Genomic DNA, 55,975 nt, shown 5'->3' on the forward strand with positions numbered 1-55,975 from the left:
CTTCAAGGACATCGAAGAGAACGGCTTCGACCCTGCCGACTTCGACGACCTGTTCGAGGCCATGAAAAAAGGCGAGGCGGTCAGTCTGCTGGCGATGTGTGTGGTGTTCCTGCAATACCCGGTGCTGGAACTGGTCATCGCCGAGGAAGACGAAGAGCCGGCCACCGATTTCATGATGGGCCTGCTGATTACTTATCGCGGGATCTTCCACGACGAAGACGAAGACACCGCCGTGGAATGGATTGGCAGCGATGCCTTCCAGAAAGCCTACGGCGAAGCGTCGCAGATTCTTGAAAAGAAGAACGCGCGGGACACGAACCGTCGCTTCTGAAAGATTTTTGATTTACATGACCCGCATCAAAACGGTAGCTTTGCGCCACTACGAGAATGCAATTCCTTCTCACTAAGGCTACCGTTTTGACACATCCCCACTCCCCTTCACCCCGACCGGATGAAGCGAGCCGCTACTCCAAACCCCGAATCGCGCTGCACTGGCTGTCCGCCGCCATCATCCTCTGGGCAACCTTCAGCGGGTTTGGCGTGGCGCTGCTGGAACCCGACGATCCGTTTCGCCAATGGGTCGAGTCGTTCAATCCGCAGATCACCAGCCTCTTCATCCCCTTCTTCGCTTGGCGCCTGTGGCTGGCCATCAAGGCACACCCTTCGCGCGCAAGCAGCACAACACAGGAACGCCTCGCCTCAGCCGCCCACAAGGCGATTTACGCTGCGGTTTCAGGTGTATTGATCACTGGCGTGCTGATGATGAGCCATCCGGTCACGCTGCTGGCGCTTGTGCCGCTGCCTCAGCTGATTCACTCGAAGATCGCGCTCATGCAGCTACATGAACTGCATCACGTGCTGTGCGCGATTCTGGCGGGGTTGGTGGCGCTGCATCTGGCGGCAGTGGTGATGCACCAGGTGCAGGGGCGGTCGGTGCTGGGACGCATGACCGGACGCTGACATCAAACTGTAGGAGCGCGCTTGCCCGCGACCGGGTTGTGTCAGACGCTAAATCCATATCTGAAACAACGCAATCGCGGGCAAGCGCGCTCCTACAGAGGGTGGTTCGAGCCCGCGAAATGCCGCGGGCTCAATCACCCATCAATTCAGCACAACCTTCCCGGCCTTCACGGCCTTGCGGCGGTTCGACACAATCAGGCCCGCAGCCACGACCAGAATGCTCAGCAGGCCCGTGGCGATGATTTCCATGCGGTGGGCGTCCTGGAACAGCATGATGGTCAGCACGCCAACGATGAACACGATCACCGCCCAGGTCAGGACCGGGAACAGCCACATGCGGAAGGCGATGGTCTGGCCTTCGGCCTCACGTTTGCGGCGCATGCGCAGTTGCGAGACGGCAATCACCAGGTACACCAGCAGAGCGATGGCGCCGGAGCTGGCCAGCAGGAAGTCGAACACGGCAGCCGGGGCGACGTAGTTGGCAAACACGGCAGCGAAGGCCGCTGCGGTGGACAGCATGACCGCCCAGTACGGGGTACCGGCCTTGCTGGTGCGCTGGGAAACAGCTGGTGCATCGCCGCGCTTGCCCAGGGAGAACAGCATGCGCGAAGCGGTGTACAGCGCCGAGTTCAGGCAACTGGTGACCGCGACCAGCACCACGATGTCGACGATCAGCTTGGCGTTCGGAATACCCATCAGGTCGAGCACGGTCTGGTAGGAACCGACCTGAGCCAGACGACTGTCGTTCCAAGGCACCAGCGCCACGACCAGGAAGATCGAGACCAGATAGAACAGGCAGATCCGCCAGATCACCGAGTTGGTGGCCTTGGTGATTTGCTCGCTCGGGTTCTTCGATTCCGCCGCTGCGATGGTCACGATCTCGGTGCCCATGAACGAGAACATGGTGGTCAGCATCGCTGCCAGCACTGCGCCCATGCCGTTAGGCAGGAAACCGTTGGTGTCGAACAGGTGGCTCACGCCGCTGACCTGGCTGTTTGGCAGCAGGCCGAACACCGCTGCAACGCCCAGAATCACGAAACCGATGATCGCCAATACCTTGATCAGCGCGAACCAGAACTCGAACTCGCCGTAGTTCTTCACGCTGAACAGGTTGGTTGCGGTCAGCAGCAGGGTAATCACCAGGGTGAAGACCCAGATCGCCACGTTCGGGAACCACGCATGCAGGATGGTGGCGGCGGCGTTGGCCTCCAGCGGGATCACCAGCACCCAGAACCACCAGTACAGCCAGCCGATGGTGAAACCGGCCCAGTGACCGATGGCACGGTCGGCGTATGTCGAGAACGAGCCGGTGTCAGGCGATGCAATCGCCATCTCGGCCAGCATGCGCATTACCAGCACCACCAGCGTACCGGCGGCGGCATAAGCCAGCAGAACAGCCGGGCCCGCTTCCGCGATGGCATGGCCGGAACCCACGAAAAGACCGGCACCGATCACACCCGCAATGGACAGCATGGTGATGTGCCGCGATTTGAGCCCCTGGTCGAGGTTCGAAGAGTTTGGGGTACTGCTCATGGAAGCAACCTTTAAGAATTTTTATACGGATCAGGACCGGCCGTGATCGTTCGTAAAAAGATCACAACAGCCCTGTTATTTATTTTTTACGCAAGAATTACGCCAAAATATTTCGTCAGCGACGTCGCCCCCGGATATGCGCGTTTCAGAGGCATTTGGTAAGTATCTGAACGAACTAGCATTTCGCCATTTCTGTAGGAAATGTTACCGAGCGCAACACGATAAAGACGAACGACCGCACCGAAAATACACATCAACCGACAGAAAGCACCAATTCGGCGCACAGATTCTTCCGCTGATCGCTCCGTTGGCCGAAATACCCTTTCCCACGGCGGGTAAAGCTGGCAACATCGCGCCCTTTTTGCGCAGGGCGAGCCCGTTTGTCGTGCGCGGCAAGTACATCGAACACATGAGGTCCCTTAATGGCTGAGGCCACGCCCGCCCTGGAAATCCGCGATCTGCACAAGCGCTACGGCGAACTGGAAGTGCTCAAGGGCATTTCGCTGAGCGCGCGCGATGGCGACGTGATTTCGATTCTGGGCTCATCCGGCTCCGGCAAATCCACGCTGCTGCGCTGCATCAACCTGCTGGAAAACCCGCACAAAGGTGAAATCCTCATCGCGGGCGAATCCTTGAGACTCAAAGCCACGCGCAAGGGTGAACTGATCGCCGCGGACAACCGTCAGATCAATCGCCTGCGCAGCGAGATCGGCTTCGTCTTTCAGAATTTCAACCTGTGGCCGCACATGACCGTGCTCGACAACATCATCGAGGCGCCACGCCGCGTGCTCGGCCAGAGCAAGGCAGAAGCCATCGAATGCGCCGAGGCGCTGCTGGCCAAGGTGGGGATCGCCGACAAGCGCCACGCCTACCCGAACCAGCTCTCGGGCGGCCAGCAACAGCGCGCAGCAATTGCCCGCACCCTGGCGATGCAGCCCAAGGTTATTCTCTTCGACGAGCCAACCTCCGCGCTCGACCCGGAGATGGTGCAGGAAGTGCTCAACGTGATCCGTGGCCTGGCCGAAGAAGGCCGTACCATGCTGATGGTGACTCACGAAATGAATTTTGCCCGGCAGGTGTCCAGCGAAGTGGTCTTCCTGCACCAAGGGCTGGTAGAAGAACAAGGATCGCCGCAACAGGTCTTCGACGACCCGCAATCGGCGCGCTGCAAACAATTCATGTCCAGCAATCGCTAACGGAGCAACATCGATGCAGACCCTGAAACACTTCCTGCTGGCCGCCGTCGCCACCCTGGCCGTGGCTGGCAACGCCTTTGCCGCAGAAACCCTGAAAATGGGTATCGAAGGCGCCTACCCGCCGTTCAACAACAAGGACGCCAGCGGCCAGGTCGTGGGCTTCGACGTCGAGATCGGCAACGCCCTGTGCGCCAAGATGAAAGTCACCTGCGAAGTCGTCACTTCCGACTGGGACGGCATCATCCCGGCCCTGAACGCGCAGAAGTTCGACTTCCTGATCTCCTCGATGTCGATCACCGAGGAGCGCAAGCAGGCGGTGGACTTCACCAACCCGTACTACTCCAACAAGCTGCAGTTCATCGCACCGAAGTCGACCAACCTGGGCGCCAACAACGACGCCATCAAGGAAGCCCTCAAGGGCAAGACCATCGGTGCCCAGCGCGCGACTCTGTCGGGCACCTGGCTGGAAGACAACTGGGGCGACGACGTGACCGTCAAGCTCTACGACTCCCAGGAAAACGCCTTCCTGGACCTGTCCTCGGGCCGCCTCGACGCCCTGCTGGGTGACAAATACGCAAGCTACGAGTGGCTGAAGAGCGACGCCGGCAAGAACTATGAATTCAAGGGCGAGCCCATGTTCGGCGACGACAAGATCGGCATCGCCGTGCGCAAGGACGACCCACTGCGCGAGCGCCTGAACACTGCGCTGAAGGAAATTATCGAAGACGGCACCTACAAGAAGATCAACGACAAGTACTTCCCGTTCAGCATCCTCTGATTCGCCCGACCTGCGCCGCGGCTCCTGAGTGAGCCGCGGCGCGGGTTCTCCTGCCAAGAAGCGTTATGAACCTCGATCTCCACGGATTCGGCCCGGCCCTGGCGGCTGGCATGCTGATGACCATTCAACTTGCGCTGTCGGCCCTGTGCCTGGGTCTCGTTCTCGGCCTGCTCGGCGCGCTGGCGAAAACCTCGTCCAATCGTGCCCTGCAATGGCTTGGCGGCACCTATTCGACTCTGGTGCGCGGCATTCCCGAGCTGCTTTGGGTGTTGCTGATCTACTTCGGCACCGTCAACGCCATGCGCGCCATCGGCCACATTTTCGGCATTCCCAATCTGTCGCTCAGCGCCTTTGCCGCAGGCGTCATCGCCCTGGGCCTGTGCTTCGGCGCCTATGCCACCGAAGTGTTTCGCGGCGCCATGCTGTCGATTCCCAAGGGCCACCGCGAAGCCGGGCTGGCATTGGGTCTGTCGCGCTCGCGTATCTTCATCAAACTGGTCATGCCGCAGATGTGGCGTATCGCGCTGCCAGGGCTGGGCAACCTGTTCATGATCCTGATGAAAGACACCGCGCTGGTGTCCGTGATCGGCCTTGAAGAAGTCATGCGCCACGCGCAGATCGCCGTGACCGGCACCAAAGAGCCATTCACCTTCTATATGGTCGCGGCCTTGATGTACCTGACCATGACCGCACTGTCGATGGTCGGCCTGGCGTGGCTTGAACGTCGTGCATCGACAGGGTTTGCGAGGAGCGCATCATGACCTGGGAATTCACCCTCAAATGGATGCCCAAGCTGCTGCAAGGTGCAACCCTGACGCTGGAGCTGGTGGCCATCGCCGTGGTTGCCGGGCTGATCCTGGCGATCCCTATGGGCATCGCCCGCGCATCCCGTAACAACTACGTGCGCGCGCTGCCATACGCCTACATCTTCTTTTTTCGCGGCACACCGCTGCTGGTGCAGTTGTTCCTGGTGTATTACGGCCTGGCGCAGTTCGACGTCATCACCCAAGGCCCGCTGTGGCCCTACCTGCGCGACCCGTTCTTCTGCGCGGCATTGACCATGACCCTGCACACCACCGCCTACATCGCCGAAATCCTGCGCGGCGCCATCCAGGCCGTGCCGGTGGGTGAGGTCGAAGCGGCCCGCGCACTGGGCATGTCCCGGGCCAAGGCGATGACCTACATCATCCTGCCCCGCGCCGCCCGCATCGGCCTGCCGGCGTACAGCAACGAAGTCATCCTGATGCTCAAGGCCAGCGCCCTGGCCAGCACCGTCACCCTGCTCGACATCACCGGCATGGCCCGCACCATCAACGCCCGCACCTACATGCCCGAGCAAAGCTTCTTCCTGGCCGGCCTGATCTACCTCACTATCTCTTTCGTACTGGTACAGGCCTTCAAACTGCTGGAACGCAAACTGCGGGTGAACGCACTGCAAGGCCGCTAAAAGGTGACCAACAATCCGTAGCAGCACGGCTTGCCGGCGGGAGCGCCCTCCAGACCGCCCCCGCTGGCAAGCCATGCTGCTACAGAAGCGTGTCACCGCAACCCTGTAGGAGCGCGCTGGCCCGCGACCTGCCGCAAAGCGGCAGCAAACCACCCACCCCATCACCACCTGACACCCCAACTCCCTTAAACTCCCCCCACACCCAACACCACCGCCCCCGGCCATGCACCCCACAGACCTGCTCCCCCGCTTCCAAGCGCTCGACGCCTTCCTGCTCGCGCACCAGCACCTGTGGCGTCCACGCCCCTTCACCCATCGCCAACTGCCGTGGGAAACACTCCACCCCGACCTATCCACCTGGCTGCGCAACCGCACCCTCGAACAAGCCGAAGCCGCCCACAACCACCCCGAAGACCTCGACGCCCCCGAGCCCTTCGCCCGGCTCGCACAGCGATCCAGAACCCTGAGCCAGATCGACCCACTGCCCCACGCCGCGCTGACCCACGTATCCCCACGCATGAGCGTCGACGTCCCCGGCCGCAAGTGGCAACAGATCGAAGCCTTCGCCAGCCGCCTCACCTTCCACCACAGCCCCAGCCACTGGCTCGACTGGTGCTCCGGCAAAGGCCACCTCGGCCGCCGCCTCGCCCACGACGGCCAGGCCCTGACCTGCCTCGAATACGATCCGCACCTGGTCGATGCCGGCCGCAAGCTCAGCGACAAACTCGGCATCAACGCCCAGCACCTGCACCAAGACGTCATGGCGCAAGACGCCGCCACCCGCCTGACCGCACAGCACACCCCCGTCGCCCTCCACGCCTGCGGCGACCTCCACGTGCGCCTCATGCAACTGGCCAGCGACGCCCACTGCCAACACATGGCCATCGCCCCCTGCTGCTACAACCGCATCGCCGGCGACCACTACCAGCCACTGTCCGCAAACGGCCAGGCGTCCGAACTGCACCTAAGCCTCGACGACCTCGCCCTGCCCCTCAGCGAAACCGTCACCGCCGGCGCCCGCGTCCGCCGCCAGCGCGACACCTCCATGGCCCGCCGCCTGGGGTTCGACGTATTGCAACGCCAACTGCGCGGCATCGACGACTATCTGCCCACGCCATCGCTGCCCAGCGCCTGGCTCGACAAACCCTTCGCCGACTACTGCACAGACCTCGCCGAACTCAAACACCTGCCCCCACCCGGCCCACAAGACTGGCCCGCCCTGGAAGCCGCCGGCTGGCAACGCTTGGCCGAAGTGCGCAACCTCGAACTGCTACGCAACCTCTTCCGCCGCCCGCTCGAGCTATGGCTCACCCTCGACCGCGCCCTCTACCTGCAACAACGTGACTACACAGTCCGAATCGGCACCTTCTGCGACAGCCTGCTCACGCCACGAAATCTGCTCATCCTCGCGGAACGAAACTGAATCACAAACCACACCCCAGCCTGTGGATAACTCTGTTGATGGAATTCCCGCCAACGCAGACAAAACCTGCCTCGCAAACGTTTTAACAAATCGGTCATTTTTTAAACAACTGTTAAATTTGCGCAAAAACAGTAGCTTGCGAACAAATGAGAACGCTTCCACAAATCAACCGCCCGCCCCCCACCCGATGGATCAGTTGTGAATAACGGTAATCGCGATCCGTCATAAGGCCGCCTAAAAAAAGCGAAATTAAGGCTTTACTCGACAGCTCAAATCCCTATAATCAGCGCCCACACGCCGGTATAGCTCAGTTGGTAGAGCAACTGACTTGTAATCAGTAGGTCCCGGGTTCGACTCCTGGTGCCGGCACCATGATTCAGCGAGAGAGGCTCACCGAAAGGTGGGCCTTTTTTGTTTGGGCTAGACGTAACCGCTCGCAATTTTTCAATTGACGGTTTCAAACACCCTCAACCTGAGCACAACACACTCGCCACACGTCCTACCCAACGGGTGGGGTCCTGCTACTAGCAGGCGTGCAAAAGGCGAGTTTTTTTGCCCGGAATTTGACAAAGGCCAGGACGGTGCACAAGCCTGCGAAGCTTCCCTGTGCGAAACCTGCGCTGACTCCCCAGGCACTCCTTGCCAAGCTCAAAGGCCAGGCTTGAATCAATAGAGCATCGATAAGGGACCAAGCACTTTCAATAAATGGTTTCCCGGAAAACTGGAAAAGTGATGCAGAGGGCTCCCGAGTTCGACACAGGCTTCCGCAAACGTAGTCGTGAAACGCGCTTCGGGCCGAAACCGGTCCATTGGGCCATTCCCAGTGGCAGCCTCCCCCGTCTGTTCGTGCTGCTAAGAGAAAACCACTTTAAACACTGCTACAGCCCTGATCGCACAAGGCTTCGCGGCAATCCTCCTCATGACCAAAGGCGTGACAAACGCCGATGTTACCAGCAATAACCATGTAGATGATGGTGCCGCAGATCAGGGAACGGACTGCACCTGACTCAGGATCTCGCGGCACTGGTCTCGTCAGCCAATGCAGCCTCCACCCGCCCACTGGTAACGGTGCTCAGGAGACCAGATCATGAAATACCCTTGCTCACGTATGTAAAGAGCCGCAAGTCCCGCGTTAGCGGGCATTCTCCACAGGGCGCAGGGGCCTTGATCCCTGATAACACAGCATTCTTGGCGGGATGACGTAGGGCGAAGATCGGAGACGGGGTTACGAGGTGATCGGCATGGCTTAGGTGTGAAGGCGCGATCTGGCCGAGCACAATAAAACCAACGGGTACTCCTATTCGCAGGTTCATTCGTAGATTTGGCTGCGCCCCTCGCAATCGCAATCCAGCGGGATTAATCGATGCTTTCAGGATCGAAAATATCATGTTGGTCTGCAATTATATCGAGAGAACGATGAAGCATCTTGTGAACTTTGAAATGCTCCGCTCGCTTAATTTCTCCCTTAGTGACTGAGGATTGGTCCACGTGCGACCAGATATAAGTGTCTGACGAGCTTACCTTTAGCCCAAGTACCCCGACACGATACAAGCATGAGAGCATAATTGTCTGAATTTCAGACTCTTTAACTGCACTATTAGCTTCGTAGTACTTGCGCACAATAGCCACGCACGGGTCACGTGAATCTCCCTCACTAAGGTTGACCATGATATCTTCTAAAGTTGTATCTTTGATCATGGATCTCGTAAAAGTTGACTTAATGTTGCGAAGAATTTCCACCGTATCCTCGAAGCTCGGAAAGACGTCACCCCATTCTTCTTTGAGAGACTTCAACCGCTTTTCTGAGTACTGGGACTCAGCGGCCAGCATTGCGCGCCAAGATATCCTCTCACGCTCATAGGCAATAGCAAAACATTCGTTGACGAATTGCAGTGCGTCCCTTGGACGCCTGAGAGTTCTCTCAACAATGAAGTCCATGGAGGTCTGACCGCCGCCTTTCCTTGGTTTCGGAAACAAATCCGTAAACTTTATTCGCTGCTTTGTATATTGACTCTTGAATACCTCATTCAGTCTCGTTTCTATTAGATTGGCAAGATCATCAGCCGACCACTTCAGTGTCATCAGATATGATTCGTATTTTTCTTGTTGAAATCCAGAGTCCCTAGTCTTATCAAAAACCTGGTCGAGAAGATCCTTCCTTAATGCGGCAATGATTTTTGTCTGTCGTATTTTTCGAAACGTTTTTATTTCTTCAATTAGAGCCCGTATAAATCGCACACGCGTCTCGGTGGCGGCCCACTCCTCATCAAGCTGATCTATTAGGATAAAAAATTTCTTTTGAGGGTCTGAGAATGAATGCTCTGCGAGTAGGTCTAAAACTTCGTTTAGCTTTCGAATCTGAAGACCGCTAACTACTTGACTTGCTCGCTGGGAAACTTCTATACGCTCCTGATCGGACAGCCTAGAAACGCTTGCCGAATTTAATCCTATTCCAGAGTACTTAAGACCGATTGAGCTTATGGTATCAGTCTCGAGCTTTCTAGTTATCTCCTTGAGATGCTCATCAGTGTCCAGCCAAAACTTATTCCCCCACTCATTGAAATATTCAACTGCTTTCTTTTTTGTCACATCACGACTAAACGTGTTAAACAGACCATCAATGAAGCTTCGACTATCGCTTTCCGATTTTATATCGTACCGCAGCTTCAAGAACTCCACTGTAAGGACATGACGCCAGAGCAATCTATAGAACAAATCGAGACTGACACCGAGACTATCAAAAAACTGAATAATGTCTGAGCTTTCCAAGAATCGGACTGAAATATCATTCGGATCCAGCTTTACGAATTTTTGAGCCGTTTTGGCTACTTTATAAAGCAACGCACTTTTTCCTGAGCCAGTCCGCCCCAATATTATTGAGGCAGGGGAATCGACATCCATTATCTGTGCAAGATATCCGTTGTCGATGAAGCATTTATTAAGGAGATCTGTATCAGCCTCAGCGTCTAAAGCGCCTACCTTGAGGTTTCGAGTTATCTTTAATACTGGCTCGTCCATGCTATTTTCACCTACTAACATGCTCATGACAATGTATAACCCGAAGCTTTTAGGTCTTTAATTATACTGTATGCAATTTCTTCGACGCTTTTATCGAAACGTTTATACACCATCCCGCTAACGTCGCTGGGTAACGTCGTACGGCCTGTATGTAGACAACATACACGTGACCTACCGAGCTTTCCAACAAAGTACCCAAACTCAAATATTACATTAGGACGTGCACGGTATTCTTTGTTTCGCTCTTCGTCGGACAGCGTGTCTTCGGAAACTAGATAAGCGATTTCATCAGGAGTAAGAAGTATAAATGCGTATCCAACATCGCTATGCTTTTCAAACTTCTCTATGATTGTTAGCCCTTCATCAGCCTGTCGGTGCAATACAACTGGCTCGAGACCTATTTCGTGCAAGAACACTTCCAAGCTAGTCTTTGATACCTCATCTCTTCCATGTACTACGAAAACTTTATTGGACCTGCCCTTGATAGAGTCGAATGCTTTTGCCGTGTGGTGATCTGAATCTTTTATGCTGTCATCTAAAGGGATTAGCTCAAGCCGCTCCGAAATCGAATCTAAACGATGAATCTTCCTGTCGATATCCTTATACGTATCGGAAATTTTTTCACCGAGCGACGGCTCGGTTAACGAAAGAGCTGCCACTCCCCAAAAACTATATTCTTTCGCAATCTCCTCGGTATTGAAACTTTGCTTTAGCAACTCATCATTGAAAGAATCCCACTTGCTATATTCATTTCTCAGCGCCTCATAAGCTACACGAGTGTCAACTTGCCGCTGCTTAAGCTCCAACCCTTTTTTAATTCGCTCTTCTATCTTGGCCTTAGCCTCTTCCCTAGAGCGGGTGAGCTTTAACGTAAGCTTGGGGGATTGAGCGGTTGGACGCTTGCTTGGCATGTTCACTCCTTGATTTGGGCATCGATAAACGAACAGTAGCAATTAGCCAGTGCCAGGTCTAGGGACGCCGGTCTCATAATTTTTCATCCTTGAAAAGGTACGTCCTAGGGTTTGAGCATTACTCCCGAGCCTAAAGACACGTATGCGATGAGAGCCGTACTGCTCTACTGTTGCGCCATCGCAAGCGGTCTAAGATTGACTCTCCTTAGGGCCATCCGAATCCGACCTACTGCCAAAGGAAAGTTTCGGAGATAGGCAAACGTTAAAATACAAATAAAACATATAAAAATCATATAGTTATAGTTTTCTCCTATTTGGTACTGCCAGCCGATCTATCACAACCGCAGGGACTAGGAAAACCGACTTTCACGCAGCAACTCCTTGTAATCCTCCAGTACTCTCTCGCCCCCCCCCCGCTTGGCGAAAGACTGTTGATCCTCTAACGATTGACCATCTCCGATTGACTCACGCATCTCGGCCCCTGTACCCTCTTTATCGTAAATTTTAGATAAATCGTTTCCACCACAGAGGTGCTCCCATGGCACTCCAATTCCATGACAGCCCATTCCACGTCAGCCACGATGCTGACACGGCCAGCAAGATGGCCCTGAAAATGGACCTGTCGATTTTCATCACCAACTGCCTAAAAAAAATGGGCCTGAAGCAGAGCGAGGCTGCGTCCAGGCTGGGCGTCACTCAGTCGCGGGTTTCAGAGTTGGCCAACGGCAAGATCGAGAAGTTTACCGTTGATGCGATGATGGACATGCTGGATCGGCTGGGCTTTCGGGCCAGTTTCACGATGGCAGCCTCCAGTGATGACGAGCCCCGCATCGTGATCACGAAGGTCGCGGCAGCTAGCAGCTGATCCCCATTTTTCGCAGTTCGGTTTTCAGCTCCTTCAACCGATCGTTCGCCACGGCCATTGCGTGGCGATCGGTTCGGTTTGTTGTTTTCACGAAAGCATGCAGAACGACGATCATGTCTGCATATTTCGCGATGTAGACGCATCGATACGCTGGGCTGCCATTGATGATTAATTCGATTGCGCCCGCGCCGACGGATTCGGTGAGCTGCTTTATACTCAGTTCAGGGTCCTGACCAAACTGAATCCGCCTGAGGTCTTTGCCAAATTCGTCCTGGATTTCTTCCGGGAGTGCCTTGTACTCGCGCTCGGCGGCAGGACTCACAAACGCAAACTTCTTCAATCACTCTCTTCCCTACGACGACGGGCACCTTCAGGGAAGGCGCCTCCTGTGGCTGATTTCGCAGGAACGTGAGACTGCCCATCGATCAGTCGTCTGGATGCCCGACAGGTCTCAAAAAGTTGTGGGACATTTCAGAAGTTCAGAGTTTTGTGGGATAGCCGCGCACAGCTCACTTTTGGAGGTTCCGAGCCAAAACCGACACATCCCCCCACAAAACAAACCAGTCTCTGTAGGACGCTTCTGAAAATTCTGGATATGCTCCCGGGCGCATTGCGGTGCTCTGGATCCGGGCTTAGGCTTCGGTCCGTCGCTATTCGGCGACCGGTTTTGACAGGCCGTTCAGAACACACACGCACTGCTCGCTAACACCAATCCGTTGGATGTGTCATGGCGGCTGTACGTGGGGCACACTCGTGTGCGCCAGGTGGGTTCTGCTGGTCTGTCAACCCGCGTACGGCTGCCACCTTCTGATTGACAGCAGAGGGTGATGGCTCCAATTGGATGGAACCCAAAAATGATCAGATCAACGCCCCACCCTCCCGAAACCCCAGTCACCAAATCCCTCCCCTTCGGCGTCAACTTTGGCAGCCGGAGCCTCTTCAACGTGCAGTCCGGCATCCTGGTCGAGGATGCATTAGTGCTGGTCTCCGAGTACCTCAACTGCGCCGCCGCGACGGCTTATGAATCTGCCGACAACTCTACGCCTGAGTTTCGGCCCCTCGCCCGGGCGGTGGTGCATCAGATCGAGGCGGCCAAGGCGTTGGTTGAGGCGTCTATTGCGGGGTTGGGTGAGGTGCGGGGTGTGGATAAGAAGTCGGGTTGAAGATGAACGGCGAGGGGCGCGCTTGAGAATCGGGTATGGCGCGGCGATTGCGGCGGGTGGTGGGCCGCAATCGCGGGCAAGCGCGCTCCTACGGGGAGTGGTGGTCTCTGGGTTGGGGTCAGCCCATGATTCCTCGCACGATGAAGTACAGCAGCGATGGCCCGAGCAGGCAGCCCAGGCCTGTGTGGAAGGTGGCGGTGAGTGCGCCGTAGGGCACGAGGCGGCGGTCGGTGGCGGCGAGGCCTGCGGTGACGCCGCTGACGGTGCCGGCCAGGCCGCCGAAGACCATGGCGGAGCGTGGGTTGTCCAGGCCCATCCAGCGGGCGGCCATGGGGGTGCCGACCATGACGAGGATGGCTTTGATGAGGCCGGTGGCGATGGACAGGGCCATGACGTCGGAGCTGGCGCCCAGCGCGGCGCCGGTGACGGGGCCGACGATGTAGGTGACGGCGCCTGCGCCGATTGTGGTGATGCTGACGGCGTCGCGGTAGCCGAAGGCGTAGGCCACGCAGGAGCCGACGATGAAGGGCAGGACGGTGCCGAGGAACAGGGAGAAGGCGCCGATCAGGCCGGCCTTTTTGGCTTCGGTGGCCTGCACTTCAAAGGCGGTGGCGACGATGGCGAAGTCGCGCAGCATGGCGCCGCCCATCAGGCCAATGCCGGAGAACAGGGCAAGGTCGGCGAGGCCTTTCTGGCCGCCGGTCATGACGCCGCCGACCCAGGCCAGTACCAGGCCGATGACGATGGCGATCGCCGAGCCGTGGATGCGGCCGAAGGTCAGGCGTTTGGAGAGCACCACGGAGATCCACATCACCACGCCGACGACGGCGAATGCGGTGACCAGGCCCTGGCTGATGAGGTCTTTCTGGATGAGATCCCACATATCAGCGGCCTCCTGCTGGGGTTGGCGTGGCAGCGATCACGCTGGCGTGGGGCGCGGTTTCGTCTTGTTCTTTGGGCAGCGGTTCGCCTTTGTTGGTGCGGCTGATGATGGCGATGGTCACACCGCAGAGAAGCACGGAACCGATGGCGGCGATGACGGCAATCGGGCCGCCCTTGAGTGCGGTCACGACGTTTTGCTGGGCGGCCATGGCGACCACCACGGGGATGTACATGGCGCCCCAGAAGCCGACGCCCATTTCGCAGCCTTCGCTCATGCCGCCGCGTTTTTGCATGAACAGGCGGGCGCAGATCAGCAGGATCATGGCGATCCCGACGCCGCCGACGTTGGATTTGACGCCCAGCAGCACGCCGAGCAGATCACCGAGAATCACCCCCGCAAGGGTGCAGATAGCCAGTAACGCGACACCATAGATAATCATTGTTATTGCCCTCAAATTGCATCGTCGAAGTTGTTGTTTTTGTTCCTTCGAAAGCAGCAGTCGGTTTATGGGTGGCCGGTGCCCTCCTCTCGCGACAGTGCGCTCAGCGTATCCAGCCGGGCACCCTGGAAGGCGACTGCGGATCCTTGTTCGAAGACTCTGCGCGCCAGCCCCGTTAGCACGGTGCCGGGCGGCATTTCAATCTGCAGGCGCACGCCGCGCTCGTAGGCGGTTTGCACGGTGCTGCGCCAGTCGATGACCCGGCTCATGTTGAAGGCCAGGTCGTCGCGTAGTTTGTCGGCGTTGAATATCGGCCGTGCAGTGCTGCCACTGAGGTAGCGCAGGGTCGGCGCCGCCAAGGTGACTTGAGCAAACGCCTCGGCGAGTTTTTGCGCAGGCGTGTCGAGCAATTCACAGTGGGACGGCACGCTGACGGCCAGGCGTTTGGCGGCAGCGGCGCCCTGTTCATGGGCGAGCACGGCGACGCTGGCCATGGCCTGATCGCTGCCGGCGATGACGAACTGGTTATCGGCGTTGATGTTGGCCAGGTATACCGGGGTGGCGACGCTGTGAACCTGTGCGATCAGCTGTTCGACGGTGGTCTGGTCCAGGCCGATCAGCGCAGTCATGCCGTAGCCCTGTGGATAAGCCTGTTGCATCAGCTCGCCACGCAGGGCCACCAGTCGCACGGCGTCGGCGAAGCTCAACGCGCCGGCGATGACAGCGGCGGGATAAGCGCCGATGGACAGGCCCGCGACGTAGTCCGGGGTGTTGCCCTGTGCCATGAGCAGGCGCGAACAGGCGACGCCGGCGATCAGCAGGCAGAGCTGCACGGCGCGGGTCGATTGCAGCGCCTGTTGGGTGTCGAGGGTCAGAACGTCTTCGTTGAGCGCATCGCTCGCTTCGCGCAGGCATTGGGCGATCACGGGGTCGTTCGGCAGCGCGTGCAACATGCCCGCTTGCTGCGCGCCTTGCCCTGGAAACACCCAGAAGCTGCTCATGCTGCGCGCTCCTGAAGCTGCCACGGATTACCGACCAGCCGTGCGCCGTCGTCAGCCTTGAGCAGCACCTGCCGCGCCGCTCCCGCCCACTCGCGCAGGGCCACGGCGCCGAACGGGGTTTGCAGTTGCAGGTCGATGCGGCAGATGGCGCCGTCCAGTGCTGTAACGAGTTCGGCAGCCTGTTGGCGGCTGAAGAACTGCGGGGTGCGCAGGATCAGGTCCAGGTCGCTGGCCTGATGCAGCACGGGGATGCCGGTCGCCAGTTCGAAACCGGCACTGCCAGCCACGCCCCATGGCAAGCCGAGTTTTTGCATGACGGGATGAATCTGGCGAAGGCCTTCAAGCGCGGGCCACTCACTGTCCGTCGCGACATCAATCAATTGCTCGGGCTTCACGCAGCGGCTGATGTTGGCGCGTTGCATTACCAGGGCAAAACGCTGATCGCGAGTACGTCCACGCACGCCCACCGCCACGCAGCCGTCCGCGACCTGCGCCCGACGGACCACCACCGGATGGCCCAGGCCAATCACCTCGGCCACCCATGCTGGTGCATCGGCAGGCAAGGCGGCCACGGGCAGGCCCCACAACAGATCGTGGGGCTGCACTGGCGGGAAGGTGTTCATTACCACTGCGCCCGCAGCAGTTCACGCACTTTGGACGACGCCGAACGATTCGGCGCGCCGAGGCGTGAGCTGAGGTCGTTGGTGCTGCCACGTACGTCTTTGATGGCAGCGAGCAGGCAATCTTGAACACGCGCCAAGTCCGCATCGGCAGGCTGTTCGATCTGGTCAACCGAGAGGGTTTCCCAAAGCAGGCCAAGGCCGCCGTAGCTGTCGATGTCGTAGGCCATCGGCGGGATGGTGGCGGCGAGTTTTTCCAGTTCTTCGACGCTGCGCAATGTCACCCGCGCCGCTGAAGCCTTGCCCATGGCGTGAACCATCACGCCGGGATCGCGCAGGGCGATCAGGCGGTTGGCTTGGTAGCCGTGGGCCAGAAACGCGCCGGACATGGCCTTGCCGACCAGCAGACCGATCACCGGATGCCCGGCCAGACGAGCCCGGGCGTAAGCGTCCACCGCACCGGCCAATGCCTGGTGAATGCCCAGCGCTTCTTCGCGGCGGCCGTAGGCCTGGCTGGGTACGTCGATGATGGCGATCAGCGGGCGTTTTTCGGCGTTGTTTAGATCCTGTTCGATGGCGCTGTCCACCGCTTGCGCCAGGCCCCAGCCCTCCAGCAGGCCGACTTCGCCGTTCTGCGCACGGGGGAAGCGGTTGGCCGGGTCGGCGACGACGGCGAGAAAGCGCACGTCCTGATCGCCCAGTTTGCCGTCGGCGGCTTTCACCGAAACTGGCAGCCCAGGCACTTGAGCAGCGCCTGCGGCCAGTGCGTTGAACCAGTTCAAACCGCGTGTGGAATACGAGCTCATGGCTGTTCTCCTTGGTACAGGCTGCGCACGGCGGCGGGGTCGATCTGGGTGGCGGTGTCCACCTGCGCCAGGCGCTTGAGGAATTGAGCGTATTGGCCGCTGCGTTCCTGCTCGGGCTTGCCTTTGCTCAGCAGGTCTTCCACTTGCCGGGCGATGGCCTTGATGTCGTCGGGCACGTAGGCGTCCACCAAGCCGCTGACGAAGCGCTGCTCGCCACCGGTGATGCTCCAGATGAAGGGCCGGTCGCGGGAGTCATACTCTTCGATGCCCGCTTCCTGTTCGATCACCTGCGGGCCATTCAGGCCCAGACGTGCTTCCTGGGTGACCACCAGATAGCTGCACAACCCGGCCGCAATCGACATGCCGCCAAAGCAGCCGACGCTGCCCGCCACCACGCCGATGACCGGCTGATAACGGCGCAGATCGACGATAGCCGCGTGGATTTCAGCGATGGCGGCCAGGCCCAGGTTGGCCTCCTGCAAACGCACGCCACCGGTTTCCAGCAGCAGTACGGCGGCGGTCGGAATGCCCTTGCGGTTGTCTTCGGCGGCAAGCTCCAGCGCGCCGGCCATTTTCGCCCCGCCGACTTCGCCCATGCTGCCGCCCTGAAAGGCGCCTTCGATGGCGCACACCACCACTGGCTGACCGCCGATAGCGCCTTTGGCTACAACCACGCCGTCATCGGCCTGGGGCACGACGCCCTGTTTCGGCAGCCAGGGGGACGTCATGCGGGCGAACGGGTCGATCAATTCGCGGAAAGTGCCTTCGTCCAGCAGTGCCTTGGCGCGTTGCCGGGCGCCGAGTTCGATGAAGCTGTGCTGTTGCAGCAAGCGTGCGCTGTCAGTCATGGCCGATCTCCTCGAAGCCCTGTTCCAGCCGCAGCCGGACCACGCCGGGGGTGGCGCCGAAATCATGAATGTCGATGCTCAGGGCGGGCGGCGTCTGTTCGCTGAACATGCGTTCGAACAGGTGCTGCCAACGCGCCGAACTGCCGTTGACCGAGGTCACGACGTTGATCGTCAGCTTGCCGGGCAGGCCGGGTTCGAGCATCACTTCCAGATCGCCCGAGCCGACGCAGCCCACCAGTGCGCGGCCCAATGGAGGCTGGCCGGCGGGGAATTCAAATGACAGGGTTTCCATGGTCAGACAGTCCTCGCGTCATTGCCGAGCGCAGGCTCCAGGCAATCGATGAACAGGGTGGCGGCGAGCAGGTCGGCGGCGCCACCGGGAGATGCGTTGAGGTCCAGCAGCTGCTGATCCAGCTCATGCAGGGCGCGGCGGCCGCTGAGGGTCGCGCTGCCACCGGCACTCAACACACGTTGGGCGCCGCTTTGCATGGCGTTCAGGCCTTGTTCGCCTGCGCGGTAAAGCACGCAGGTGTCCGACAGCGTGGTCATGATCGCCAGCAGCGCGTCGAGCCGGGCGTTCTGTTCGCCGTGGCCGGCCTTGCGGCTGCGCAGCAGTTGCGGCAGGGCCTGTTGTGTGACGGCGGGAAAGCCCATCTGCGCCTGCTCTTTGGCACCCATCGCGCCGTACTGGCGAGCGACTTGCGCGCCATGGCTGTTGCTGGCCGGTTGCTGACGATCTTCGATCAGCGCCAGGCAGGCGGCGCGCAGGCCGAGCCCGGCAGCTGACAGGTCCGCAGGGTCTAGCGCAGCAGCCGTCACCAGCAGCCCAAGGGCCCAGATCGCGCCGCGGTGGGTGTTTACGCAACCGGTGGTGCGCATCATCGCCGCTTCGCCCTCGCGACCGATGCGGCCAATCGCTTCGCGCAGTGGCTGGTTGATTTCGCCGATGTCGATGGCGACCTCGGCCATTTCCTTGAACGCAGGCCACAGGGACAGGGCCGAAGCGTGCATCAGGCCCAGGTGCAGGTCCTTGTGCGCGCCGCTGCTGCGACGGTCCACCAGCGCAGGTTTGGGCGAGAGGTCGGCCTCGTCGATCAGCGCGTCCACGGCAAGGTCCGCCAGCCGTTCAGCCAGGGGCAAGGCCCGAGGCGCTTGGGTAAAAGCCAGGTTGAATGCGCGCATCACCAGCTCCTGAATTTCGCGGGCGGGTTGTACAAGCCGCCGGACCATTCGACCAGTTCGGCGATGCTCTTGGCAGCGAGCAATTCACGGCTGGCGTCGGTGCGGCGAATCCCTAAGTCTTCGGGCAGCGCGATCAGCCCTTCGCGGCGCATGCGGGCGGTGTCCTTGGGGTTGTGGCGCAGGCCGATGGCGGTCACGCCCGCGACGGCGGCGATCATGGCCTGGCGCTCTTCCAGGCTGCGCGCCTTGTAGAGGTAGGCGATGCCTTCTTCGGTCAGCAGGTGGGTGACGTCGTCGCCGTAGACCATGATCGGCGCCAGCGGCATGCCGCTTTTCTTCGCCACGTCGATGGCGTCCAGGGTCTCGACGAAGGTGGGTTTGCCGCCTTCCTGGAAGGTTTCGACCATCTGCACCACGAGCTTTTTGCCGCGTTCCAGGTATGCATCGGTGTCCGGGTTTTGCTGGCGCATGTCCAGCCAGGCCGGCGTGCTGTGACGGCGGCCGCGAGGGTCATGGCCCATGTTTGGCGCGCCGCCGAAACCGGCCAGGCGCCCGCGAGTGACGGTGGACGAATGGCCGTCGCCGTCCACTTGCAGCGTGGCGCCGATGAACAGGTCCACGGCGTACTGACCGGCCAACTGGCACATCATGCGGTTGGAGCGCATCGAGCCATCGCGCCCGGTGAAGAACACGTCGGGCCGCGCCGCGATGTAGTTCTCCATGCCCAATTCGGTGCCGAAGCAATGCACGCTTTCCACCCAGCCGCTTTCGATGGCGGGGATGAGGGTCGGGTGCGGGTTGAGGGTCCAGTTGCGGCAGATCTTGCCCTTGAGTCCGAGGGATTCGCCGTAGGTCGGCAGGATCAGTTCGATGGCGGCGGTGTTGAAGCCGATGCCGTGGTTCAGCGACTGGACGTTGTGTTTCTCGTAGATGCCGCGGATCGCCATCATCGCCATCAGCACGTGGACCGGCTTGATGTGGCGCGGGTCGCGGGTGAACAGCGGTTCGATGTAGAAGGGTTTGTCGGCGACCACCACGAAGTCGACCCAGGAGGCCGGGATGTCCACCCGTGGCAGGTCGCTGACATCGTCTACCAGTTCGTTGACCTGGACAATGACGATGCCGTCGCTGAAGGCCGCAGGTTCGATGAGCGCGGGGGTGTCTTCGGTGCTGGCGCCGGTATAGATGTTACCGGCGCGGTCAGCCTTGAAGCCGGCGGACAGCACGACGTTGGGAATCAGGTCCACCAACAGCCGCGAATACAGCTCGATGTAGGTGTGAATCGCGCCGATTTCCAGCAGGCCGTCTTCCAGCAACTGGCTGATGCGCAGGCTTTGCGTACCGGCGAAAGAGAAATCGAGCTTGCGGGCGATGCCGCGTTCGAACAGGTCCAGGTGCTCGGCGCGGCCGACGCTGGGCATGATCATGTGCAGGTCATGGAGTTTGCCGGGATCGGCCTTGACCAGCGAACGGGAGAGGAAATCCGCCTGTTTCTGGTTGTTGCCTTCAAGCACCACGCGATCACCAGGCGCAATCAACGCCTCCAGGGCCGCGACGATCTTGTCGGTGGGCAGTACCACGCCATCGGCGAGGGAACGCACTTGCTCGAGCCGCCGCTGCTTCTCGCTGCGACGACGCGACCAGCGCGGGTCAAGTGTTGTTGTAGTCATGCTGACTCCACGGGGGTTCGCTGTCGTGGGTCACATTAGAAGGTCTGGGGGCGGGGTATCAATCAAGCTTGGGGTTCAATCGTTACTATCAGAGTAATGGTTGCCCCTTCACGCCGCTCCCCAATCGATCTGGTAGCGTGTGCTGCGCCCTCCTCCGGGAAGCCTCTCCAGGCAGCCCTTCTCCAGCAGATCGGACAGATGCCGGGTCGCCGTGGCCTTACTGACCTTCGCCACCGCCTGATACTGAGCCGCACTTATCCCGCCCTCGAATCCCGCGCCGGGTTTTTCGGACAGCAGATCGCCATTGAGCAGACGGTTGAGCACCTTGATCTGCTCGGCAGACAGGCCATCATCACGGTGGGCCTGCCAGAACCGCGCCTTGGCGAGCACCCGGTCCATGCGCTGCATGGCCTGCTCCAGCGTGCGCAGCAGGATCTGCAGAAACCACGCAAGCCAGGGCGTCAGATCAAGGCCGCCGCGCTGGGTATTTTCGAGTATCTGGTAGTAACCCTGACGGTTACTGAGGATGCTGGCTGACATCGCGTAGAAGCGAATGGCCTGGCTTTCGCCCTGGGCCAGCGCCAGATCGGTGATCGCGCGGGTCAGGCGGCCATTGCCGTCGTCGAACGGGTGCAGCGTGACGAACCAGAAATGCGCGATGCCCGCCCGAAGCAAAGGGTCCAGCGTCACGTCGACGGCGCTGGCGTTGAACCAGGAGAAGAAGTCATAAAGCTGTTTTTCCAGCCCTTCCCGGGGTGGCGCCTCGAAATGCACCACTGGCCGGTCCAGCCGCCCCGAGACCACCTGCATGGGCTCGTTGCCCCGTAGCATCCCGACCTGAACCCGCTTGGCCAGCAACGATTCGGTTTCCGGAAACAACAGGCGGTGCCAGTACATCAGCCGCTCGAAGGTCAATGGCGCCTGAAACTGCTGAGTGGCATCGAGCATCAACTCGGCCAGCCCTTCGCTGCGCGGAGTTACACCGTCATCAGCGGCGAGGCCCAGCCTTTTCGCCAGCGAGGAGCGGACGGAGCCGACATTCAGTTGCTCACCTTCGATGGCCGATGAGGTAATGACGTTCTGCAGAAGTGCATCGAGCTCGGTATGCACGGTGGCATCGCCGCCCGAGGCGCCGATCATTCCCAACAAACGGCCCTGCGCCTGGGTACACGCCCGCAATAAAGGCGCGAGCGGCTCGACATCCCAGTGGAAGGATGGCCAATTGCGGTGTTGCCAGATCCATTCGAGCGGTTGATTCACAGCGGGCCTCGTGAAGAAATGAGCCGAATAGGGGCTTTATTCGGCTCACACTATGAGCCGAATATGCGATTTATTCGGCTCATAGTCCAGTAGAGATGCGCCTGTGTGGTGGTGCATATGTATTCATCAGAGCTTCGTGCGCCCCTTCGCGCCAGCACAAGAAAAACGTCGCGCAGCCCCCACTGCACCAAACCCTACCCCCAAACAAAAACGCCCCGATCTCTCGACCGGGGCGTCTGCACAGCTTCAGCTCAACAGCCGTTCAACATCAGAAAACGTTGATCGGGTAGTCGATGAAGATGCGGGTTTCGTTACCCTGGCGGTTGTACTGGTCGGCGTTGTTGGACACGCGCAGGATGGAGTTGCGCAGGCGCACCGACAGGTCTTTGGCCGGGCCGCTCTGTACCACGTAGGTCAGCTGGCTGAACCACTCGCGCTCTTCACCACGGCCACGGTCGCTGCCGTCGTCGATGTTGTCGCCGCGTACGTAGGCGATCTTGTAGCTCAGGCCCGGGGTGACGACGCTGGACAGGTTTACGCCGTAACCCAGCTGCCAGGAGCGCTCGTCCTTGCCGTTGAAGTCGGACCAGTAGGAGTTGGCCAGGTAGATGGTGTTGCCGCCATCGCTGTAGCCGCCGTTGCTGCGATAGCCGCCGTAGTTGTAGCCGGTTTCGCCAGTGCTGCGCTGGTGCGCGATGGTGAACGAGTGGATGCCGGTGGCCCAGGTAGCGGCCAGGCTCCAGATCTTGTTGTCGCGTGCGTCGTCGGCAGCGATGTCCTTGTCCATCTTGGTCTTGTAGCCGTTGAAGTCCAGGGTCAGGGACTGATCCTGTGGCAAGGCGAAGACGTAGTTCAGGTTCAGGTACTGCTTCTTGAGCGTGTCTTCGTCGTCGGACGCATAGAACGCGCCGCTGAAGGCGTCGGTGAACTTGTAGCTGGCACCATAGACGTTGATGCTCTTCAGGTCGCCACTGTCGCGGCCCTCGGCGCTCTTGCGGGTCTGGGCGGTGAAGCGGCCGGCGACCAGGGTCAGGTCCTTGATCTCTTTGGAAGTGATCAGGGTACCGGTGTAGCTCTCAGGCAGCAGGCGAACGTTGTCGTAACTGAGCACCGGCAGCTCCGGCATCATGTCGCCGTATTTCAGCTCGGTGTTGGAGATGCGGAACTTGACCGCGCCGCCGAAGCGCGACAGGTCATCGGCAGGGTTGCCGCTGCTGTCCTGCTTGAAGAAGTCGATGCCACCGGCGCCGCTCTTGCCCTTGCCGCCGTCCAGACGCACAGCGTACAGGCCGAATGCATCGACACCCACACCTACGGTGCCCTGGGTGAAACCGGACGAATAGTTGGCCATGAATGCCTGGCCCCACTCGGCGCGGTCGGCGTTGTCTACGCCCGGGCCGCCGTGGTTCTTGTAGTCACGGTTGATGTAGGCGTTACGCAGGTTGACCTTCAGGCTGCTGTCTTCGACAAAGCCCTTGGAGTCCGCTTGCCCGTCTGCCATCGCGTGGGTGGCAGCCAGAATGCCCAGGGTGAGCAGGCCGATACGCTGTTTCATCTTGTTGTCCTTGTGTGCAGATTAATCGCGCGCTGTGGCAATACCCGGACAGGTAATCGCGTCTCTCGAGACCGATGACAGTCCCGAAAGCCCGCACGAAATCATCGCAGTGGACTACTGATGCACGTACATGGCGCTTGGCCACAGGCGGTGGAGGCGCGAATGCTATCCGCGGCATAGAAGGGTGTCAATTTGATGAAACCCAAACTGATAAACGGGTTCGCCTCTTCGTCATCCGAAGAGGCGTGTCCATCAGCTGTCGAGAATACCTACCAGCGCGTCGATTTCCGCGTCGTTCATCAACCCGTAGGGGTAACGCTGGATCAGCATAGTCCGGTATTCCTGCGCCTGACTCTGCGTTTTTGGAGCCTGGGTTATCCGTAACCAGTCCGCCATCATCTGCCGTGCTTCACTGCTCGCAGACAAACCTCGAGTCACTGATGACTCATGACCTGCGTTCATAGGGATAACCTCTTGTGTCTTGAGCCGCGAAATCTACGGTACTTTTGTTACAGACGAACGAATCAGGTAACCGTTTAAGTAACCTTCGGACACTTTTGTGTGGGTAAACGAGAAAACGCCACCCACAAAAAAGCCCGTCGTTCGACAGGCTTCGTTGCGAGCAAGAAGTGAACCAACTCAGGGGCGATGAGGCGCCGGCTGTTGCTGGGTCAGGCAGTGGATATTGCCGCCACCGAGCAGCAACTCACGGCCCGGCACCATGACCACTTCGTGTTCCGGGAACAGGCGCTGCAGGATCTGGCGCGCGGTTTCGTCCAGCGGGTCGTCGAAGCTCGGGGCGATGATGCCGCCGTTGACGATCAGGAAGTTCACATAGGAGCCGGCCAGACGCACCGACGGGTCGCGTTCCTGGCTGCCGTGCACCTGATCGACGCCAGCACACTCTTCCTCGGTGGCGAACAGCGGCCCCGGGATCGGCATCTTGTGCACGATGAACGGGCGCCCCTTGGCGTCCCGTGCGTTTTCCAGCACGGCCATGGCCGCCTGGCAGCGCGGGTAGTTGGGGTCTTGCGGATCGTCGGTCCAGGCCAGCAGGACTTCGCCCGGACGCACATAGCAGCAGAAGTTATCCACATGGCCATCGGTTTCGTCGTTGAACAGGCCATCCGGCAGCCAGATGACGGTGTCCACCGACAGGTGATCGCGCAGAACCGCTTCGATCTCTTCGCGGGACAGGTGCGGGTTGCGGTTGCGGTTGAGCAGGCACTCTTCGGTGGTGATCAGGGTGCCTTCGCCATCGACATGGATCGAGCCGCCTTCCAGCACGAAGCCTTCGGTGACGTAACGCGGGCAGCGTTCGATTTCCAGCACCTTGCTGGCCAGCGCCGAGTCCAGGTTCCATGGCGAATACAGGCCACCGTTGAAACCGCCCCAGGCGTTGAAATCCCAATCCACGCCACGCACTTCGCCCTGGTCGTTGATGACGAAGGTCGGGCCGGTGTCACGCACCCAGGCGTCGTCGTTGCTGATTTCGACCACACGAATGTTCGGCACGTCCAGGCGGGCGCGAGCGTTGTCGTATTGCGCAGCGGAGACGGCCACGGTCACAGGCTCGAAACGGGCAATGGCCTTGGCCACCGCGACGTGAGCGGACTGCACCGGCTTGCCGCCCAGGCGCCAGTTGTCCGGACGCTCAGGCCAGACCATCCAGGTCTGGGTCTGCGGTGCCCATTCGGCGGGCATGTAGAAACCATCGGCGCGCGGGGTGCTGTTGAGTGTGGTCATGTTTCAGGACTCCAGTTCGTCAGGGCCTGCGCTATGAACCAGCACGCCCGCTTCAGTTTGATCGCCAATCACCATAGCAGACACGCCATGACAATCTGGACGCCTTTATAGCCGATAAAAATCGGTTACAAAAGCCTGGCTTTACGGATGCCGCAAATAATCCCGACCAGAAACCGATATAAATCGATATTAAATACCCCCGTAGCAGCACGGCTTGCCGGCGGGAGCGATCTCAAGTACGCCCCCGCCGGCAAGCCGTGCTGCTACGGGCGAGAAAACCCGGGTTATCCCTCAAGCTCGCTCAGCACTTTCGAAACGTTATCGACGAAGAAATCCACACTGCGTCGGGTGGTGACCATCGGTGGCTTGATCTTGAGGATGTTCAGGTAATCCCCGGTGGGCTGCATGAAAATGCCCAGCTCGCGCAGACGGTCGCACAGGTAGGCGGTTTCTTCGGTGGCAGGCTCCAGGGTCTGGCGATTGCGCACCAGTTCCAGCCCCAGATAGAAGCCCGAGCCATGGGCCGCGCCCACCAGTGGGTGTTTATCGATCAGCGCGAGCAGCCGCTCTTTGAAATGGCCGCCAACCAATTGGGCGTTTTCCCACAGTTTCTCTTCCTCCATGACGTCCAGCACCGCCATGCCGATCCTGCAACTCACGGGGCTGCCGCCTGACGAGGAGAAGAAATAGCCCTCTGCCTCCAGCGCCTCGGCGATCTCGCGGCGGGTAATCACTGCGCCCAGCGGATGGCCGTTGCCCATGCCCTTGGCCATGGTAATGATGTCCGGTACCACGCCCTGCTCTTCGAAGCCCCAGAAGTAATACCCCAGGCGGCCATAACCGACCTGCACCTCGTCGGCGATGCACACCCCGCCCTGGTCCCGGACCTTCTGGTAGACCTGCTGCAAGTAGCCAGGCGGCAGGGAGATGCCGCCAGCGTTGCCATACACCGGTTCGCAGATGAAACCGGCCAGTTGCCGACCTTGCTCGGCCAGGCGCGCCAGATGGGCATCGACGCTTTGCAGGTAGAACGGCGTGCTGTCCGCGCCCCTCGCCTCACCCCGATACGTATTCGGCGCGACCACCGGATGCACCCAGTCAGGCCGGGTGCTGAGGGCTTGCGGGTTATCGGCGATGGAGGTCGAGATGGCGTCGGTGGCCACCGACCAGCCGTGATACGCCTCCAGCACACTCAGGACATCGCGCCCGCCGCTGTAGGCCCAGGCCAGGCGAATCGCCAGATCATTCGCCTCGGTGCCGCTGTTGACCAGAAACACCCGGTCCATGCCCTCAGGTGCGAGCTTGAGCAGGCGCTCGGAAAACTCGGCAATGGCCGCGTAGTGAAAGCGCGAGTTGGTGTTGAGCAGCGACCATTGTCTGGCCGCCACCTGCACCATGCGCGGGTGACCATGGCCGAGCACGGCCACGTTGTTGAGCATGTCCAGATAGGACCGGCCCTGCATGTCGATCAGATGATTGCGCCAGCCACGTTCGATCTGCGGTGGCGCCTGGTAATAGTGCTTCTGCGAACGGGCGAAGCTGGCATCGCGGCGCGCCAGCAAGTCGGCAGCGTTTTCAGCGCCGGGGGCGTCGCAATCGAACCCCAGCAGCGCCTTGGGCGACGGGCACAAGGCCTGCCATGCCGCTGCCCGGGAAGGCGTGGTGAACAACGGCGGGCTGACGTCCGGTTCGCTGCACAGCTGCACGATCAGCGAGCCGCCGCCCTGCCCGATCACATCGCCAGCGGCAAACTGCACGCCTGAATCGAAGTCCGAACGCACGCCCCACAGGCGCAGGTTCATGTCGCTGCCGACCAGCACCAGCGCTCCATCGGCGGTATGCCGCAAGGCCCCGTGAAAAGGTGCGTGCACTGCAATGCCATAGGGAATGACCAGTTCGACATGCAGGGCGAAAGTGTCCGGTTCGCGGGCGCTGTCAGGCAACGTCCGGGACAACCGGTATTCACCGTAGCGGCTGGCCGCCAGCCCGTGGGCCCGGGCGGCGTCCTTGAGCAGTTGCTCGTCGATCCCGCTCTGCTCCCAGTTGCCCGCCTCGAAATGCTCGCTGAGCACGCCCAGGTCCACAGAGGTAAAGGCCTGGCCATTCAAACCGGGCAGCAGCGGCGCGAAGGAATGCTCCTCGCCAGCAGTGTCCAGTTGGCCCACTGCATTGAAGATCGCCGCCTCCATCAGCGCCATCGGCACGGAGGTCGCGACGTCGAAGATGTTCCACTCGCTGGCCAGGTTCGCCTGGATATAGGCATTGTCCGGCTCGATGCTGGCCTGCTGCTCGCTGCTGAGCACCAGCACCGCCGAGCGCGCGACGATCAGCGGCCACAGGGCCTGCAACTCCTGGGGCTGCAACGGGTTGATCGCGTGATAGGCCCGGATCGCCGACAGGATATAGAGCGGATCGCCCTGGGCATGGTGCAGCAGCGCGGCGCAGGTCACCGACAGATCGGCGATGCGCCAGGTGCTGACCAGATCGCCAAAATCGATCAGGCCCTGCAATTGCCACATATGATGGGCATCACGTTCCCAGACCACGTTGTATTCGGTGATGTCCATGTGGATCGCCTGTATCGGCAACCCCGCAACCAGCGGCACCAGACGGGCATGGGCCTGTTCAGCGGCCTGGGCGATGCAGGCTCGCTTGTCGGCGTCCTCGATGACCGGCAGCAGGTGCCTGACCAGCGCGCTGGCGTGGCGCGGGTCCCACTGCAGGATGCGCTCGAGCCCGGGATGCCGGAAGTCGGTCAGCGCGACATCGACCCGCGCGCACAACTGCGCCAGCCCCGCCACCACTGGCTGGCTCAGATGCTCGACGTGAGCCAGCGACTGCCCTTCGATGAACTCCAGCAGGCGCACATGCACCGCGTGGCCTTCCACCTCGATCGACAGCAGGTCCTGGCCGTTGAGGGCGGTGATCACCTGCGGTACGCGAATGCCCGGCACATCGGCCAGATGGAGCAGGGCCGCATGTTGCGCAGCCAGCTCGGTGGTCGAGTAATCGCCATGGCAGATCTTCAATACGAAGCGCCGGCCTTCACCGCCATCAACCCGAAAGTTGCGATCCTGATGGCTGCCCAGCTCCCTGAGCGCGCCCGTCAGCCCGTAATGCGTCGAGAGCAATCGGGCTGCCTGATCGGTGCTGATGTCCGGGCAAGGCAGGCTGGATCGACGAATCAGAGTGGCGAGCGGCATGGCAGGGATCCGTTGGGCAGGAAGGGATGAGCAATATCGCCAGTAGACGTGTATATAGGCAAGCCCGGCCGAACGGTCATAAAGAAAATCCCGAAACGATCGATAGATAGCGCATCCGTTACACTGATGAAACACTTGCGGCGGTTTTATGACGCTTACAGCGCTCGGCAATCAATTAATTTCATGGCCTGCGGGCCGATTGTGCCTTGCGCGCGTCACCGCAGCACCACAAGCTATGCTTCGTTATCTTGACGTCCATCCAGGGAAGAAGGTTTGGCTATGCGAATACTTGTCACCGGTGGCGCCGGTTTTATCGGTTCGGCGCTGATCCGCCATTTGATCAACAACACCGACCATGAAGTACTGAATCTCGACAAACTGACGTACGCAGGCAACCTCGAATCGCTGCAAAGTATCGTCACTAATACACGTTACGAGTTCGTGCAGTTGGACATCGTCGACCAGTCCGCCGTGAGCGCCGTTCTGGAGCGCTTCAAGCCGGACGCGATCATGCACCTGGCGGCTGAATCCCACGTAGACCGTTCCATCGACGGTCCGTCGGCGTTCATCCAGACCAACATCGTCGGCACCTACAGCCTGCTGGAAGCCACCCGTGCCTATTGGCAGGGCCTTGGGGATGCCGAGCGCGCGGCTTTCCGTTTCCACCACATCTCCACCGATGAGGTGTACGGCGACCTGCACGGCGTGGACGACCTGTTCACCGAAACCACGCCCTATGCGCCCAGCTCGCCCTACTCGGCCAGCAAGGCGGCTTCGGACCATCTGGTTCGCGCCTGGCAGCGCACTTACGGCCTGCCGGTGGTGGTCACCAACTGCTCGAACAACTACGGGCCGTTCCACTTCCCGGAAAAACTCATTCCGCTGGTGATCCTCAACGCCCTGGCCGGCAAACCGCTGCCGGTGTATGGCAACGGGTTGCAAGTGCGTGACTGGCTGTTCGTCGAGGACCATGCGCGTGCATTGTTCAAGGTCGTGACCGAAGGCAAGGTCGGCGAAACCTACAACATTGGCGGGCACAACGAGCAGAAGAACATCGACGTGGTGCGCGGCATCTGCGCCCTGCTCGAAGAGCTCGCCCCGGAACAGCGCAAGGGTGTGGCCAACTACGCCGACCTGATTACCTACGTCACCGACCGCCCCGGCCACGACATGCGTTACGCCATCGACGCCAGCAAGATCGAGCGCGAGCTTGGCTGGACCCCCGAAGAAACCTTCGAGTCGGGCCTGCGCAAGACCGTGCAGTGGTACCTGGACAATCTGGAATGGTGCCGCAACGTTCAGGACGGCAGCTATCAGGGCGAACGCCTCGGCACTCACGTAAAGGATCTGATCGCATGACCAAAGGAATCGTACTGGCCGGTGGCTCCGGCACGCGCCTGCACCCGATCACGCTCGGGGTTTCCAAGCAGTTGCTGCCGATCTACGACAAACCGATGATCTACTACCCGATCTCGGTCCTGATGCTGGCCGGCATCCAGGAGATCCTCGTCATCTCCACCCCGCAGGACTTGCCGCAATACCGCGCCCTGCTCGGTGACGGCAGCCAGTTCGGCGTGCATTTCCATTATGCCGAACAGCCCAAGCCAGACGGCTTGGCCCAGGCGTTCCTGATCGGTGAAGAGTTCATCGGCGACGATTCGGTCTGCCTGATCCTGGGCGACAACATCTTCCACGGCCAGCACTTCAGCGACCAGCTCAAGCGCGCTGCGGAGCACAAGTCCGGTGCCACGGTGTTCGGCTACTGGGTCAAGGACCCGGAGCGCTTCGGCGTGATCGACTTCGACGAGCAAGGCCATGCGCTGTCCATCGAAGAGAAGCCCAAGGCGCCCAAGTCCAGCTACGCGGTGACGGGCCTGTATTTCTACGACAACGACGTGATACAGATCGCCAAGGACGTCAAACCGTCCCCTCGTGGCGAACTGGAAATCACCGACGTCAACAACGCCTACCTCAAGCGCGGTAATTTGCGCGTCGAGCGCTTTGGCCGTGGTTTCGCCTGGCTCGACACCGGCACCCACGACAGCCTGCTCGACGCCTCGCAATACGTGCAAGTGGTCGAGCATCGCCAGGGCCTCAAGGTTGCGTGCCTGGAAGAGATCGCCTACCAGAACGGCTGGATCGACCGGGCCCACCTGCTCAAGCGGGCGGATTATTTTGGTAAAACCGGCTACGGCCAGTACCTGTTCAAAATCGCAGGGGAAAGTCAGTGAACGTCATCGCGAGTGAGTTGCCAGATGTCCTCATCATCGAACCCAAGGTGTTCGGTGACGAGCGTGGATTCTTCTACGAAAGCTTCAATGCCGCGGCGTTTGCCGAGGCAACGGGCGTCAGCGCCCATTTCGTGCAAGACAACCATTCGCGCTCGCAAAAAAACGTCCTGCGCGGGCTGCATTATCAGATCGAGCACGCGCAGGGCAAGCTGGTCCGGGTGACGGCAGGCAGCGTGCTGGATATCGCGGTCGATATCCGGCGCAGCTCGCCGAACTTCGGCAAGTGGGTCGCCCTTGAGCTGTCGGCGCAGAACGCCCGGCAGGTGTGGATCCCGCCAGGATTCGCCCACGGCTTCGTGGTCCTGAGCGAGCATGCCGAATTTCTCTACAAGACCACCGATTACTACACCCCGTCGGCCGAGCGCTGCATTCGCTGGGACGATCCGGACCTTGCCATCGACTGGCAACTGACTGACGCACCCAAGCTGTCAGCCAAGGACCAGGTGGGCAAGCGCCTGACCGACGCGGATCTGTTCCCATGAGCCATGCCCTGCGAATCCTGATCGTAGGGCAACACGGCCAGGTGTCCCAGGCGTTGCAACACAGCCTCAAAGACCTGGGCGAACTGATCGTGCCGGGGCGTGAGCGTCTGGACCTGAGCCAGCCCGAATCGATTCGTGCGCTGGTGCGTGACATCAAGCCGGACGTCATCATCAACGCAGCGGCGCACACGGCGGTGGATCAGGCCGAGAGCGAGCCTGAACTGGCCTTCGCGATCAACGCCACTTCACCCGGCGTGCTTGCCGAAGAAGCGGCCGCGTTGGGCATTCCGTTCATTCACTACTCCACCGATTACGTGTTCGATGGCAGCAAGGACGGTGCCTGGACCGAGTCCGACGTACCCAACCCACTGGGCGTCTACGGCCTCAGCAAGCTGGCGGGCGAACAGGCCGTCGAACAGGCAGGCGGTCAGTACCTGATTCTGCGCACCAGTTGGGTGTATTCCCTGACCGGGCGCAACTTCCTGCTGACCATGCAACGGTTGCTGCAGGAGCGCGAGAAGCTGACCGTCGTCGCCGACCAGATTGGCGCGCCGACCTGGGCCGGCACCATCGCCCACAGCACCCGCGAACTGGTCGAGCGCTGGCGCGATGGCAAGCCGGGCGCCTGGGGTGTCTATCACCTGACCAACAGTGGCGAAACGTCCTGGTTCGGCTTTGCCCAGGCCATCGGCCAGCAACTGGTAAAGGCCGGCAAGCCCTGCGCGACCCTTGAGCCCATTCCTTCCAGCGCCTACCCGACCCCGGCGGCGCGCCCGCTCAACTCGCGCCTGGACTGCACCCGGCTGCAACGGGAGTGGGGCGTCAGCCAGCCCGACTGGCATGACGCAATGCTGGAGTGCTTAGCACACCAGCCGTAGGCATAATGCGAGTGATATCGAGCCTACACCGCGAGTAGTCTATTGCGACCGCTGCGCGCTCGTTCGCGGATAAATCCGCTCCCACAGGCGAGACACGATTCGCTGTGGGAGCGGATTCATCCGCGAGACATCAGTGCAGGCACCACATACACCAGCAGTGTACGCATACAATGACTCGCACCTCTCTCCCGCCCCGCCCGCGCTGGCGCAGCCTGGCGTTACTGGCTCTGTTGCTGGCCCCCCTGCTGTGGCCGCTGGAGCGTCTGGCCGAGCATTACTACCGCAACGAACTGCTGAGCCAGAATCGCCAGACCCTGGATCTGTACGTCGCCAACCTGCTCGGCACCCTGCATCGCTACGAAGTGCTGCCGCAGATTCTCGGTGACCTGCCGGGCCTGCGCGCCATGCTCGCCAATCCGCAGGACGCCGCGACCCAGGCCCGTGCAAATCAGCTCTTGATGAACACCGCCAGCCAGACCGGCGCGGAGGTCATCTACCTGATGGCCCCCAATGGCGACACCCTGGCCGCCTCCAACTGGGACAAGCGCGACAGCTTCGTGGGCCGCAACTTCGCGTTCCGCCCTTACTTCAGCAATGCCATGGCCGGCAAGCTGGGGCGCTTCTTCGGGCTGGGCACCACGTCGGCCAAACGCGGTTACTTCTTCGCCGCCGCCGTGCGCGATGGCAATACCGTGATCGGCGTGCTGGTGGTCAAGGTCGATCTGGACCTGACCGAAACACTCTGGGGCAAGACGCCGGAACAACTCTTGGTCACCGACCACAACGGCGTGGTGATCCTGACCTCCAACCCCAACTGGCGCTTCCGCGCGACCCGGCCCCTGAGCGAAGAAGAAAAGCAGGCCATCGTGGCCATCCAGCCCTACCCGACCCGCGATCCACGGCCGTTGCAACTGGACGAGGATGGCTGGCTGACGCAAACCCAGCAGATCGACGAAACCGGCTGGAGCGTGAACATTCTCGCGCCCAAGGTGCTGGTATCACGCCCGGTACGCACGGTGGTGACCATCGGTGGCGGCACGTTGCTGGTGCTGATGTTGCTGCTGGGCATCATGATGCAGCGCCGTCGCCACTATCTGGACCGCATCAACATCGAAGGCAAGGCGCGTCGCGAACTGGAAGTGCGGGTGACCGAACGCACCGCCGACCTGGAAGGCCTCAACCGGCGCCTGCGTCAGGAAGTGCTGGAGCGCGAACATGCGCAACAGGAGTTGTTTCGCGCCCAGGATGAACTGGTGCAGGCCGGCAAGCTCTCGGCGCTGGGCACCATGTCGGCCAGCATCAGCCATGAACTCAACCAGCCACTGGCGGCCATTCGCAGTTACGCGGAAAACGCCGAGGTGCTGCTCGATCATCAACGCACCGACGACGCCCGTGGCAACCTCAAGCTCATCAGCGAACTGACCGGGCGCATGGCCTCGATCATCGCCCACCTGCGCGCCTTCGCCCGCCGCGACCGTCATGCGCCAGAAAGCGTGGCCCTGCAGCCGGCGCTGGACGATGCACTGTCGCTGCTCGCCAAACGCCGCCGGGCGATGGACGTCGAGCTGATCCGCGACCTGCCCGATGCGACCCTGTGGGTGCAGGCCGGCGAGACACGCCTGCGTCAGGTGCTGGGCAACCTGCTGGCCAATGCGCTGGACGCGCTGACCGAAAAAGGTCCGCCGCGCAAACTGTGGATCAGTGCCGAACACAGCGCCGAGGGCGTCAACCTGTACATTCGCGATAACGGGCCGGGCTTTTCCAGAGAAGCGCTGGAACACGCTCGCGAACCTTTTTTCACCACCAAGACCAGCACCCAGGGGCTGGGCCTGGGCCTTGCGATCTGCGATACGCTGATGCGCGCCCTGGGCGGTGAGTTGCTGTTCGCCAACCACCCCGAAGGCGGCGCGCTGTTGACGCTGCGCATGCGTACGGCTGCATCGGGCGTCAGTCTTCAACCGCCGGAGGATCTATCTGCATGACCACGGACACCGCCATCGACAGCCGGATACAGGTCGTGCTGATCGACGACGACCCGCACCTGCGCCAGGCCCTGAGCCAGACGCTGGATCTGGCTGGCTTGAAAATCCTGCCGCTGAGCGACGCCAAGGGTTTGCAGGGGCGCATCGAGCGCGACTGGCCGGGGGTGATCGTCAGCGATATCCGCATGCCGGGCATCGACGGGCTCGAACTGCTCAACCAGTTGCACGCCCAGGATCCGGAGCTTCCGGTGCTGCTGATCACCGGCCACGGTGACGTCCCGCTGGCCGTGCAGGCGATGCGCGCCGGTGCTTATGACTTTCTGGAAAAACCCTTCGCCAGCGACGCCCTGCTCGACAGCGTGCGCCGTGCCTTGGCGTTGCGCCGACTGGTGCTGGACAACCGCAGCCTGCGTCTGGAACTGAGCGATCGCCAGCAACTGAGCACACGTCTGGTGGGCCTTTCGGCACCGATGCAACGTCTTCGCGACCAGATCGGCGCCCTGGCGGCAACCAAGGCCGACGTGTTGATTCTGGGTGAAACCGGCGCGGGCAAGGAAGTCGTCGCCCGCGCCCTGCATGACTTGTCCAGCCGCCGCGCCGGGCCGTTCGTGGCGATCAACGCAGGCGCCCTGGCGGAATCGGTGGTGGAGAGCGAATTGTTCGGCCACGAGCCCGGCGCGTTCACCGGTGCGCAGAAGCGGCGCATCGGAAAGTTCGAGTTCGCCAACGGCGGCACGCTGTTTCTCGACGAGATCGAGAGCATGAGCATGGATGTGCAGGTCAAGCTGTTGCGTCTGTTGCAGGAGCGCGTGGTCGAGCGCCTGGGTGGCAACCAGCAGATCCCGCTGGACATCCGCGTCATCGCCGCCACCAAGGAAGACCTGCGCCATGCGGCCGATCAGGGCCGTTTCCGCGCCGACTTGTATTACCGGCTCAACGTCGCGCCGCTGCGCATCCCGCCCCTGCGCGAACGGGGCGAGGATCCGCTGGTGCTGTTCCAGCACTTCGCCGACGCCGCCAGCCTGCGTCACGGCATGCCGCGCCATGAACTGCAACCGGGTCACCGCTCGATGCTGCTGCGCCACAACTGGCCGGGCAACGTGCGCGAACTGCAGAACGCCGCCGAACGCTTCGCCCTGGGCCTTGAGCTGGAACTCGAAGGTGCATCCGCTACCGCGCTGCCGTCGTCGAGCGGCGGCCTGAGCGAGCAGGTCGAAGGTTTCGAACGCGCCCTGATCGCCGCCGAACTGGCCCGCCCCCACAGCTCGGTCCGCAGTCTGGCCGAAGCCCTGGGCGTGCCGCGCAAGACCCTGCACGACAAGCTGCGCAAGCACGGCCTGAACTTCAGCGGCGGAGGCTCCGATGACAACGAATGATCTGCTCGCTCAATTGCTCCAGAGCGTGCTTCATCAGGACATTCCCTTGACCCGCGACATGGGCGTGGAGGTCATCAGTTGGCAAGATCACCAACTGCGTCTGCATTTGCCACTGGCGCAGAACATCAATCACAAGAGCACGCTGTTCGGCGGAAGCCTGTACTGCGGCGCGGTGCTGGCGGGCTGGGGCTGGCTGTACCTGCGGCTCAAGGAAGCCGGGATCGACGACGGACACATCGTGATTCAGGACGGGCAGATTCAGTACCCGCTGCCGGTCAAGCGCGACGGTGTCGCCATCTGCGACGCCCCCGATGACGCCAGCTGGGACAAATTCCTGAAAATGTACCAACGCCGCGGCATGGCCCGGCTGGCGCTCAAGACGCGGATCGTTGCCGAGGGTTCGGATGAGCCGGCGGTGGAATTCGTCGGGCAGTACGTGCTGCACAAGTGAGCGGATCGCGATAACCCCTATCGCGACACGATCTAATGTCGCTGGAACCTGCAACTAACCTTGGATTCGGGAGTTGGAATCGGATTTGTCAGGGAAGAGGTCTGCGCCATGGGGATCGGGAAAGCCATTCTGTTTTGTTCAGCACTTGTTTTCGTCAGCGCCAATGCCAGCAGCGATGACCAGCCACAGGCCAACGCTGCGGCAACTCCACGCTTCGACTTCGTTACCCCTGCCTGTGACAGGTATTTCCTGTCGGCCATCTGGCGATTCGACACAGGCCCCAAGCTCTGGTCACTGAGCCTGGTCCCCACCCCTTGCACCCGAAGCCTTCGGGGCCAGCGAACGTCGACGGGGTTGGCCATCGACGAGGTCATCAGGGACCAGTCAGGCAATGTCCATTGGCTGGAAGGCAATAACACGCGCGGTATGCGCGATCAGATCATTTGCCACCTGGACAAATTGACCACGAAAGACACATGGAACGTCGAACCAGGGCGGCCCGACGTCGGCTATGAGGAAACGGTGAAACGCGACTGCAATCCTTGACCGGCCAATCAATGATCGCCTGGGTCGGCACTGGCGAGCTGGATCAACGCATCGCGCCACGACGCCTGCGCCGGCAATGCCAGGAAGTACCCGTTGAGCAGGGACTCACGGGCCGGATAATCGAACGTCTCGCCTCCCAGATCCAGCACCACGCCGCCCGCGCCTTCCAGCACGCCCTGCGCCGCTGCGGTGTCCCACTGCGAAGTGGGTGCAAGACGCGGATAACAATCGGCTGACCCTTCGGCCAGCAGGCAGAACTTGAGCGAGCTGCCGATGTTGGCCAGCGCAAGCTCGCCCACCGCCACTGACAGACCTGCCAGCAGTTTTTCCTGTGCCGGGCTGGAATGGCGACGACTGGCGACCACCGTGAACGACTCCCCAACACCAGGCCGGGTGCGCACAGAGATCGGCTCAAGGTGCGCTGCATCTTCGCTGCGCCACGCCCCCAGCCCGGCGCCACCGAAGTAGCATCGGTTGTTGGTGGGCATCGAAACGACGCCGAACACCACGCGCCCGTTCTCGATCAGCGCGACGTTGACGGTGAATTCCTCGCTGCCGGAAATGAATTCCTTGGTGCCGTCCAGCGGATCGACCAGCCACCAGCGCTGCCACTGGCTGCGCTCGCTCAAGGGGATATTGGCGTCTTCTTCGGAAAGGATATGGATGCTCGGATCGAGCGCTTTCAAGCCCGCCACCAGCAGTTCATGGGCCGCCAGGTCCGCCGCCGTCACGGGTGAGTCATCGGGCTTGGCCGTCACTTCCACACCCGAGCGCCAGAACGGCAGGATGACTTCGCCAGCGCGGCGACACAGCTCGACGACCGGCGCCAGCAGCGGATGGGGCAGTTGGGCGAAGGCATCGGTCATGGCTGGAAGGCTCCACGCTGGGTCAGCAGGTCACGGGCCAGGTACAGCGCCGCGAGCGCCCGGCCTTCGGAAAATTGCGGGTGCTGAGCGAGGCTCGCCAGCTCGCGCAGGTTGATCTTGTCCACACGCATGGGCTCGGGCTCGTCGCCCAGCAGGCGCTCTTCATACAGATCGGTGGCCAGCACCACCTGAATCTTCTGGCTCATGTAGCCGGGCGACAGCGACAGTTCGGTGAGGTGTTCCAGTTGCCGCGCGCCATAGCCGGCTTCTTCCTTGAGTTCGCGGTTGGCGGCTGCCAGCACGTCTTCGCCAGGCTCCACCAGCCCCTTGGGCAAGGACAGCTCGTACTCGTCGGTGCCGCCGCAGTATTCCTCGACCAGCACCGCATGTTCGGCATCGAGCATCGCCACGATCATCACTGCGCCGTATCCGTTGCCACGCCCGACCAGACGCTCGTAAACGCGCTCGACGCCGTTGGAGAAACGCAGCTGCACTTCCTCGACGCGGAACAGGCGGCTGCTGGCGACGATTTCGCGAGCGAGTACGGTGGGTTTCTGGCGCATGGCGGGCTCCTTGGTGTAGACGGGGTACTATACAGCGGCTTTTGCGAATGTTTGCGTCGCAAAGCCTGCGTGATTCATTCATTACCGAGGGACCCCAATGCCTTCCTTGCCCTGGCCCGATATCGACACCGTCCTGCTGGATATGGACGGGACCTTGCTGGACCTGCATTTCGACAATCACTTCTGGCTGGAATACCTGCCCCAGCGCTACGCCGATCTGCACGGAATCAGCCTGAGCATGGCCATGCTGGAACTGATGCCGCTGTTCGAAAAGAATGCCGGGACCCTCAACTGGTACTGCACCGACTTCTGGAGTGCCGAGCTCAAGCTGTCGGTCAAGGACCTGAAGGTCGAAGTCGCGCACCTGATCGCCCTGCGCCCGGACGCGGAGACCTTTCTGGCCGCGATCCAGAAGGCCGGCAAGCGCGTGATCATGATTACCAATGCCCACCGTGATTCGCTGTCACTGAAAATGGAGCGCCTGCAACTGGCGCCCTACTTCGAACGCTTGATCAGCTCCCACGACTACGGCTTTCCCAAGGAAAACCCGCAGTTCTGGGACGCGCTGCACGCTGACATCGGCTTCGATCCGGCGCGCAGCCTGTTCATCGACGATACCTTGCCGATCCTGCGCAGCGCCGGGCGTTATGGCATCCGGCACCTGCTCGCGGTGCGCGAGCCAGACAGCCGCAAGGGGCCCAAGGACACCGAGGAGTTTGCGGCGGTGGAGGATTACCGGGAGTTGATGCGGGGGTTGTAAGCTTTACGCCCCGTAGCAGCACGGCTTGCCGGCGGGTCGGTCTGTCTGTGCCATATATTTCGCCTGACACACCGCTCCCGCCGGCAAGCCGTGCTGCTACGGATACAACCTTTGCAGGCTACTCAGGAATCCGCAAAACCTGCCCCGGATAAATCTTGTTCACATCCTTGAGCATCGGCTTGTTGGCCTCGAAAATCTTCTGATACTTGTTCGGGTCACCGTACACACGTTTGGAAATGGCACTGAGCGTATCGCCCTTCTCCACCGTCACGAACCTCGCCGGTGCGGCCGCCGGGCCGGTCACCGTGATCTGATCTTCAACGCTGCCAACGCCTGCGATATTGCCCGCCGCCAGAATGATCTTTTCCTTCTCTTCCTGGCTGGCGACCTCGCCCGTGAGCGTTACCTTGTCGCCCTCCACGGTTGCCGTGATATTCGGATTACCCAGACCAACCTCTGAAATATGCTTCTTCAGGACTTCGTCAGCATTGGCGTTTCCCGGGGTCAGCGCATCGAGGATCTTTTCGCCCGCTTCCTTCAGAAAACTGAAAATGCTCATGATGTTTCTCCCTGCATTTATTGATGTCCGAATTCCAACCATAGCCCCATCCTGCCGGCTGCCTGCTGCATCCGACCAATGACCCCTTACACATTCGCCACCCCATCGGGCGGCCCTGCACGTTAGAATCCCTCCGGCCAGCCCTTTGCCTTGCGGAGTGACAATGGATATCAAGCAGCTGAAGTTCCTGATCGCCCTGGACGAAACCCGTCATTTCGGGCAGGCGGCTGCGCGTTGCCACATCACCCAGCCCACCCTCTCCATGCGCCTTCGCAGCCTGGAAGAAGAGCTGGACCTGCCGCTGGTCAACCGTGGGCAACGGTTCGAGGGCTTCACCGCTCCGGGCGAACGCGTACTGGCCTGGGCGCGCACGGTGCTGGCGGCCTATGACGGCTTGCAGGCCGAAGCGGCGGCCTGTCGCGGCAATCTCGTCGGTACACTGCGCCTGGGCGTGGTGCCGCTGTCGAACTTCGACCCGCTGCCCTTGCTGCAACGCATGCATGCCGCACACCCGCACATGCGCTTCGAGCTGTCGTCGTTGAGTTCCGAGCAGATGCTCGACCAATTGGCCAGCAACCGGCTGGACCTGGGCGTCTCGTACCTGGACCGGCTGGACACCGAGCGTTTCGAATCGCTGGAGCTGGCCGAGACCCGCATGGGGCTGATGTACGATCCGCGCCACTTCAGCTTTGGCGACGCGCCGCTGAGCTGGGAAAGCCTGATCGAACTGCCGCTGGGCATGCTCACCAGCGGGATGCACTTTCGCCAGTCCATCGACCACAACTTCCACAGCCGCGGCCTGCAACCCCAGCCGCTGATCCAGACCGACGCCGTGCATCAATTGTTGCAAGCCGTGAACGAGGGCTTCTGCTGCGCGATCATGCCGCTGGACGGCGGGCTGGAAAACCTGGCCGATCACCTGCGTCTGCAACCGATCGAACAGGCCACCACCCTGGCGCGCCTGGGCTTGATCATGCGCCGCTCGGCACCCCGCTCGGCATTGGCTGAAGCCTGCTTTGGCCTGTATCACAAAATGACCGAGCCATCTTGATCGACGTCATCTATCAAGACATCAGTACTAGCGATTAGACGTCATACCACCGGTGGAATATGCTTAAGGCCTTCATACACTGCCGGTCATCCCCCATGCCTCCCAAGAAAACGGTAGGCACGGCGCCCGCAAAATCACTGCCCGCGCCTGCCGCAAGTCAGTCCTACAGCTTCTCGAATCTGGAAGGTGACGCCAGCGAGCCGAACCTGCTCGCTGAGGAAGTGGCGCTGGCGATTGCCTACAACGGCATCAGCCAGGCAGTGATGCTGGTCACCCCGACTGATCTTGAAGACTTCATCGTCGGGTTCAGCATTGGCAGCGGGATCATCGAGTCGCCTGACGAGATCTACGACATCAAGCTCGGCGGTTGCGGTTCTGCGCAAACGGCCGAGGTCGAGATCGCCAGCCGCGCCTTCTGGAACCTCAAGACCCAGCGTCGGCAGCTGGCGGGGACCAGCGGCTGCGGGCTGTGCGGCGTGGAAGCGGTGGAGCAGGCATTGCCTGAGCTGAACGTGCTGCCCGGCGCCCCGCTGCCGCCAGCCGAATGGCTCACGGGCCTGCGTGAACGTATGAACGAGTTTCAGCCGCTGGGCGCGTATTGCGGTGCCGTCCATGCGGCTATTTTTATGAACGACCAAGGCGAAATGCTGATGGGCCGGGAAGACATCGGCCGGCACAACGCCCTGGACAAACTGATCGGCGCCCTGATCCGCCAGAACATCCCCAGCACCGGGGGCCTGGCCATCGTCACCAGCCGTTGCAGCCTTGAACTGATCCAGAAAGTCTTGCGTGCCGGGATCCAGACCCTGGTCAGCCTGTCATCGCCCACCGGGCTGGCAGTGCAGTGGGCCCGCCGTCACAACCTCAACCTCATTCATCTGCCCAAACACAGCGCCCCTAGGGTCTTCAGCCCTGCCTTGGAGAGTAAAGCGTGAGCATGCACAAACAAGCCGACAAGACCCCGATCCCGCGCTACAAGCCTTACAAAGGCCCGGCTGGCGGATGGGGCGCGTTGATCAGCGTCAGTAAAGCTTGGCTCACCAGCGACAACGCGCTGAAAAACCTGCGCATGATGCTCAAGACCAACCAGAACGGCGGCTTCGACTGCCCGGGTTGCGCATGGGGTGACTCGCCTGAAAGCGGCATGGTCAAGTTCTGTGAAAACGGCGCCAAGGCGGTCAACTGGGAGGCCACCAAGCGCCGCGTCGACCCGTCCTTCTTCGCCCGCTACAGCGTCAGCGCCTTGCTGGAACAGAGTGACTACTGGCTCGAATATCAGGGCCGCCTGACCGAGCCTATGGTCTACGACGCCGAAACCGATCGTTACAAGCCCATCGCCTGGGACGACGCTTTCGCCCTGATCGCCAAACACTTGAACAATCTGCCAAGCCCGAACATGGCCGAGTTCTACACCTCGGGTCGGGCCAGCAACGAAGCGGCGTACCTGTATCAACTGTTCGTGCGCGCCTATGGCACCAACAACTTCCCCGACTGCTCGAACATGTGCCACGAAGCCAGTGGCGTTGCGCTGTCGCAGAGCGTTGGCGTCGGCAAAGGCACCGTGACTTTCGACGACTTCGAACACTCGGACGCGATTTTCGTCTTCGGCCAGAACCCGGGCACCAACCATCCGCGCATGCTCGAACCGCTGCGCGAAGCAGTCCAGCGCGGCGCTCAGGTGGTGTGCATCAACCCGCTCAAGGAGCGCGGTCTTGAGCGCTTCCAGCATCCACAGCATCCGCTGGAAATGCTCAGCAACGGTTCGGAACCGACCAACACTGCCTTCTTCCGCCCATCGCTGGGTGGCGACATGGCGATGCTGCGCGGCATGGCCAAGTTCCTGCTGCAATGGGAACGCGAAGCCCAGGCCACCAATGGGCCTGCGGTGTTCGACCACGCCTTCCTCAACGAGCACACCCACGGCGTGCTGGACTACCTGGCCGTGGTCGACGACACCTCCTGGGAGTTCATCGTCGAGCAGTCGGGGCTGTCGCTGCAAGACATCGAGCTGGCGGCGCGCATGTACGCCAAGAGCAAGAACGTCATCATGTGCTGGGCGATGGGCCTGACGCAGCATCGCCATTCGGTGCCGACCATCCAGGAAGTCGCCAACCTGATGCTGCTGCGCGGCAACATCGGCAAGCCTGGCGCTGGCCTGTGCCCGGTGCGTGGCCACAGTAACGTTCAGGGCGACCGCACCATGGGCATCAACGAGCGCCCACCGGCGTTCTTCCTCGATGCCCTGGAAAAACGCTTTCAGTTCAAGGTGCCGCGCGAGAACGGCCACAACGTGGTCGAGGCCATCCATGCGATGCTCGAAGGCCGCTCCAAAGTCTTCATCGCCCTGGGCGGCAACTTCGCCCAGGCCACGCCAGACAGCAACCGCACCTTCGAAGCACTGCGCAACTGCGACCTGACCGTGCAAATCAGCACCAAGCTCAACCGCAGCCACCTGACCCACGGCAAGGAAGCGCTGATCCTGCCGTGCTTCGGCCGCACCGACATCGACATGCAGGCCGAAGGCCCGCAAGCGGTCACCGTGGAAGATTCCTTCAGCATGGTTCACGCCTCCAACGGCCAGCTCAAGCCGCTGTCGCGCCACATGCGCTCGGAGCCTGCGATCCTGGCCGGTATCGCCAACGCGACCCTGGGCAAGCAGCCGGTGGACTGGCTGTGGCTGGTGGAAGATTACGACCGCATCCGCGACCTGATCGCCGACACCATTCCGGCGTTCCAGAACTTCAACGAGAAGATCAAGAATCCGGGCGGCTTCTACCTGGGCAGCACCGCCGGTTCGCGCAAATGGAACACGCCAAGCGCACGGGCCACCTTCAAGTCCAACCAGTTGCCGCAGGATCTGCTGCACGAAAGCATTCGCGCCAAGGGCATCGTGCCGGACCTGATCATGCAGTCGATGCGCTCCCACGATCAGTACAACACCACCATCTACGGCCTGGACGACCGTTATCGCGGGGTGAAGGGCATGCGTGACGTGATGTTCCTCAACGAAGCCGACATCATCCGCCTGGGCTTCGTGCCCGGCCAGAAAGCCGACATCGTGTCGATCTGGGGCGATGACATCGAGCGCCGGGTCAAGGGCTTCACCCTGTTGCCGTTCGATATCCCTGCCGGCCAGGCTGCTGCCTACTACCCGGAAGTGAACCCGCTGGTGCCGCTGGAAAGCATTGGCGAAGGCAGCCATACGCCGACGTCGAAGTTCGTGGCGATCAAGCTGGAGCGGCATAGCGAAACGGCGCGAATCATCTAACGCCGAACGCCATTCCTTGTAGGAGCGCGCTTGCCCGCGACAGCGGTGTGTCATGACCGAATCCGGTGCGGACACGCCGCCGTCGCGGGCAAGCGCGCTCCCACAGGTCAGTCACTCATCCGCATGACTCTGTGTATCCCGCCCTGTACATTTGAATTCCTTTCGCCCACAAAAAAGGCCCGAATCGCATGATTCAGGCCTGTGTGAAGTAGTCTATGACCGGGCAAAATAGATTAAGTTCCCGATCAAAAACAATAACTTAGATATTTGTATACAAGTCGTGTTACTCGTCGGAATTCGATTGTGACATTTTCTTCATGATTGCAGGATCGCGTCGTCATCCCTACGAGCACACATACATGAAGTATTCCTCGATTCTGTTGTTGTCCCTCTCGCTGGCCACTGGTTTCGCCTCGGCTGGCGATAACCTGAACGCCGGTGTGGGCGGCGCATTGGGTGGGGTACTGGGTTCGGTTGTCGGCCAGCAGATCGGCGGCAGCACTGGCTCCGCCATCGGCGCAGGCCTGGGCGGCGCTGCAGGTGGCGCAGTGGGCGCCAACCGCCACAACCGTGCCGAAGCTGCCATTGGCGGTGGCCTGGGCGCTGCGGGCGGCAACGTGATCGGCCGCAGCGTCGGTGGCAGCACCGGCAGCCTGATCGGCGCAGCAGCCGGCGGCGGCGCCGGTGGCGCACTGGGTAACTACATGGGCGAGCAGAGCCGTCGTGACGACGACAACCGCCGTGGCTATCGTGGTGACCGTCGTTACTACGACCACGACCGCGGCCACCGTCACCACGACCACGGTCGTCATCGCGGCTGGCGTCATCGCTGATCCGCAAAGCAGCTATCGCACATGACCACCGGCCGCCGACTACGCGGCCGGTTGTCGTTTCAGACCGTCAGATGTTCCAGCGCCTGACGCATTTCTGCAGGAATGGCCACCGGCTGGTTCGACTGGCGATCCACGAACACATGCACGAAGCGCCCGGCCGCACAGGCCTCCTCTTCTCCCGCCCTGAAAATCGCCAGCTCGTATTGCACTGAACTGTTGCCCAGCTTGCCCACCCGCAGACCGACCTCGATCAGGTCCGGGTAGGCAATCGAGGCAAAGTAGTCACACGCCGAACTGACCACGAATCCCACCACGCTCCCCTCGTGAATATCCAGCCCGCCGCGCTCGATCAGGTAGCTGTTCACGGTGCTGTCGAAGAAGCTGTAGTACGTCACGTTGTTCACATGGCCGTAGATGTCGTTGTCATGCCAACGTGTGGTGACGGGCTGGAAGTGGCGGTAGTCGGTGCGTTGCGGGGTCTGGCTCATCATGCATCCCTCTGTGATTGCTCAAGGCCGTGACACAAATGTCGATCAGGATACATTCCTCACACAACTTCGATACCGGGCACTAGCAAAACAACATCACGCCGCTTAACCTCCCGCAACACAAAACCACGGTCGAATGCGCCCGTGCGCTCATGCCCCAAGATCATCTAGAAAACGCGACATCCGCCAGGGAGAGGCCATGCAACCCAACCAACCGCCCAAGGACGACGGGCAGACCGTGATACAGCGTCTGACACCCGACCAGTTCGATGTCGTACTCGGATCGCATCCAGGTAAGCGAAAAGTCCCACAGCAAAAAAGACCCTTGCCCCTGGGGACCCTGCTGATTGGCGTCGCCCTGCTGCTGGCGATCGTTTACCTGTTCACGCAGATGCTCCAACCAAGGAAAGCAGTTGCGACGGCTGTTGACCCGTCCTTGGCGCTCCAGACTCCGAGCGAGCCGGAGACCATGGCGCCTGAACCCGCGATCCGCACCACTGAGCAGGTGGTCTACGTGGCGCCACGGCTGGACACGACACCCCAGCCTGTTGCCTCCAAACCGCTGGATGACTGTCTGAAAGAAGGCAACGTGATCGACCGCAACGTCATCAATTGCCGCTTCGGCGACGGCCAAGCCACCGACTACAACGCGCCTCGCCCCCAGGGCATGGTCTCGGATCGCTACATGGCGCAGTACAAATCTGCCGCCGCCAAGCCCAAGGCCGAAACCGGCCGGCAATACGAAGTGGCGGGCGTGCTGATCCGTGAGGTTGACGGCCGCAACCGCTACGAGGCGCGTTATCGGATCTACAACCACCACGTCGAAAACAGCAGCGTGTGCATGAACTTCAAGAGCGACACTGTCGAATACCGAGAATGCCGGCGTGCCGCCGAGCCCTACTTCAAGGACATGTGCAGCGACTGGACCAAACGCGCAGCCAAGGACAAGGACGAAAAAAACAAATTGGCCCAAGACCAGTTCTGCGAAGCGGCGCGGACTTACAGGCCGTAGTGACACACCGCCGCTGAAACTTAGATGTCAGGCAAAGAATTACCGAAGGGATTCGACAAAATCCGGTTTCGATGGTCATACGTTTCGCCAAGCAGAGGCCCAAAGGCCGATCACTTCAGGAAGACGTCATGACCCGCACCCATTACCTGCCCCTGTTATTCACCGCCTTGATGGCCACGCTCGCCGGTTGCGGTGACAAGAGCGCCGGAAAAGCCGCCAGCGCCACTGCCGACGCTCGCGGGCTGTCCAAATCAATGACGGTGGATGTCAGCGGCGCCATGAACCTGCATTACGAGGCCCATGGCGACGCGGTAGGTGTAGGGTTCCTGCCGGGCAAGCAGCCCGGCGCCAACTGGCTGACCCTGAGCGCCGACCAGGAAGCCGACGGCGACCGCAACGAAGTCAGCATCGGGCCGGTGGTGGGCTTCTCTTTTGAAGATCCCGATCAGGAAAAGCACGCCATCATGTTTCAGGGCGGCCGCGTGGAAGTCGCCCACGACGAAAACAGCGCCTCCTACGATACCGGTTCCTACTACCAGTACTACGATGCCGACAAGAGCGGTGCCAACAGCAACGTGAAACTCGATTTCAGCAAGATCGAAAAGCTGGAGTCGGGCAACAAGCTGCTGGACCGCTATCGCCTGATCGGCACCTTCCAGTTCAATGCCGCCCTGTCACCCGAGCAGCCGTCCGACGACTGCACCCGGGAAGCCGCCGCCTACGCCGCCGAGCACGGCGAACGTCATCCGGGGTTCGACGCAGGGCTGTGCAACGCCAAGAGCGTCGTTGCCAAAGGCAGCTTTGACATCACCCAGGACTTTCCGGCGACTGAAAAAGCGGGCTGAGCCCTGCCCAGTCTGACTTACCGGCGATACCGATCCCAAAGCCGCCCCCGCCGGCAAGCCGTGCTGCTACGGGGTGGTGAGGGGGTGCGGGATTTGTGAGACACCATTGAATCCGTAGCAGCACGGCTTGCCGGCGGGAGCGATTTCAAGCACGCCGACGCCGGCGAGCCGGATTGCTACGGACCAAGGGTGTGACACAAATCTTGCGCCCCCCCAATCCCCCGTAGCAGTCCGGCTTGCCGGCGATGGCGGTTTCGAGGCCGCCGCGCCCATAAAAAAACCGCCCCGAAGGGCGGTTTCTTGTTCGGCTGAATCCGATCTTACAACTTCGGACCCGCTGCCTTGATGGCGTCGCTCACGTCGAACTTCTTGAAGTTCTCGATGAACAGGCCGGCCAGGGCCTTGGCGGCTTCGTCGTAGGCCGCTTTGTCAGCCCAGGTGTTGCGCGGGTTGAGCAGTACGGTTTCGACGCCCGGTACCGACTTCGGCACGTCCAGGTTGACGGTGTCCAGGTGCTCGGTTTCAGCACCGATCAGCGCGCCGCTCTGGATGGCTGCGATGACGCCACGGGTGGTCGGGATGTTGAAGCGTTTGCCCACGCCGTAGCCGCCGCCGGTCCAGCCGGTGTTGACCAGGTAGACCTTGGAGCCGAAGCCGCGGATGCGCTTGATCAGCAGCTCTGCGTATTCGCCAGCCGGACGCGGGAAGAACGGCGCGCCGAAGCAGGTGGAGAAGGTCGACTTGATGCCGGCGCCCGAGCCCATTTCGGTCGAACCGACCAGCGCGGTGTAGCCCGACAGGAAGTGGTAGGCCGCTTGTTCTTCGCTGAGGATCGACACAGGCGGCAGAACGCCGGTCAGGTCGCAGGTCAGGAAGATCACGGCGTTTGGCTCGCCGCCCAGGTTCGCTTCGGAGCGCTTTTCAACGTGCTCCAGCGGGTAGGCGGCGCGGCTGTTCTGGGTCAGGCTGCTGTCGGCGTAGTCGGCGTGCTTGTTGGCATCCAGAACTACGTTTTCCAGCACTGCGCCATGCTTGATGGCTTTCCAGATGACAGGCTCGTTCTTCTCGGACAGGTCGATGCACTTGGCGTAGCAACCGCCTTCCATGTTGAAGACAACGCCTTCGCCCCAGCCGTGCTCGTCGTCACCGATCAGGTAACGGCTTTCGTCGGCCGACAGGGTGGTCTTGCCGGTGCCCGACAGACCGAAGAACAGGGTCACGTCGCCTTCTTCGCCGATGTTGGCGGCGCAGTGCATTGGCAGCACGTCGGACGCCGGCAGCAGGAAGTTCTGTACCGAGAACATGGCCTTTTTCATTTCGCCGGCGTAACGCATGCCCGCGATCAGGACTTTCTTCTGTGCGAAGTTGATGATGACGGTGCCGTCGGAGTTGGTGCCGTCACGCTCAGGCACGCACTCGAAGTTGGCAACGTTGAGGATCTGCCATTCTTCGCGACCGGCCGGGTTGTACTGAGCCGGGTTGATGAACAGGCAACGACCGAACAGGTTCTGCCAGGCAGTCTGGGTGGTCATTTTCACGGCCAGGTAGTGATCGGCCGCAGCGCCTACGTGCACGTGGGAAACGAAATGTTCCTGGGCGTTGTTGAACGCCTCGACACGGGCCCACAGGGCATCGAATTTGTCGGCAGGGAATTTGCGGTTGATCGGACCCCAGGCAATTGCTTCCTGGGTAGTCGGTTCTTCAACGATGAAACGGTCGACTGGCGAACGGCCAGTGCGATGGCCGGTTTCCACGACGAGTGCGCCGGTATCGGACAGTACGCCTTCACCGCGACTGAGGGCTTCTTTAACCAGATCGTCAACACTGAGATCGGTGTGAACGGCGTTATTGGCTTGCGTCATGAGATTCCCCGTCGGCCCGCTGGCCGAGTGCTCCAAACGTTTTGTAGTAGAAAAACCCTGACTACTACAGCTAAAAAGTGGCCGGATTATGCCAGAAAAGCCCAAAAAAGGTAGGGCCCTCCTGTCAGAACTACATAAAGGAGAGCCAAGCCTGCCGGGCAGAAACCATTCAGCCCGGCCTTGGCACTACATCAATGGCGAGTGTCGGAAGGGGTATCGACGCCGCCGCCTGCGAACAGCTGCACTACATCTGTTGCATCGAACAAATAGCGCTGATTGCAGAACTGGCAATCGATCTCGACGGTACCGTTGTGCTCGACCACCAATTGCTGTGCATCTTCCAGACCAAGACTGACCAGCGCGTTGGCCGACCGCTCGCGCGAGCAGCTGCAACGGAACACCAGCGGCTGAATATCGAACATGCGCACGGCGTCTTCGTGGAACAGGCGGTGCAGAACGGTCTCGTTGTTGAGGCTCAGCAGCTCTTCGGCAGTCAGTGTGTCGACCAGCGTGTTGACGTGCTGCCAACTGGCCGCGCGCTCTTCGGGCTCGCGGAGTTTTTCCGGTGGCAGCTGCTGGAGCAGCATGCCACGGGCCCGCTTGCCGTCAGCCTTGATCCAGAAGCGCGTAGGCAACTGCTCGGACATCACGAAGTATTCGGACAGGCAGGCCGACAGATCGACCCCGTCCAGACCCACGATGCCCTGGTAGCGTTTGCCCTGGCGCGGATCGATGGTCATGGTCAGGTCGCCGTCGGGCATCAGGTCCTGCAACGTCGCGCCTGGCGTGACCAGGCTCTCGTCGTAACGGGCAATACCGCGAAGCTCGCGCTCACTGGAGCACTCGATCATCAGCAGCGACACCGGGCCGAGGGAGCGGGCCTGGAGCACCAGCAAACCGTCGAACTTCAAGGTGCCCACCAGCAAGGCAGCCGCTGCGAGCATTTCGCCGAGCAATTGCGCGACCGGCTCAGGGTACGGGTGCTTGGCCAAAACCTCCGCGTAGCTGCGCTCGAGCGCCACTAGCTCGCCGCGAACGTCGCTCTCATCGAAGATGAAACGCTGGGTGTAATCGATATCCGGGAATTCATGCATGGGAAAAAGGTATCTGAATTAATGACAAAGTGATGACAAGCGCCTATAAAACGCGGTTTCGCACTAACCTGTGCCGCATTGCCATTTCGATGGGGTTATTTTATGGACTATCCAGCGCTGTTCCAACCCAAGTGGAACGCCAAAAAATTCTTGCTGTGTCATCTGGTAGCGCTCGTCTTGCTGCTGGTGTGGATTTGGCCCACAGGCCATGCGGCATTCACGCAGTTCGACGAATGGTTTTTCCATCTGCTGAACCGACCACTGGTACAGAACAAGGCCTGGTTGTGGACCTGGACAGTCGCCAGTATGCGCCCGTTCGATATCGTCGTCGGCCTGATTCTGTTGATGCTGCTCATCAAGGGCGACTGGGTGTTCAAGGCGGTGCAGGCACGGGCTGCATTGATCGGCTTCGTGTTGACGCTGATCCTGCTGCTGATCATCCGCACCGTGTTTTCCAAGATCATCGATCACACGTCCTTGCAGCATGACAGCGCATCGGTGGTGATTCCCGACGCGATCAAGCTCAGCGAGATCTTCCCGACGCTGGAAGACAAATGGCAGCTCAAGGACCGTTCGAGCCAGAGCTTTCCGGGCGACCACGCTTCGGTCCTGCTGATCTGGGCAATGTTCATGACCCTCTTCAGCCGCACCGTTGGCCAACGCGTAGTGATCTGGGCGCTGGCGTTGCTGTTCATGATGCCGCGCCTGGTCGCGGGTGCGCACTGGGGCCAGGATGACTACATCGGCGGCGTATTGATCGCCCTGCTGGCGCTGGCCTGGAGCTGCTACACCCCGTTCGCGGCGGTCGCCACCGGCTTTGTGCTGCGAGCGACGGCGCCGATCTTCAATCTGTTCGGGCGGATTCCGCTGTTCAAATGCCTTGCGATCATGAAGCCGGGCGCGCAGTTGTAACCGCCGACGACTTGTAGCAGCACGGCTTGCCGGCGGGGCGTCATTGAAATCGCCCCCGCCGGCAAGCCGCGCTGCTACGAATTGGCAGGCGCGACTTCAATCATCCCCTGACCGAAACTGAAACAATTGTCGGCGCTGCTTCTTGGTCGGCCTGCCGTCCGTTGTCACGCCCAGGCTGCCCGCCTTGCGCATCTCGGCCGCCTGCTCACGTTTGGCCACACTTTCCGGAGTTTCGCTGTAGAGCAACTGTGCCTCCGGCGCGCCGCGACGCACGATGGACAGCGCCTTGACGACGACCGTGCGCTCATCGAAGCCGGCTCGAATCTGGAACTCGTCGCCAATGCGCGGCTCCTTGCCCGGCTTGCAACGCTCTCCACGGCAGTGCACCTTGCCGCTTTCTATGGCCGCCTTGGCCAGTGCGCGGGTCTTGAAGAAGCGCGCGGCCCAAAGCCATTTGTCCAGACGAACCTTGTCGTCCTCGTCTGACTTCTGTGTCATCTGAATTCCTCAATTACGTGATAGTCAGAACTGTACTACGCAATGTCGAGCACGCAGTAATCGCAAGCGTTGGGTAGAATCCTCCGCACACATGTGAGGGCATGCACACTCGTCTTCGCCAAGCTATTGTGGGCAGAACGCTCAAACGTACGGGATCGCTTTGAAAACATTCGACCATCTCACAGTCATCGGCCTTCGCGAATGGGTGGCGCTGCCCCATCTGGGCGTCGCCGGGCTGCGCGCGAAGATCGACACCGGGGCCAGCACCTCAAGCCTGCACGCCACGGAAATCGAGCCCTTCGAACGCGATGGAGAAAAGTGGGTGCGCTTCAACGCCCACCTTGGCACCGTCGTGCAGTTGCGCCATCGCCGATGCGAAGCGCAACTGGTGGCGATGAAAACCATCAAGAGTTCCAACGGGCAGGCTCAGGTGCGGTATGTGATTCGCACCACGCTGGCGCTGGGTGACCGGGTCTGGCCCGTCGAGTTCACGCTGGCGTGCCGCAAGGCCATGCGGTATCGGTTGTTATTGGGTTCCAAGGCTCTGATCGACGGCCAGCTGGTGGTCAATCCGGGCGTTACTTATGTTCAGGACAAACCGGTATTTCCGGCCTCAAATTCCTCTGTCACAGGTGTTGCATGAAGATCGCTGTGCTTTCGCGAAATCCGCGTCTGTATTCAACTCGTCGCCTGGTCGAAGCCGGTATCCAGCGAGGCCACGAGGTCGTTGTGATCGATACCCTGCGCGCCTATATGAACATCGCCAGTCATAAGCCGCAGATCCACTACCGAGGCAAGCCACTGGAAGGTTTCGATGCGGTGATCCCGCGCATCGGCGCCTCGGTCACCTTCTATGGCTGCGCGGTACTGCGTCAGTTCGAAATGATGGGCGTGTTCCCGCTCAACGAATCGGTCGCCATCGCCCGCTCGCGAGACAAGCTTCGCTCGCTGCAGCTGCTGTCCCGCCGCGGGATCGGCCTGCCGGTGACCGGCTTTGCCCACTCCCCCGACGACATCCCCGACCTGATCCAGATGGTCAATGGCGCTCCGCTGGTCATCAAGGTGCTGGAAGGCACCCAGGGCATCGGCGTGGTGCTGTGCGAAACCGCCACGGCTGCGGAATCGGTGATCGAGGCGTTCATGGGCCTCAAGCAGGACATCATGGTGCAGGAGTACATCAAGGAAGCGGGCGGTGCTGACATCCGCTGCTTCGTGGTGGGCGACAAGGTCATCGCCTCGATGATGCGCCAGGCCAAACCCGGCGAGTTCCGCTCCAACCTGCACCGTGGCGGCACGGCCAGCCTCATCAAGATCACCCCCGAAGAGCGCATGACCGCCATCCGCGCCGCCAAGGTCATGGGCCTGAGCGTGGCCGGGGTCGACATCCTGCGCTCCAACCACGGGCCGCTGGTGATGGAAGTGAACTCCTCGCCCGGCCTGGAAGGCATCGAGGCCACCACAGGCAAGGACGTGGCGGGGATGATCATTCAATACATCGAGAAAAACGGCGGTCCGCACATGACGCGGACCAAGGGCAAGGGGTGATCCGCACGTCCATCGGCCAAACCCGCTGCGGCACCCGCCTGTAGGAGCGCGCTTGCCCGCGACTGCGTCAATCCAGACACCCTCGCGGTGACTGTCACGCCGCAGTCGCGGGCAAGCGCGCTCCTACACAGGCATGCGGGTCAAACCGCATCCCTTGGCAACATCAACCCCAGCGGCAGCCTGACTCGCGCTTCCAACCCTCCTCCCGAACGATTACGCAGCTCGACATTGCCGCCGTGCATCGCGGCGATGCGCTTGACGATGGCCAGCCCCAGGCCGGTGCCTTTGCCGCTGCGGGCGCGGTCGCCGCGGGTGAAGGGGTTGAAGATGCCTTCCAGTTCCGACGGATCGATGCCCAGGCCGCGGTCCATGACGCTGAGCACCACGTAAGGAGCGCCGCTGTCGCCGGACACATAGGCCGCCACCTCAACACCATCCCCTGCGTGATGCATGGCATTGCCGATGAGGTTGGCGAGCAGGCGCTTCATCGAAACACGGCGCAACGCAAAGGGCGGAATGGACTCAAGGCACAGGCGCACCTGTTCCACCGGCGTGTTGTAAGGCGCGACCACTTCGTTGACCAGTTCCACCAGATCGACTTCCTCGACCTCTTCGTCGCGCCCGTCGCGGATGAACGCCAGAAACTGATCCAGGATCGCGTCCATGTCTTCGATGTCGCGAACCATGCCATCCATGAATTCGTTGTCCTTGGGCATCAGCTCCAGTGACAGCCGCAGCCGCGTGAGCGGTGTGCGCAAGTCGTGGGAAACCCCGGCCAACATCAGTTCCCTCTCCTGCCCTGCCTGCTCGACGTCTTCAGCCATCTGGTTGAAGGCGCGGTAGACCTCGGTCATTTCGCTGGGGGTATCGCTGACCGGCAGGCGCACGCTGCGCCCCTGCCCCAACTGGCGAGCGGCGAACACCAGGCGCTTGAGCGGCTGGTTGAGCTGGCTGACGAAAATCCACGCGGAGGCCGTGGACAGCAGACCGATTGCCAGGAACCAGCCCAGCACGCTCCAGATTTTCTGGCCACGCAGAGGGTGCGGATACAGCGGCACCTTCAGCCAGCCATCGCCCAGGCTCGGCGCACGCACCCACAGCGCCGGAGGCGCATGCACGCGCAGTCGCACCTCGGTGTCTGCGCCAAGCTCCGCCTGCATCTGCCGCTGGTAGATCTCGGAGTACGGCCAGTGCTGCTCGCCTTCCGGAACGCCACCGCCAACCACGCGAATCAGGCCTGCCGCGTCGGCGATGGTCTGCCGGTCGCTTTCATCCGCCGCCCAGTAGGCCCGCAAGGTCAAGGCAACGCCATGGCTGTACTGGCGGTCCACAAGCACGTCCTCGTTCATCAGCAGATAGACCAGCGTCAGTGCCTTGGAGAACAGAACCACGATAAGCACCAGCCACAGGGTGCGAGAGAAAAAACTTTGCGGGAACCAGAGCGGCGTCTTCATGGCAGCAGCTACACACTTTGCAGGAGCGAGCCAGGCTCGCGAATTTTCGCGGATGACAAGAGACAGCAAAACCAGGCACTCCGGCGATTCCGTCTGGAAACGTCAGGGTGACTGGTTGGCGTTTGCGGGTGCGCAACGCACCCGACGGGCAATCTGTCGACTCGACCTTTGTTACTTGTTGGCGCCGTCCGGCACAAATACATAGCCCACACCCCAGACCGTCTGGATGTAGCGCGGCTTGGCAGCGTCCACTTCGATCAGGCGCCGCAGGCGGGAAATCTGGACGTCGATGGACCGCTCCAGCGCATCCCATTCACGACCACGGGCCAGGTTCATGAGTTTGTCCCGGGTCAATGGCTCGCGGGCATGCATGACCAGCGCCTTGAGCACCGCGAACTCACCGGTGGTGAGCATGTGCACTTCATCGCCGCGCTTGAGCTCACGGGTTGCCAGGGAGAGCTCGTAGTCGCCAAAGGTGACGGTTTCGTCCTCGCTGGCCGGTGCTCCGGGAACTGGCGCGGACTGGCGACGCAACACCGCCTTGACGCGGGCCATCAGCTCGTCAGGGTTGAAAGGCTTGGCCAGGTAATCGTCAGCGCCCAGCTCAAGGCCCTTGATGCGGCTCAGCTCGTCGCCCTTGGCGGTGAGCATGATGATGGGAATCTGGTTGTTGGAGGCGCGCAGACGACGGCATGCCGACAGGCCATCCTCGCCCGGCAGCATCAGGTCCAGGACCACGAGGTGAAACACTTCGCGAGCCAGCAGTCGGTCCATTTGCTCCACGTTGGCCACCGCACGGGCGCGATAGCCCTTGCTGGTGAAAAAGCGTTCTAACAGGCTGCTCAGGCCCGGGTCATCATCGACGATGAGGATTTTCTCGCCTTCAGCCGTTTGTGCAGTGCTGCTCATTGGATGCTCCTTTGATCTCGGCGCGCATTATGGCGTAGCTGCTGCTACGCGCACCGTGTGCATTGTTAGCAGATTTTTCCTGGGCTGCCACTGATGCTCTGCCTCGCGGCTGCGGGGCTATCGCGGGCGGGGCTTCTACAAGGGTTTTACCGCAGCTGACGGGCCGGTCCCCATATCAGGGTTCACTGGGTATAATGCGCCGCCCTCAAGGTCAGGCAACACCCGCTCACGGCGGTTCGCCAGCAGCTGGATTTTTTGCACATACATTTGCCAGGTGGTTTTATGGACAGTATCAACAGCCGCATCGCCGAGGAACTCGGTGTCCGCCCGCAACAGGTCGAAGCGGCCGTCGCGCTACTGGATGAAGGCTCTACCGTGCCCTTCATCGCTCGCTACCGTAAAGAAGTGACTGGCAGCCTCGATGACACGCAACTGCGTCATCTGGAAGAGCGCCTGCGCTATCTGCGTGAACTCGAAGACCGCCGCGTGGCGATCCTTGCCAGCATCGAAGAGCAAGGCAAGCTGACCCCTGAATTGGCCCGCGACATCAAGCTGGCCGACACCAAGACCCGCCTCGAAGACCTGTACCTGCCGTACAAGCAGAAGCGCCGCACCAAGGGCCAGATCGCCCTGGAAGCGGGCCTCGGCGAACTGGCGGACGGCTTGTTCAACGACCCGACGCTGACACCCGAAACCGAAGCTGCGCGCTTCGTCGATGCCGAAAAAGGCTTCGCTGACACCAAGGCTGTGCTCGAAGGCGCCAAGTACATCCTCATGGAGCGCTTCGCCGAAGACGCCACGCTGCTGGAAAAACTGCGCGGTTTCCTCAAGCAGGAAGCGGTCATCAGTGCCCGAGTGGTGGCTGGCAAGGAAGAAGAAGGCGCGAAATTCCGCGACTATTTCGAACACGACGAGCCGCTCAAGAGCATGCCGTCGCACCGCG

55 protein-coding genes and 1 tRNA gene (2 of these 56 running past the window's edge) are annotated in these 55,975 nt (G+C 61.0%); 29 read left to right on the plus strand and 27 right to left on the minus strand.

The genetic code is table 11. From position 1 onward, the window contains the following. Window positions 1-331: the 3' portion of a hypothetical protein gene (locus NPS29_RS13695; RefSeq protein ID WP_274133190.1), read on the plus strand. The gene continues 164 nt to the left of window position 1, outside the view; the window shows 331 of its 495 coding nt (coding positions 165-495); the start codon falls outside the window, past its left edge; it ends in the stop codon at window positions 329-331. A 56-nt stretch (window positions 332-387) separates the two neighbouring features. Then, window positions 388-960 carry a cytochrome b gene (locus NPS29_RS13700; protein WP_274133191.1) on the plus strand — a complete coding sequence of 191 codons (573 nt, stop codon included), beginning with the start codon at window positions 388-390 and terminating at the stop codon, window positions 958-960. Window positions 961-1,101: 141 nt separating this feature from the next. Here NPS29_RS13700 and gabP read toward each other — a convergent pair whose 3' ends face one another. Continuing rightward, a complete protein-coding gene (gene gabP / locus NPS29_RS13705; protein WP_274133192.1) occupies window positions 1,102-2,493 on the minus strand; it encodes a GABA permease in 1,392 nt (463 codons plus the stop codon). Window positions 2,494-2,915: 422 nt separating this feature from the next. On the opposite strand from gabP, the gene NPS29_RS13710 reads away from it, so the two are divergent. From NPS29_RS13710 to NPS29_RS13735, 6 genes are all read left to right on the plus strand, one after another. Beyond that, window positions 2,916-3,689, plus strand: a complete 774-nt coding sequence (locus tag NPS29_RS13710) for an ABC transporter ATP-binding protein (RefSeq protein ID WP_274133193.1) — start codon at window positions 2,916-2,918, stop codon at window positions 3,687-3,689. A 13-nt stretch (window positions 3,690-3,702) separates the two neighbouring features. Continuing rightward, entirely contained in the window at window positions 3,703-4,467 is a 765-nt protein-coding gene (locus NPS29_RS13715) for an ABC transporter substrate-binding protein (RefSeq protein ID WP_274133195.1), read from the plus strand. A 65-nt stretch (window positions 4,468-4,532) separates the two neighbouring features. Then, the gene (locus NPS29_RS13720; protein WP_274133197.1) at window positions 4,533-5,228 is read left to right on the plus strand and encodes an ABC transporter permease; all 696 of its coding nucleotides are present in this window, start codon (window positions 4,533-4,535) and stop codon (window positions 5,226-5,228) included. Next, window positions 5,225-5,914 (plus strand): ABC transporter permease, encoded by a 690-nt coding sequence (locus tag NPS29_RS13725; protein WP_274133199.1) that lies wholly within the window; start codon window positions 5,225-5,227, stop codon window positions 5,912-5,914. Before NPS29_RS13720 ends, NPS29_RS13725 begins: the two co-directional genes overlap by 4 nt. Before the next feature lie 223 nt (window positions 5,915-6,137). Continuing rightward, window positions 6,138-7,337 (plus strand): methyltransferase, encoded by a 1,200-nt coding sequence (locus NPS29_RS13730; RefSeq protein WP_274133213.1) that lies wholly within the window; start codon window positions 6,138-6,140, stop codon window positions 7,335-7,337. 296 nt (window positions 7,338-7,633) lie between these two features. Continuing rightward, window positions 7,634-7,709, plus strand: a tRNA-Thr gene (locus tag NPS29_RS13735). Window positions 7,710-8,693: 984 nt separating this feature from the next. Here the strand turns inward: NPS29_RS13735 and NPS29_RS13740 are convergent. Both NPS29_RS13740 and NPS29_RS13745 read right to left on the minus strand, forming a co-directional pair. Continuing rightward, window positions 8,694-10,355: a P-loop ATPase, Sll1717 family gene (locus NPS29_RS13740; protein WP_274133214.1), complete on the minus strand. Its 1,662-nt coding sequence runs from the start codon at window positions 10,353-10,355 to the stop codon at window positions 8,694-8,696. 23 nt (window positions 10,356-10,378) lie between these two features. After that, window positions 10,379-11,266: a nucleotide-binding protein gene (locus NPS29_RS13745; protein WP_274133215.1), complete on the minus strand. Its 888-nt coding sequence runs from the start codon at window positions 11,264-11,266 to the stop codon at window positions 10,379-10,381. Window positions 11,267-11,804: 538 nt separating this feature from the next. Here NPS29_RS13745 and NPS29_RS13750 point away from each other — a divergent pair. Then, the gene (locus NPS29_RS13750) at window positions 11,805-12,131 is read left to right on the plus strand and encodes a helix-turn-helix domain-containing protein (RefSeq protein ID WP_274133216.1); all 327 of its coding nucleotides are present in this window, start codon (window positions 11,805-11,807) and stop codon (window positions 12,129-12,131) included. Here the strand turns inward: NPS29_RS13750 and NPS29_RS13755 are convergent. Further along, window positions 12,121-12,471, minus strand: coding sequence for a type II toxin-antitoxin system RelE/ParE family toxin (locus NPS29_RS13755; protein ID WP_274133217.1), 351 nt, complete (start codon window positions 12,469-12,471; stop codon window positions 12,121-12,123). The two genes, NPS29_RS13750 and NPS29_RS13755, sit on opposite strands and share 11 nt — an antisense overlap. Before the next feature lie 514 nt (window positions 12,472-12,985). Between NPS29_RS13755 and NPS29_RS13760 the strand changes: the two genes are divergently transcribed. Next, window positions 12,986-13,294, plus strand: a complete 309-nt coding sequence (locus NPS29_RS13760) for a DUF6124 family protein (RefSeq protein WP_274133218.1) — start codon at window positions 12,986-12,988, stop codon at window positions 13,292-13,294. A 118-nt stretch (window positions 13,295-13,412) separates the two neighbouring features. Here the strand turns inward: NPS29_RS13760 and madM are convergent, their stop codons facing one another. The 14 genes from madM to NPS29_RS13830 form a co-directional block, all read right to left on the minus strand. Next, window positions 13,413-14,177 carry a malonate transporter subunit MadM gene (madM, locus tag NPS29_RS13765; protein WP_274133219.1) on the minus strand — a complete coding sequence of 255 codons (765 nt, stop codon included), beginning with the start codon at window positions 14,175-14,177 and terminating at the stop codon, window positions 13,413-13,415. A 1-nt stretch (window position 14,178) separates the two neighbouring features. Beyond that, entirely contained in the window at window positions 14,179-14,616 is a 438-nt protein-coding gene (gene madL, locus NPS29_RS13770) for a malonate transporter subunit MadL (protein ID WP_274133220.1), read from the minus strand. A gap of 65 nt (window positions 14,617-14,681) precedes the next feature. Then, on the minus strand, window positions 14,682-15,617 hold the full coding sequence (mdcH, locus tag NPS29_RS13775) for a malonate decarboxylase subunit epsilon (RefSeq protein WP_274133221.1): 936 nt from the start codon (window positions 15,615-15,617) through the stop codon (window positions 14,682-14,684). Beyond that, entirely contained in the window at window positions 15,614-16,240 is a 627-nt protein-coding gene (locus NPS29_RS13780; protein WP_425312504.1) for a malonate decarboxylase holo-ACP synthase, read from the minus strand. Before NPS29_RS13780 ends, mdcH begins: the two co-directional genes overlap by 4 nt. Then, a complete protein-coding gene (gene mdcE / locus NPS29_RS13785) occupies window positions 16,240-17,043 on the minus strand; it encodes a biotin-independent malonate decarboxylase subunit gamma (RefSeq protein WP_274133223.1) in 804 nt (267 codons plus the stop codon). The genes NPS29_RS13780 and mdcE overlap by 1 nt, the downstream gene beginning before the upstream one ends. Then, window positions 17,040-17,891: a biotin-independent malonate decarboxylase subunit beta gene (locus NPS29_RS13790; protein ID WP_274133224.1), complete on the minus strand. Its 852-nt coding sequence runs from the start codon at window positions 17,889-17,891 to the stop codon at window positions 17,040-17,042. The genes mdcE and NPS29_RS13790 overlap by 4 nt, the downstream gene beginning before the upstream one ends. Further along, window positions 17,884-18,183, minus strand: a complete 300-nt coding sequence (locus NPS29_RS13795) for a malonate decarboxylase subunit delta (protein WP_274133225.1) — start codon at window positions 18,181-18,183, stop codon at window positions 17,884-17,886. Before NPS29_RS13795 ends, NPS29_RS13790 begins: the two co-directional genes overlap by 8 nt. A gap of 2 nt (window positions 18,184-18,185) precedes the next feature. Next, complete coding sequence (locus NPS29_RS13800) at window positions 18,186-19,073, minus strand: triphosphoribosyl-dephospho-CoA synthase (protein ID WP_274133227.1); 888 nt, start codon at window positions 19,071-19,073, stop codon at window positions 18,186-18,188. Beyond that, window positions 19,073-20,743: a malonate decarboxylase subunit alpha gene (gene mdcA / locus NPS29_RS13805; RefSeq protein ID WP_274133228.1), complete on the minus strand. Its 1,671-nt coding sequence runs from the start codon at window positions 20,741-20,743 to the stop codon at window positions 19,073-19,075. Before mdcA ends, NPS29_RS13800 begins: the two co-directional genes overlap by 1 nt. A gap of 108 nt (window positions 20,744-20,851) precedes the next feature. Next, window positions 20,852-22,003 (minus strand): Fic family protein, encoded by a 1,152-nt coding sequence (locus NPS29_RS13810; RefSeq protein ID WP_274133229.1) that lies wholly within the window; start codon window positions 22,001-22,003, stop codon window positions 20,852-20,854. Window positions 22,004-22,271: 268 nt separating this feature from the next. Then, a complete protein-coding gene (locus NPS29_RS13815) occupies window positions 22,272-23,558 on the minus strand; it encodes an OprD family porin (RefSeq protein ID WP_274133230.1) in 1,287 nt (428 codons plus the stop codon). A gap of 252 nt (window positions 23,559-23,810) precedes the next feature. After that, entirely contained in the window at window positions 23,811-24,020 is a 210-nt protein-coding gene (locus NPS29_RS13820; protein WP_274133231.1) for a hypothetical protein, read from the minus strand. Between the two features lie 177 nt (window positions 24,021-24,197). Continuing rightward, window positions 24,198-25,304 carry an agmatine deiminase gene (gene aguA, locus NPS29_RS13825; protein ID WP_274133232.1) on the minus strand — a complete coding sequence of 369 codons (1,107 nt, stop codon included), beginning with the start codon at window positions 25,302-25,304 and terminating at the stop codon, window positions 24,198-24,200. A 284-nt stretch (window positions 25,305-25,588) separates the two neighbouring features. Continuing rightward, window positions 25,589-28,507: an aminotransferase gene (locus NPS29_RS13830; protein WP_274133233.1), complete on the minus strand. Its 2,919-nt coding sequence runs from the start codon at window positions 28,505-28,507 to the stop codon at window positions 25,589-25,591. Between the two features lie 279 nt (window positions 28,508-28,786). On the opposite strand from NPS29_RS13830, the gene rfbB reads away from it, so the two are divergent. From rfbB to NPS29_RS13870, 8 genes are all read left to right on the plus strand, one after another. Next, complete coding sequence (gene rfbB / locus NPS29_RS13835; RefSeq protein WP_274133234.1) at window positions 28,787-29,866, plus strand: dTDP-glucose 4,6-dehydratase; 1,080 nt, start codon at window positions 28,787-28,789, stop codon at window positions 29,864-29,866. Further along, window positions 29,863-30,738, plus strand: coding sequence for a glucose-1-phosphate thymidylyltransferase RfbA (gene rfbA, locus NPS29_RS13840; protein WP_274133235.1), 876 nt, complete (start codon window positions 29,863-29,865; stop codon window positions 30,736-30,738). The genes rfbB and rfbA overlap by 4 nt, the downstream gene beginning before the upstream one ends. Next, window positions 30,735-31,280 carry a dTDP-4-dehydrorhamnose 3,5-epimerase gene (gene rfbC / locus NPS29_RS13845; protein WP_274133236.1) on the plus strand — a complete coding sequence of 182 codons (546 nt, stop codon included), beginning with the start codon at window positions 30,735-30,737 and terminating at the stop codon, window positions 31,278-31,280. The genes rfbA and rfbC overlap by 4 nt, the downstream gene beginning before the upstream one ends. After that, window positions 31,277-32,158 carry a dTDP-4-dehydrorhamnose reductase gene (gene rfbD, locus NPS29_RS13850; protein ID WP_274133237.1) on the plus strand — a complete coding sequence of 294 codons (882 nt, stop codon included), beginning with the start codon at window positions 31,277-31,279 and terminating at the stop codon, window positions 32,156-32,158. The genes rfbC and rfbD overlap by 4 nt, the downstream gene beginning before the upstream one ends. A 170-nt stretch (window positions 32,159-32,328) precedes the next feature. Then, the gene (locus NPS29_RS13855) at window positions 32,329-34,140 is read left to right on the plus strand and encodes a sensor histidine kinase (protein ID WP_274133238.1); all 1,812 of its coding nucleotides are present in this window, start codon (window positions 32,329-32,331) and stop codon (window positions 34,138-34,140) included. Beyond that, window positions 34,137-35,516 (plus strand): sigma-54-dependent transcriptional regulator, encoded by a 1,380-nt coding sequence (locus NPS29_RS13860; protein WP_274133239.1) that lies wholly within the window; start codon window positions 34,137-34,139, stop codon window positions 35,514-35,516. The genes NPS29_RS13855 and NPS29_RS13860 overlap by 4 nt, the downstream gene beginning before the upstream one ends. Next, the gene (locus NPS29_RS13865) at window positions 35,503-35,967 is read left to right on the plus strand and encodes a YiiD C-terminal domain-containing protein (protein ID WP_274133240.1); all 465 of its coding nucleotides are present in this window, start codon (window positions 35,503-35,505) and stop codon (window positions 35,965-35,967) included. The genes NPS29_RS13860 and NPS29_RS13865 overlap by 14 nt, the downstream gene beginning before the upstream one ends. A 108-nt stretch (window positions 35,968-36,075) precedes the next feature. Next, window positions 36,076-36,513, plus strand: coding sequence for a DUF2599 domain-containing protein (locus NPS29_RS13870; protein WP_274133241.1), 438 nt, complete (start codon window positions 36,076-36,078; stop codon window positions 36,511-36,513). A gap of 8 nt (window positions 36,514-36,521) precedes the next feature. Here NPS29_RS13870 and cysQ read toward each other — a convergent pair whose 3' ends face one another. Together cysQ and nudE are read right to left on the minus strand one after the other, a co-directional pair. Continuing rightward, on the minus strand, window positions 36,522-37,379 hold the full coding sequence (cysQ, locus tag NPS29_RS13875; protein ID WP_274133242.1) for a 3'(2'),5'-bisphosphate nucleotidase CysQ: 858 nt from the start codon (window positions 37,377-37,379) through the stop codon (window positions 36,522-36,524). Then, window positions 37,376-37,942, minus strand: a complete 567-nt coding sequence (nudE, locus tag NPS29_RS13880) for an ADP compounds hydrolase NudE (RefSeq protein WP_274133243.1) — start codon at window positions 37,940-37,942, stop codon at window positions 37,376-37,378. The genes cysQ and nudE overlap by 4 nt, the downstream gene beginning before the upstream one ends. A gap of 97 nt (window positions 37,943-38,039) precedes the next feature. Here nudE and yrfG point away from each other — a divergent pair, with 97 nt between their 5' ends. Then, the gene (gene yrfG / locus NPS29_RS13885) at window positions 38,040-38,702 is read left to right on the plus strand and encodes a GMP/IMP nucleotidase (RefSeq protein ID WP_274133244.1); all 663 of its coding nucleotides are present in this window, start codon (window positions 38,040-38,042) and stop codon (window positions 38,700-38,702) included. A 118-nt stretch (window positions 38,703-38,820) separates the two neighbouring features. On the opposite strand, the gene lysM is transcribed toward yrfG, so the two are convergent. Continuing rightward, window positions 38,821-39,261 carry a peptidoglycan-binding protein LysM gene (lysM, locus tag NPS29_RS13890; protein ID WP_274133245.1) on the minus strand — a complete coding sequence of 147 codons (441 nt, stop codon included), beginning with the start codon at window positions 39,259-39,261 and terminating at the stop codon, window positions 38,821-38,823. A gap of 163 nt (window positions 39,262-39,424) precedes the next feature. On the opposite strand from lysM, the gene NPS29_RS13895 reads away from it, so the two are divergent. The 4 genes from NPS29_RS13895 to NPS29_RS13910 all read left to right on the plus strand — a co-directional run bounded on the left by NPS29_RS13895 (window position 39,425) and on the right by NPS29_RS13910 (window position 44,413). Beyond that, window positions 39,425-40,312, plus strand: coding sequence for a LysR family transcriptional regulator (locus NPS29_RS13895; protein WP_274133247.1), 888 nt, complete (start codon window positions 39,425-39,427; stop codon window positions 40,310-40,312). A 95-nt stretch (window positions 40,313-40,407) separates the two neighbouring features. Beyond that, entirely contained in the window at window positions 40,408-41,247 is an 840-nt protein-coding gene (fdhD, locus tag NPS29_RS13900; protein WP_274133249.1) for a formate dehydrogenase accessory sulfurtransferase FdhD, read from the plus strand. Between the two features lie 2 nt (window positions 41,248-41,249). Then, a complete protein-coding gene (locus tag NPS29_RS13905) occupies window positions 41,250-43,580 on the plus strand; it encodes an FdhF/YdeP family oxidoreductase (RefSeq protein ID WP_274133276.1) in 2,331 nt (776 codons plus the stop codon). Window positions 43,581-43,939: 359 nt separating this feature from the next. Next, on the plus strand, window positions 43,940-44,413 hold the full coding sequence (locus NPS29_RS13910) for a glycine zipper domain-containing protein (RefSeq protein WP_274133251.1): 474 nt from the start codon (window positions 43,940-43,942) through the stop codon (window positions 44,411-44,413). 59 nt (window positions 44,414-44,472) lie between these two features. Here NPS29_RS13910 and NPS29_RS13915 read toward each other — a convergent pair whose 3' ends face one another. Further along, entirely contained in the window at window positions 44,473-44,904 is a 432-nt protein-coding gene (locus tag NPS29_RS13915) for an acyl-CoA thioesterase (RefSeq protein WP_274133252.1), read from the minus strand. A 196-nt stretch (window positions 44,905-45,100) separates the two neighbouring features. On the opposite strand from NPS29_RS13915, the gene NPS29_RS13920 reads away from it, so the two are divergent. Next, window positions 45,101-45,913 (plus strand): hypothetical protein, encoded by an 813-nt coding sequence (locus NPS29_RS13920; protein WP_274133253.1) that lies wholly within the window; start codon window positions 45,101-45,103, stop codon window positions 45,911-45,913. 128 nt (window positions 45,914-46,041) lie between these two features. Further along, window positions 46,042-46,758 carry a hypothetical protein gene (locus NPS29_RS13925; RefSeq protein WP_274133255.1) on the plus strand — a complete coding sequence of 239 codons (717 nt, stop codon included), beginning with the start codon at window positions 46,042-46,044 and terminating at the stop codon, window positions 46,756-46,758. A 320-nt stretch (window positions 46,759-47,078) separates the two neighbouring features. On the opposite strand, the gene NPS29_RS13930 is transcribed toward NPS29_RS13925, so the two are convergent. Both NPS29_RS13930 and hslO read right to left on the minus strand, forming a co-directional pair. Continuing rightward, window positions 47,079-48,620, minus strand: a complete 1,542-nt coding sequence (locus NPS29_RS13930) for a phosphoenolpyruvate carboxykinase (protein WP_274133257.1) — start codon at window positions 48,618-48,620, stop codon at window positions 47,079-47,081. A 191-nt stretch (window positions 48,621-48,811) separates the two neighbouring features. Next, entirely contained in the window at window positions 48,812-49,714 is a 903-nt protein-coding gene (gene hslO / locus NPS29_RS13935; RefSeq protein WP_274133259.1) for an Hsp33 family molecular chaperone HslO, read from the minus strand. A gap of 102 nt (window positions 49,715-49,816) precedes the next feature. Here hslO and NPS29_RS13940 point away from each other — a divergent pair, with 102 nt between their 5' ends. After that, entirely contained in the window at window positions 49,817-50,626 is an 810-nt protein-coding gene (locus NPS29_RS13940) for a phosphatase PAP2 family protein (RefSeq protein WP_274133260.1), read from the plus strand. A gap of 96 nt (window positions 50,627-50,722) precedes the next feature. On the opposite strand, the gene NPS29_RS13945 is transcribed toward NPS29_RS13940, so the two are convergent. Further along, the gene (locus NPS29_RS13945; RefSeq protein ID WP_274133262.1) at window positions 50,723-51,124 is read right to left on the minus strand and encodes an RNA-binding S4 domain-containing protein; all 402 of its coding nucleotides are present in this window, start codon (window positions 51,122-51,124) and stop codon (window positions 50,723-50,725) included. A 187-nt stretch (window positions 51,125-51,311) separates the two neighbouring features. Between NPS29_RS13945 and NPS29_RS13950 the strand changes: the two genes are divergently transcribed. Together NPS29_RS13950 and rimK are read left to right on the plus strand one after the other, a co-directional pair. After that, on the plus strand, window positions 51,312-51,767 hold the full coding sequence (locus NPS29_RS13950) for an ATP-dependent zinc protease family protein (protein WP_274133278.1): 456 nt from the start codon (window positions 51,312-51,314) through the stop codon (window positions 51,765-51,767). Further along, window positions 51,764-52,669 carry a 30S ribosomal protein S6--L-glutamate ligase gene (gene rimK / locus NPS29_RS13955; RefSeq protein WP_093465889.1) on the plus strand — a complete coding sequence of 302 codons (906 nt, stop codon included), beginning with the start codon at window positions 51,764-51,766 and terminating at the stop codon, window positions 52,667-52,669. Before NPS29_RS13950 ends, rimK begins: the two co-directional genes overlap by 4 nt. A gap of 140 nt (window positions 52,670-52,809) precedes the next feature. Here rimK and NPS29_RS13960 read toward each other — a convergent pair whose 3' ends face one another. Next, complete coding sequence (locus NPS29_RS13960) at window positions 52,810-54,123, minus strand: ATP-binding protein (RefSeq protein ID WP_274133266.1); 1,314 nt, start codon at window positions 54,121-54,123, stop codon at window positions 52,810-52,812. Between the two features lie 171 nt (window positions 54,124-54,294). Further along, window positions 54,295-55,032, minus strand: a complete 738-nt coding sequence (gene ompR, locus NPS29_RS13965) for a two-component system response regulator OmpR (RefSeq protein WP_274133268.1) — start codon at window positions 55,030-55,032, stop codon at window positions 54,295-54,297. A 282-nt stretch (window positions 55,033-55,314) separates the two neighbouring features. Here ompR and NPS29_RS13970 point away from each other — a divergent pair, with 282 nt between their 5' ends. Continuing rightward, window positions 55,315-55,975, plus strand: partial view of a Tex family protein gene (locus tag NPS29_RS13970; protein WP_274133270.1) — the 5' portion only. The gene runs 1,664 nt beyond the window's last position; only the first 661 of its 2,325 coding nucleotides appear in the window; the start codon lies at window positions 55,315-55,317; its stop codon lies beyond the right edge, outside the window.

It is taken from the genome of Pseudomonas putida (genome assembly GCF_028682175.1).
In the GTDB taxonomy this organism is placed as follows: Bacteria; Pseudomonadota; Gammaproteobacteria; order Pseudomonadales; family Pseudomonadaceae; genus Aquipseudomonas; species Aquipseudomonas putida_AD.

What these genes read in the sequence shown, in the direction of transcription:
- NPS29_RS13700 (WP_274133191.1), top strand. Translation starts at nt 388, where the DNA reads ATGCAATTCCTTCTCACTAAGGCTACCGTTTTGACACATCCCCACTCC.
- gabP (WP_274133192.1), bottom strand. Translation starts at nt 2,493, where the DNA reads ATGAGCAGTACCCCAAACTCTTCGAACCTCGACCAGGGGCTCAAATCG.
- NPS29_RS13710 (WP_274133193.1), top strand. Translation starts at nt 2,916, where the DNA reads ATGGCTGAGGCCACGCCCGCCCTGGAAATCCGCGATCTGCACAAGCGC.
- NPS29_RS13715 (WP_274133195.1), top strand. Translation starts at nt 3,703, where the DNA reads ATGCAGACCCTGAAACACTTCCTGCTGGCCGCCGTCGCCACCCTGGCC.
- NPS29_RS13720 (WP_274133197.1), top strand. Translation starts at nt 4,533, where the DNA reads ATGAACCTCGATCTCCACGGATTCGGCCCGGCCCTGGCGGCTGGCATG.
- NPS29_RS13725 (WP_274133199.1), top strand. Translation starts at nt 5,225, where the DNA reads ATGACCTGGGAATTCACCCTCAAATGGATGCCCAAGCTGCTGCAAGGT.
- NPS29_RS13730 (WP_274133213.1), top strand. Translation starts at nt 6,138, where the DNA reads ATGCACCCCACAGACCTGCTCCCCCGCTTCCAAGCGCTCGACGCCTTC.
- NPS29_RS13740 (WP_274133214.1), bottom strand. Translation starts at nt 10,355, where the DNA reads ATGGACGAGCCAGTATTAAAGATAACTCGAAACCTCAAGGTAGGCGCT.
- NPS29_RS13745 (WP_274133215.1), bottom strand. Translation starts at nt 11,266, where the DNA reads ATGCCAAGCAAGCGTCCAACCGCTCAATCCCCCAAGCTTACGTTAAAG.
- NPS29_RS13750 (WP_274133216.1), top strand. Translation starts at nt 11,805, where the DNA reads ATGGCACTCCAATTCCATGACAGCCCATTCCACGTCAGCCACGATGCT.
- NPS29_RS13760 (WP_274133218.1), top strand. Translation starts at nt 12,986, where the DNA reads ATGATCAGATCAACGCCCCACCCTCCCGAAACCCCAGTCACCAAATCC.
- madM (WP_274133219.1), bottom strand. Translation starts at nt 14,177, where the DNA reads ATGTGGGATCTCATCCAGAAAGACCTCATCAGCCAGGGCCTGGTCACC.
- madL (WP_274133220.1), bottom strand. Translation starts at nt 14,616, where the DNA reads ATGATTATCTATGGTGTCGCGTTACTGGCTATCTGCACCCTTGCGGGG.
- mdcH (WP_274133221.1), bottom strand. Translation starts at nt 15,617, where the DNA reads ATGAGCAGCTTCTGGGTGTTTCCAGGGCAAGGCGCGCAGCAAGCGGGC.
- NPS29_RS13780 (WP_425312504.1), bottom strand. Translation starts at nt 16,240, where the DNA reads ATGAACACCTTCCCGCCAGTGCAGCCCCACGATCTGTTGTGGGGCCTG.
- mdcE (WP_274133223.1), bottom strand. Translation starts at nt 17,043, where the DNA reads ATGAGCTCGTATTCCACACGCGGTTTGAACTGGTTCAACGCACTGGCC.
- NPS29_RS13790 (WP_274133224.1), bottom strand. Translation starts at nt 17,891, where the DNA reads ATGACTGACAGCGCACGCTTGCTGCAACAGCACAGCTTCATCGAACTC.
- NPS29_RS13795 (WP_274133225.1), bottom strand. Translation starts at nt 18,183, where the DNA reads ATGGAAACCCTGTCATTTGAATTCCCCGCCGGCCAGCCTCCATTGGGC.
- NPS29_RS13800 (WP_274133227.1), bottom strand. Translation starts at nt 19,073, where the DNA reads ATGCGCGCATTCAACCTGGCTTTTACCCAAGCGCCTCGGGCCTTGCCC.
- mdcA (WP_274133228.1), bottom strand. Translation starts at nt 20,743, where the DNA reads ATGACTACAACAACACTTGACCCGCGCTGGTCGCGTCGTCGCAGCGAG.
- NPS29_RS13815 (WP_274133230.1), bottom strand. Translation starts at nt 23,558, where the DNA reads ATGAAACAGCGTATCGGCCTGCTCACCCTGGGCATTCTGGCTGCCACC.
- NPS29_RS13820 (WP_274133231.1), bottom strand. Translation starts at nt 24,020, where the DNA reads ATGAACGCAGGTCATGAGTCATCAGTGACTCGAGGTTTGTCTGCGAGC.
- aguA (WP_274133232.1), bottom strand. Translation starts at nt 25,304, where the DNA reads ATGACCACACTCAACAGCACCCCGCGCGCCGATGGTTTCTACATGCCC.
- NPS29_RS13830 (WP_274133233.1), bottom strand. Translation starts at nt 28,507, where the DNA reads ATGCCGCTCGCCACTCTGATTCGTCGATCCAGCCTGCCTTGCCCGGAC.
- rfbB (WP_274133234.1), top strand. Translation starts at nt 28,787, where the DNA reads ATGCGAATACTTGTCACCGGTGGCGCCGGTTTTATCGGTTCGGCGCTG.
- rfbA (WP_274133235.1), top strand. Translation starts at nt 29,863, where the DNA reads ATGACCAAAGGAATCGTACTGGCCGGTGGCTCCGGCACGCGCCTGCAC.
- rfbD (WP_274133237.1), top strand. Translation starts at nt 31,277, where the DNA reads ATGAGCCATGCCCTGCGAATCCTGATCGTAGGGCAACACGGCCAGGTG.
- NPS29_RS13855 (WP_274133238.1), top strand. Translation starts at nt 32,329, where the DNA reads ATGACTCGCACCTCTCTCCCGCCCCGCCCGCGCTGGCGCAGCCTGGCG.
- NPS29_RS13860 (WP_274133239.1), top strand. Translation starts at nt 34,137, where the DNA reads ATGACCACGGACACCGCCATCGACAGCCGGATACAGGTCGTGCTGATC.
- NPS29_RS13865 (WP_274133240.1), top strand. Translation starts at nt 35,503, where the DNA reads ATGACAACGAATGATCTGCTCGCTCAATTGCTCCAGAGCGTGCTTCAT.
- NPS29_RS13870 (WP_274133241.1), top strand. Translation starts at nt 36,076, where the DNA reads ATGGGGATCGGGAAAGCCATTCTGTTTTGTTCAGCACTTGTTTTCGTC.
- cysQ (WP_274133242.1), bottom strand. Translation starts at nt 37,379, where the DNA reads ATGACCGATGCCTTCGCCCAACTGCCCCATCCGCTGCTGGCGCCGGTC.
- nudE (WP_274133243.1), bottom strand. Translation starts at nt 37,942, where the DNA reads ATGCGCCAGAAACCCACCGTACTCGCTCGCGAAATCGTCGCCAGCAGC.
- yrfG (WP_274133244.1), top strand. Translation starts at nt 38,040, where the DNA reads ATGCCTTCCTTGCCCTGGCCCGATATCGACACCGTCCTGCTGGATATG.
- lysM (WP_274133245.1), bottom strand. Translation starts at nt 39,261, where the DNA reads ATGAGCATTTTCAGTTTTCTGAAGGAAGCGGGCGAAAAGATCCTCGAT.
- NPS29_RS13895 (WP_274133247.1), top strand. Translation starts at nt 39,425, where the DNA reads ATGGATATCAAGCAGCTGAAGTTCCTGATCGCCCTGGACGAAACCCGT.
- fdhD (WP_274133249.1), top strand. Translation starts at nt 40,408, where the DNA reads ATGCCTCCCAAGAAAACGGTAGGCACGGCGCCCGCAAAATCACTGCCC.
- NPS29_RS13905 (WP_274133276.1), top strand. Translation starts at nt 41,250, where the DNA reads ATGCACAAACAAGCCGACAAGACCCCGATCCCGCGCTACAAGCCTTAC.
- NPS29_RS13910 (WP_274133251.1), top strand. Translation starts at nt 43,940, where the DNA reads ATGAAGTATTCCTCGATTCTGTTGTTGTCCCTCTCGCTGGCCACTGGT.
- NPS29_RS13915 (WP_274133252.1), bottom strand. Translation starts at nt 44,904, where the DNA reads ATGATGAGCCAGACCCCGCAACGCACCGACTACCGCCACTTCCAGCCC.
- NPS29_RS13920 (WP_274133253.1), top strand. Translation starts at nt 45,101, where the DNA reads ATGCAACCCAACCAACCGCCCAAGGACGACGGGCAGACCGTGATACAG.
- NPS29_RS13925 (WP_274133255.1), top strand. Translation starts at nt 46,042, where the DNA reads ATGACCCGCACCCATTACCTGCCCCTGTTATTCACCGCCTTGATGGCC.
- NPS29_RS13930 (WP_274133257.1), bottom strand. Translation starts at nt 48,620, where the DNA reads ATGACGCAAGCCAATAACGCCGTTCACACCGATCTCAGTGTTGACGAT.
- hslO (WP_274133259.1), bottom strand. Translation starts at nt 49,714, where the DNA reads ATGCATGAATTCCCGGATATCGATTACACCCAGCGTTTCATCTTCGAT.
- NPS29_RS13940 (WP_274133260.1), top strand. Translation starts at nt 49,817, where the DNA reads ATGGACTATCCAGCGCTGTTCCAACCCAAGTGGAACGCCAAAAAATTC.
- NPS29_RS13945 (WP_274133262.1), bottom strand. Translation starts at nt 51,124, where the DNA reads ATGACACAGAAGTCAGACGAGGACGACAAGGTTCGTCTGGACAAATGG.
- rimK (WP_093465889.1), top strand. Translation starts at nt 51,764, where the DNA reads ATGAAGATCGCTGTGCTTTCGCGAAATCCGCGTCTGTATTCAACTCGT.
- NPS29_RS13960 (WP_274133266.1), bottom strand. Translation starts at nt 54,123, where the DNA reads ATGAAGACGCCGCTCTGGTTCCCGCAAAGTTTTTTCTCTCGCACCCTG.
- ompR (WP_274133268.1), bottom strand. Translation starts at nt 55,032, where the DNA reads ATGAGCAGCACTGCACAAACGGCTGAAGGCGAGAAAATCCTCATCGTC.